The sequence below is a fragment of the Mesorhizobium sp. LNHC229A00 genome (assembly GCF_000502415.1).
Taxonomy (GTDB): domain Bacteria; phylum Pseudomonadota; class Alphaproteobacteria; order Rhizobiales; family Rhizobiaceae; genus Mesorhizobium.
This window is the reverse complement of record NZ_AYWQ01000021.1, coordinates 115,344-164,663: the sequence shown is the minus strand read 5'-3', so window position 1 is coordinate 164,663 and position 49,320 is coordinate 115,344. Positions and strand designations below refer to the sequence as shown.

The window sequence follows — 49,320 nt, the reverse complement described above, 5'->3', positions numbered from 1 at the left end:
GGGTTGCCGGTCGTCTGCCTTGATGCTCGGCATGCAAAGGCAGCGCTTTCAGTGCGAATGAACAAGAGTGATGAGAATGATGCCCGCGGACTGGCCGAACTGGTTCGCGTCGGCTGGTATCGAGAAGTGAAGGTCAAGAGCGCAGAGAGTCAGGCCACCCGGTCCATGCTCGTCGCCCGGTCGAGACTTGTCGAGATCCGTCGCGATCTCGAAAATCAGACACGGTCCATGCTGAAGGAATATGGGCTGCAGTTCAGTCGATCGATTGGGTCACAGTTCCGGCGAAAGGTTTGGGAACTGGTTGCTGACGGCGCAGGTTGTCTACTACAATCCTGGGGTGTCTGAGAGGGGCTCAACGAACTGCCAGCGTCATCGGTCCGTCGAGGACCATCGGCGCAGTCATGCCCGTCAGGCGCAATGCGCCTGTAAAAGTAGTCGTTTNGGCGGCGGCGACTTTGTGAGCGGGCAGGTTGTCGAGGATGACGATGTCACCAACTCGAAGCGTAGGCGCCAATACATGCTCGGCATAAGCGGCGAACCATTCACCCGTCATCGGTCCGTCGAGGACCATCGGCGCAGTCATGCCCGTCAGGCGCAATGCGCCTGTAAAAGTAGTCGTTTTCCAGTGCCCGTGCGGGATCGGAGATCGGCACCGCATTGCCCCGCTTTGCCCGTCCACGCAGGCGAGCCATCTTCGTCGATGCGCCGGGTCTCGTCGATAAAGACCAACCGTTCGGGATCGAGATCAGGCTGGGCCTTGAACCAGGCGCGTCGCCGCGCGAGCACGTCGGGCCGATCCTGCTCGCTGNTTTTTTTGAAGGTCATCGAGTGACGGTCGAGAAAGCGCCAGATCGTGCTCGGCGCGAACACGACCGCATGCTCCGCCCTGAGAACTGGCGGTGAGGCGGGTCCCGGCCAAAAGTCATTCCCGCCAGAATGGCTTGGCTATCTCAGCCTCTACCTGTTTCAAAGTCAGCCCGATGTCGTCGATTAGCTCGGGCGAATTGGTCGCCATACATGCCAGCTGGTGTCGGAAGTAGGCACGGTCGCTCCATTCCTTGACCAGGCTCTTCAAACCGGACCGGTTCTGCGTGCGCCCGGCTGCCGTCGGCTGCCGTTCGCTGGGGTCAAGGCGCATCGCGCCGTAGACATCGGATAGGCTAGTCGGAGTCGTTGTCATGGGTGTGCTCCTCGATATCAATGGCCCTGTTCGCTGGGCACGCTGGGAGCCTGTGCTCCGGCGAGGGAACGCGCCATCGGTCAGATGCGGTGTTTCGCGTCCTGCATTTGTAGTATTTTGCGGCGGCAGCAGTTGAAACCATGCCTATCCGATGGCAGGGAACTTTATGAACCGCATTGCTACGTCTTCACAGACTGACGCGCTATCGGACCGCGAGCGCGCGGTGGCGGAAAGATTTGCGTCGGGCCTGACCTATCGCGAGATCGGCGAGGCGCTGTTCATCGCCCCCTCGACGGTCCGCACCCATATCGCCGCCATTTACGAGAAGCTCGGCGTCAACAACAAGATCGCGCTTGCCTCCCAAATCAATGGCGCAGCCCTCGCGGTCCTGGCACCTTCTCTGGCCGAGGCCTCGCCGGTGCTCGCCATCTTTCCGATTGAATGCCTGAGCGGCGACGAACGCTGGCGCCGCTTCGCCGACGGCCTGTCGTCGGACATCAGCATCGATCTCGCTCGCTACGCCGATCTGCCGGTGATCGCCTTTCACACTATGAAATCGCTGGGCAGCAAGCGGGTGGATTTCGCCGCCGACGGCAAGGCGCTAGGCGCCACCTATATCGTCTCGGGCCAACTGCGCGCCCACGACCGGCGGGTTAGGCTGACGATCGAGCTTGCCGATGCCAGGAGCGGTGTCAGCCTATGGAGCGAGCGCTATGATCGCCCCGTCGAGACCATTTTCGAGCTGCAGGACAGCCTGACCGAAAGCGTCATCAATGTGCTCGCCGGCAGCAATGGGGCGCTTGCCACGATCGGTCGCAACGAGATCATACGCAAGCCGCCGTCCAGCCTGCGTGCCTATGATCTTTATCTGCTGGGTGTCGAACAGCATAATACCTTCAGCCGCGCCGGCAATGCCGCGGCGATCCGGCTGCTTTCGCGAGCGCTCGAACTGGAGCCTACCCTGGTCAGGGGGTGGACCGAGCTGGCCTACGCCTATTCGATCCAGTCCTGCCACGGCTTCGGCGGCGACATCAACGGAGCGATCGAAAGATGGCTGGCGGCGGTCGAAAATGCACTGCGTTTCGATCCGATGGATAGCAGCGCTCAAAATTGCCTGTGCGACGTCATGGGTTGCCTGGGTGATTTCGAGGCGGCGGAGCGTGCGCTCCAGCGCGCATTTGAATACGGTTCCAATCATGCCGACACACTGGTGCTGCTGGCCGGCAGCCGGGCACTGGTCGTTGGCGATCCGGCCGAGGCGATGCCTCTCATCGAGCGTGCCATGCGCCTCAACCCGCTCGCGCCAGCCTGGTATTTCGGCATGCAGGGCCGCATCCTGTTCGCCGCTGGCCGGCATCGCGAGGCCATCGCATCGCTGCGCAGGGCCACGCCTGATTCTCCCAATGTGATCATGTTCCTGGCGTTGGCCCATGCGGCGATCGGTGAGGGCGTTGAAGCGGCCGGGTTGGCAGCCCGGCTACAGACCGAATTCCCGGAGTTTTCGATCGAACGCTTCATCGCCGGCTACCCTGTGGCCAACCCTGATGCCGTCAAGGCCATTCGTCAGGCGGCAAAGCTGGCAAAACTCGGATAAGGTGGAGCGTAGGAACGGCGGCTAGCAGTTAGGAGGGGGCATTCAAATTGCGTTCAGAGACTTGCCAGCGCTTCGCGGCCCTTCAAAGCCGTAGACACCAGGTCTGGTCGGCCGCGTGCGGTTCCTGAAAGGCGAAGAGAAGCTACGTCACGCCTCTCTCAAGGATTTTCGGGAAAAATAGCGGGCATTCTTACGCACCTTCTTGCAAGCAGACGTTGGCGAGGAATATTATCCTCTCGTTGCGGCGAACCCTCAAACGGAGATCGCCACCAGCAGAAGCGCTACGCCTTGATGCTCGGTGCCGGCGGCTTCACGGTCGATCGCAACTGCAATCTCTGGACCGTTGCGACAATTGCGGCGGAAATCGCCTCCGCTTCGCCATAGAGCGTCGGGCCATAGATGCAGCTCACTGCTTCCTCGCTGATGAGCACGCCCGGCGGGCAATGATCCTCGATGGTTTCCCTGATCATTTGCAGGGCGGCTCTGCTTCGTCCATTTGGATGTGTTCCACTTATATTAGCATTAACGCATAAATAGCGGCTGCTGGGCGTTGCTGCGCCCTTGGACGTTGAGGATTGAGAGTTGAGCTACTACTCGAAGCTCTATCATATCGATGGCCTGGTGCGCGCCATCGGCTGGAAGAAATCAGTCTCGGTACTGCTTCGCCGTGTGCTGAGGATCCGATCGGCGATGAAAGTTCGCTGGCGCAATCATGAATTGCTGATCAGACCCACCGACAGCGACTTGTTTGTCGCCTCCCAAGTTCTTGGGCATTGCGAATACGAAGTCGGTAAGGAAGGCCAAGCCGCGCTCAACCGCCTCGCGAAAAAATGGAGAAAAGCGGGACTGGTACCCGTGATTGTGGATGCGGGCGCCAACGTTGGCTATTCGTCGATCTTTTTTGGAGACCAATATCCCGATGCCATCGTGATGGCCATTGAACCGGACCGTCAAGCGTTTGGAATGCTGACGTCAAACTGCGCCGGTTTAGAGCGGATTATACCGGTCTACGGCGCGCTTTGGAGTCATGACGGTGAGGTTGCGCTTGTGAACAGCGAGAGTTCTTCCTGGGCCAGATCAGTATCAGACGGGCAAGGTATTCCGTCGATCACCTTACGGAGCCTTCTTGCCAAATTGCCCAGAACAAGATTGGTGATGCTTAAGATGGATATCGAAGGCGCCGAACTGCAGGCAACTCGCGACTGCGGCAAGATTCTAGAGGAGGTGCCGTGCATTGTCGTCGAACCGCACGACTTCATGTTTCCGGGCCGAGGCTGCCTGACGTTCGTGTACTCTTTGTTCAACGGAAGGAGCATGGATAGCCTTGTGAACGGCGAGAACCTTATTTTCATAGAGTCAGCCTTGCTATCGAGTGATACCAGCCGAAAGCGTCCAGGACCACGCAGGGCCGGCGCCCAACGGGATGAAGCGGCCCGCGACGCAATGGGTTAAGCCCGGGATCATCGGCTATGGACGGTTTAGCGCGCGCCGGTAGCGGCTAGGCTTGCTTGCCGCGTCCCTGCGGGCATCGGCAATGAGACCAAGGGCGGCATCTTCCGAAAGGCTAGGATGTGCCAGCATCACTTGGCGCGCGAGTTCCTGGAACTCGCGCGGCGTCATCCGCGTCGTCCGGCTGAATAGCTTGTCGCGTAGCTTCGGGGCGATACGGGAGCAATTGGCGAGCCCCAACAGCGTCGTGGCAAAGATATATTGCGGCCTCCTAGTAATGCCCGAGGCGATAGCACCCGGTACCATGAAGCAATGACGCATAGGCCATAGGCATGGCTCTTTTCTACGTCCTTGAGGCTTTCGGTTATGTCGGAGCCCATGCCTTCTTCTCTCGCTGCCAACCTTCGGGTGTGGTCGCAATCTATTAGGCTTGCCAGCTCTGTTTGGCCATCGGGTGACGACCGCGAGCGCCTGGGATCGGCTTTTCGGCATGACGAATGATCATTACAAGCTTTTCTGGCATCGTTTCGGCTGCTCAGGTTAGCATTTCCGCTATTGGCCGTTGAATGGTGCTTGCAGCCCCCTCTCAACAAGACCAGTGACGCGATGGAGCGCAGGGCGTGTTCAGTTGGTGCTGGTTTTGGCTGTAAACCCGCACTGCTTCTGTTCCATATCGATCTGCTTGGTGATGCGGATGGCGTTCTGTGCGTACGCCTCCGTCACGGAGCCGCTATTCACAGTCTTGTCCTTGAGCGGACTGACGCCTGCGCAGAGGTGGAAAACATGCGGCTCGGAGGACTTCGCGGCTCCGTTTTCGGGCGCGATCCAGTAGACGACATCCTGTCCAGTGGGGTGGCTCGGGTCCTGAGTCGCCGCTGTTACCGCAGCGCTGTCCGTGGCGATCGCCTGCGCCTGGGCGGCGACGTCAGGCGAACAGGCGGTGGTGGGCTGCCCCGATTTGATCTGGGCCGCGCATGCGTTCATATCCTGGGTGTACTGTTCGACCGATGGGGGTTTGAAACTGATCCCCATGACCGTCGCGAGCACGGCCAGCGCGGCGCCGAGGCCGCCGGCAACCTTCTTGGTCTGCGGATCCATGTTTTTGTCGGTGAGGATCAGGAAAACCAGCGGGAGGAAGGCAATCAGCGTGATGATGGCGCCAAGCTGGTTCTGGAAGAAGAAACTCGCCCTATCGGATGCACGGGCGGGATCGTGCCTGTTGGCCGCTTTCCACAACAAGTTGCCGGCGATTGCGAAAATCGCGATGCCGATCAGAAGGCCCATGATCAGCGGCAGGTGTCCCTGGTCGAACTTGTTCTGGCGAAGGAGAATAATGCCGTAGATCTCACCGCCAATGGCCACTATCCACGCCAGTGCGGCGAAAAGGCGAAGACGCGTGGCGGAAGACTTCTGGCCCTGCGTTGCTTGCCAATCCTTAGTAACGTCGGCTCTCGGCTTGTTGTCGCTCATGACCATCCCCTATGATATCGACACTTTTGCTGCGCAACGTTGAATTTGAAAACCAACCTGCCCGGCGCTGCGTCATTGAACAATCGTCTTCGTCACCTGACTCGCCGCTGCGGCGAACATGCAAACACGGCGCGCCGCATTGCCATCCTTATTGCGCATGAGTGAGGGCGTCCATACCCAACGACGCGAACGCCAATGTGGCGAGCCTTCGGGCGCTTCGCCTTCTGGACCTCACAGGTACCGTTCACCGTCCGCCTTGTGCTCGAAACCGAACCAGTGCTGTTCTTGACGCGACCGGGCAAAGCCAAAGCCGGCATGCCTTCCGCATCCATCAAAATCCCAGGCAGGCCGAGTACCCTGGCGCGCTCGGCGTAGCCAACATACGGGTTCCAATTCCCAGTCGCGGGAATGTCAACCTGATCCTCGTTCGTTTTGCCAGGCTTTTTCGACACTATTCTGGTCTTCACCACCGTCCGGCCGGTTCAGCGTGACTGTGCAGCGAATAAGCATGTTCCAGTCGGGTCCGTGCTCCATGATCAGGTGCAGCTCGGAAATCTCTTCAAGGAAGTGTTCGATGCTGATCGGTCCATTCTCGTGTTGATATTCAAGCACGGCTTTCCACCGCTTATCGCCATGCAGCGCAACTACGTTTGTCATCGGCCACTCCACCGTCAGCTTCAGCGACACCGATCCTGTTCGGTCTCAATCACGTTACCGGTGCCCAGGGTTACACCGTCGCACTGTTTTGGGCGACATAGCGCTTGACCTTGGATGCGGCGCCCACTCAGCAAAGCCGCATTGTTCGCGCCTCCAGCCTTTATGACCCCGGCTGTAAGTGATGATCACTTTCTGGCCGACTTCGAGGCTGTCAACTCCGCTACGGGTTAGAGTAGTCGCATGAACAAACACGTCCTTCCCACCGGCATCTAACGCAATGAAGCCGAACCCCTTGTTTAGATCGTATCGCATCACGACGCCGACGGCTTCCTGCCCCTCGTGTTCCTGCAAAGGAACTGAGGCTTCGGCGGGACGCTTTGCAACCTTCGAAGCAACGTCTTCGACGCTCACAGAAACTACTTCGACAACCTGAGCCCCCTTTTGGCCGTGTTCGGTTCGGACCTTCAGCCGTGCACCCTCGGGAAGGCTGTCATGCCCCGCAGCCTGCACCTTCGAGAGGTGAATGAAGGCATCAGAACCATCCCTGAGCTTCAAGAAGCCGAAACCCTTTTCTGCGTTCAACCAGAGTACCTCAGCATCATGTACGGAGGTCGTCGCTGACGAAGGCTGGGGTGGTGCTGGCCTGCGGTCGAAATAACTCGGTTCCGAACTATCATGATGGTTATCGCCCTCGAAGCCCTGGCTCCGCGACTGACGGTGTTCCCGATATTTGCCCATTCCAGCACTGGCCCTGAGGAGGAGGTTCCTTATCACCGGGAGTGATCAGGGAGCAATACCAATCCGGTGCCTTGGCATGGCGCGCTGAAGGATGGCCTCCTGGTAAGATCGTCTTGATTCCGGACAATGCGCGGTGGGCTGAAAGATCTGCCGGGGGCAGCCTGTTCTATGCTAAACCCTATGACCAATGCGGCGAGAGCCGCGTCGTTGCGTGATCTGCTTTTAAACTAACCGATTCTTCTCATCTGGGACGCCGGAACGGCGCCATGGGCTCTTTCGCCGCCGATCCCGACGTCGTGATATTCATTGAGCGAGGCGGTCCGGGTTCACTTTCAAAGTGACCACGAGGCCATCTGCCTCGCAATCATAGAAAATGGCCCCGCGCAAGTGCCCTGCGACGCTGCGCTCCAGCAGCTTGCTCCCGTGGCCCCGAGCGACCCTTGGTTCCTCGACACGCGGCCCGCCACTCTCCGTCCATACTATCGTGACGGCCTCGTCTCGCGCGGAACACGAGATATCCAGCGTGTCGCCGAGAACCGCGGGGAAAACAAGCCAGATCGAGCGATGATCATCCAGATGGGCTCTTCAACGCAGGTCGGTTCGACGAGTGCTACCGCCAACGGCCAAATCGACCTCTCCATCCTCCGCCGAAACGACCGCTTCAAGCAATCAACCTAATAATTAGGAGAAGTACAATTGCGCCGACGGTGGCATTGACGATTAAGCTGATCGTTCCGCCCCCGAGATGGACGCCTAAGCGGGGCAACAGCCAGTCTCCTATGAACGCGCCGATGATTCCGATTGCAATGTCCCCGATCACACCAAAGCCGGCCCCCCGCACGATCTTTCCGGCCAACCATCCGGCAATAAGGCCGACTACCAAAATGACTATGATGCTCTCGTTCGTCAGATGCATGGCGGTTCCCCCAAGCCCTCGTTTTCGGATTGCGATTATTGTTTGCCAGCGACTAGTTGCATTGCCGGTCTTCTATTCCCTCGATGGTTCGAACCGACCTGGGCGGCGGTTAACCTAAGCAATTTCACTGGCGAGCAAACGAATTGGGGCCGCTTTCCGCTCCCGTTGCGGTCGTTCGGGTCGCAATCATGCCGAGACGCAATCTGATTCCCAAATTGACAAATGCCTTCCCGGAGTGTCGCAACGATGTTGACAAGCGCTAACGGTCACTGAGCTTTGGTGGTGGGCTGCTGATCTACGGGCGAGCCATATCGAACCGGGTCAGGCATCAGACTCCGGAAGATGGCGTCGTTCTTCGCTCGCCATGCTTCATCTGCAAGCCAGCGATATTCCTGATCGGGCATCAACGGAACGGCTTTAACATCGGCGCTGGAGATGCGTAGGTAAAAGCTGTTTCGCTCCTGATTGACCTGCATATACCGAAGCGGCACGACGATGCTGTCTTTGCCGGCGATGAAAAAGCCCCCCGATGCAATGACCGCATAGTCCCATCGGTCCTTGGTTCCAATTACTACGTTGCGAACTTCGCCAACGATCTTGTCGTCCGAACTGCGAACTTCAGAGCCGACAATCTCGTCTACACGCAGGCCAGGCCCAAGATCATCTATGTCGATGAGAGGAAGTTCGCCTGGAGCACCGCGATTGCCCTGAACCTTACCGCCTTGATGCTGCTGTGGTTCTTCGGCGGCTACCTGTTCATCGGCCAGGTCCTCGTCGTTGCCCCCAAGCTTCGCCATCGAGGGAGCGGCGATCAGTTGGCGGATATTGGCGAGCAGACGTTCGCAATCGTCTTGTAAGCCGTACGACCAAAGCAGGAACGCCGCATCCCTCAGAGTTCGCAGGTCCCGGACGAGATAGCGATTGTTCGGATTGCGTAATTCCGGGCTTTTGAGGACGGCTTCTTCGAGCTTCGCATCGGAAATGTTACAAACGGCGAACGCCGGCTGTGCGCCAAGGCCCAGCAACAACGCCACGGGCGCGGCGATCCAGACCAATCTCATTGAAATTCCCCATGGCGGCTGTTTCGTCTTGCTTCGTACGCCGAGCACGCCAATCGGCTGGAAACGTACGCCGCAAACATTATGCGCCAATCTGAACAACTGTTCAGGAAGCAATTGGTTCCGCTCGTGGCAAACTGTGTTGAGTGGGATGAGGACTGCTACCTGTTAGGCCCGCTCCCGCCGACCTGCGAGGCTCTTTTCACACGGATGAATTCTCATGAGGCTGAGACGGTCGAAGAGCAACACGACCGCGAAGCCATCGAGCAGAGAGAGGATTTGGCGACAAGGCATCTCTTGCGTCTGACATCCATCCTCATTCGTATACTAGATAGGTGACAAGCTCCTACGACTCGTCCCTCTCATCGCGCAAATTAGACACAACGCGGCGGTTCTGCGACCTGCAGGCTGCGTCGGGGCAGTCGCGGACGAGCCTGTCCTTGCCGTAGCCCTTGGCCCATATGCGGTTGCGGTCTATGCCGCCGGCGGCGAGGTAGCCCATCACCGCATCGGCGCGCTGCTGCGACAGCGCCGTTTCACTTGCGCCGGGATCGTCGGCGAAACCCTGCAGCTTGAGCAGCCAGCGCGGATGCTTTGCCAACCAGGCGATCTGGGTGTCGAGGGTCGCCTTGGCGACAGAATCGAGCGCGGCCGAACCTTGCGTGAAGTAGGTGCGGCGGCCGACATTGAGGATAAAATCCTCCTCGCTGCCTGGCTGCACGTTCTGGAAGCCGGCAATCTCGGCGTTGGTGACGTCGGGCGTGGGGGCCAGCGTGTTGCTTGTCGAGCAGGATGCGGCCAGCACCAGCAGGCCCATGGCGAGCAGCCGGCGCGTGTTTTCAATCATTCGGTTCATGAGGCGCCAATCATTCGACAGTGGTGGAAGCGGGCGCCTGGTCGGCGATGTGCGGCAGCACCTCCACGGCGGTTCCGATCGGGCACCGCTGGTAGAGGTCGATGATGTCTTCCGGGAACATGCGTATGCAGCCGCTGGAAGCGTCGGTGCCGATGCTCCATGGCTCCAGCGTGCCATGCAGGCGGTAGCCGATGTCGGCGCCGTCGCGGTACAGATAGAGCGCGCGCGGCCCGAGCGGATTGTTGGGCGCGCCGCCTGCGACCATGGGCGGCAGTTCCGGCCTGCGCTTAAGCATTTCGGGCGGCGGGACCCATTGCGGCCACAGCGCGCGGCGGTCGATCGTGGCGCGGCCGTACCATTTGAAGCCCTCCTTGCCGACGCCGACGCCGTAGCGGATGGCGGTCTTATTTTCCATGATGAGGTAGAGGAAGTGGTGGCGGGTATCGACCACGACGGTGCCGACCGTCTCGCTGCTGAAATACTTGACAATCTGGCGATGCCATCTCTTGTCGATCTTGGCGAAGTTGGTCTTGCGATAGACAAAATTGTTGTCACTCGCGGTACCGGCGAAAAAGGATTTTCCCGTCGCGGCTTGAACAATATTGCCCGTCGCACCGACCGCGACCGCCGCCAGGCCGCCGAGCACGACACCCCTGCGTGACAAAACCATCGGCAACCCCCCTGCCTTAAGCCTGGCGAACCATAGTTGAGAATTATTTCGCCTCAAAGTGGAAAATGCTTGGCCTGGGGCCGACGGTCCGCTTTTGCGTGCGGCTGTTGGCCATAGCTGACGCGATCAAACGCCCTCAGCAGAACTGAGGCGCCCGGAGGGCCTGTCCCGCCCTTTAAGCGAGTACTCGGCTCCAGCATGCAGTCGCCGCGTACCGCATGTCTGCTACAACCATGATGTTTGCCTTTTTAGCCTTTTCGCTCCACCGACGCGCCGCGTTTCAACGACCCACATTTAAGGAGGGCGTCATTGTCGATGGTGATGACGACTGACCGTTTCAGCACTTGGCATCCTCCTCGCCTCAGGCCTCCCAGCGGTCTTAGTTTTAATTCACAATGCAGGTCGGCATCCCTGCTATCCGCCGGATCCAGTCAGCGTGTGCTTCGGGTTCGGGGTGCAACATCGGGCGGTGCTATTTGCACGGATGGCGGCGAACCAACCACCACGGCAGGGGCGCCAGATTGCTCACCATGTTGGCTCTCTAATTCGCGGCTCATACCTTGGTGAGCAATCTGCATCTCCGGAACGGTGAAAACCGGCACCTCGCCCTTGAAACCTTGGAGCTCAAAGGCGCCCGCCTGGACGACCGGCATCGATGCTCCCGCTGCAAAGCCGGGTCCAAGCACCAAGGGGATGCCCAGCTTCTTGGTCGTCGATTCGAGCCGTGCCGCGCGGTTCACCGGGGAGCCGATCGCGGTGTAATCGAAGCGCCGTTCGGAGCCGAAATTGCCTACCGAGCAGATGCCGGTCTCGATGGCGACGCCGATCGCGATGGAGCGATAGCCATCCGAGGTGAAGGCGGCGTTTTCGCGCTTCACCCGCTCGATCAGGGCAAGGCCCGCCTCGAGCCCACGCTCGCGGTGATCGGGTTGATCAAGCGGTGCGTTCCAGAAGGCCAGCACCGCATCGCCCATGAACTTGTCAATGGTGCCGTCGCGCTTGAGGATCTCATCGGTCGCAATGCCGAGGAAATGGTTGACCACCTTGGCGATTTCTTGGGTGTCGAGCTGTTCGCTCATCGTCGTGAAGCCGCGTATGTCGCTTATCAAAATTGTGATCTCGCGCTTCTCGCCGGACAGGATTGCCTCGGTGTCCGAGCTTGCGAGGCGCTGCACGACGGAGGGCGACAGATATTGGGAGAACTGTCGGGTCAGGGTAGACCGGCGCTGCTCGCTGCGCCTGTAGAGAGTATAGCCTTCGAAGCCCGCAACCATGATCGTTGCAAGCGCCGGCTGCAGCGGGTCATATAGCGCACCCTGCAAGCTGTATTCGAGAGCGCCGAACACGAACGGCGTGACGGCCAGCAGCGCCACGGCGAGAGCGCCAAGCACGACACGTCCGGCGAGCGCTCCGGAAAGCCCGATGAAAACGACGGCACTGAGGAGAAACCAGAGCCGCTCGACCATACGCGCGTGCGTTGGCTCTGCCAGGTAGCGCCCGGCAAGCATCTGGCCGATCGCATCGGCGTGGATGTCCGCGCCTGGTCGCGCCGGACGCGTCGGCGTGGGCACGTACTGCGTCAGTCCCACAGCCGACAGGTCGACGATGGCGATAGCGTCCCGCAGCCGCGGATCGCCATGGCCCGAAAGGATAGTGCTGGCAGGCACGCGGGGCGTATCGGTGGCGGTTTCCCAGAGGCGGATGCTCCCCTCTGGCTCGAGCGGCACAATGGCGCCGGCCATCTTGAGTGCGTCGAACCCGGCTGCATTCATCCGGGCTATGTAACCGTCCTGTCCGGCGTTAAGGCGCAGGAGCTCGAGTGCGAAGGACGGCCACAGCTGCACGCCTTCAGCGGCGTTGCGAAGCCAGAGCAGCGGCACATGGCGCAGTACACCGTCGGGATCGGGCAAGGTGCGAATCACGCCGAGGCCCGCGGCGGCGTTCGAGAATTCGGCAAGCGAGCCGGTCAGGCCGGTGAAGCCGGGAAGTGTATCGGGTACTTGCCCGACGATCGACCAGCCGGCTTTGGGTTCTGCTTCTGAAACCGTCGCCTCAGTGCCAAGGCTGACGGCAAGCGCCGTTCGATTTTTGGCCAGCGCCGCTGCCAGGCGCTTGTCTCCGGCGATGCCCTCAGGCGAGGTGTCGGCCTCAGGGAGTACCAGCGCAAGCCCGACCACCGCCGCGCCGGATTCGGTGATGCCATCGACCAGATCGGCCAAGAGGCCACGGTTCCAGGGCCAGCGCCCATGTGCCCTAAGGCTGGCGTCGTCTATCGAGACGATCACGACAGGATTGCTCGTCGCCTGGCGTGGGGCGAGAAACTGGTAGAAGTCGTACGTGCGTTCGCGCAGTCGCGACAGCGGCCCGTCGAAAGCCAAATGGCAAGCGAGCAGCAAAAGAACGAGCACGAGACTGGATATCTTGCGCCTGACGGTCCAGCGCCAATCAGCAAAGGGGCTCATGCCGGGCGGCCGGGCTTAATTGCAGAAGGGGGAGCAGCCATCGCCATCGCCACCCCGCCGCCGCCCACCGCCCACAGGTGGCGTTGGGCTGTCAGGGAATTCCATGACCACTCCTGGCAATGCGCCGTCCGTCGACTCGCAGACTTTGAGCGAGCCGCCGAGTGCCGACGCACAAATTGCGCTTACGTCCAATCCAGGACCCGGTGCGCCTGGCAGGCCGTTGCCGGCTATCCGGTCGATACTGTCCAATATCGCGAAGGTGTCGATTCCGCCGTAGCCGGTCAGCAGCTTGCCATCTTCCGATGTGCAGGCGTAGCCCGGGTTTGTGATGACCAGCCGTTTGCCCTTGATCGTGCAGGTCATGCGGCCGGCGCGCAGTATGCCGACGGTCTGGCCGGCTGCCACCAGCACTTCGATGATGCCGCCTCTCGCCCCGAGCACCATGTGCGGCGTCGCAACCTGCATGACGCCCCGTTTCGAAACCTGGCCGCCATAAAAACGGGCCAGGCCGCTGTTCATCCCGATGTCGATCTTTCCCGATCCGGAGCCCGGATTGTAGACGAATTCATCGATCGTCAGGCTGGTGTTCGGACCAATCTTGGCACTCGATTCATCCCGGAACACCAGCATTCCAAGACCGGTGGGATCGCTGCGCAGCTGGTCGCCGAGTTCGACGCCGGCACCAACGTTCATTGTCCCACCGTTATTGCGGACGATGTTGGTCTGATAGGCTGTCATCGACCCGACCGTCTCGGCGGCGGATGGTGCCGCGAAGGCAAGGCAGGCGATAATAATGGCGATCTGACGGTACCTCATCGCGGCCTCTTTCAATTGAGCGTCAACGTGTAGCTCATGAGCATTTCGAACGATTTTCGGTCGCGGTTGGCGACGGCAAAGTTGGTTTCGCGATAGGCGAGATCGACGCCGATCTTCTGCGCTTCCGTCAGCTGAAAATCGCTTTCCGAGGCAATGCGCCAGAAATCGCTCTTGATCTTCGTGCCAATGCCGACAGAAAGATCGGGAGTGTCGCTATGGCCGGCAGAGAAGGCGATCTGATGCGACCATGCGAAAAGATCCGGTACGTTCATCAACAGGCCGCCATAGCGGACCTCGCCCGTGTAGCTGCGGCCGATTTCGCCAGATCCGGAAGCGAAGTCATTCGAGCCGACAAAGCGCAGTCCGAGCGCCTGGCCGTTGCGGAAGCGGTAGCTGCCGCCTGCCTCATAGAAGACCCTGCTATCGGCGAAAATGCCTTGCGAGGCGCTTAGATCGATGTAGCCGCCACCGGCGAACATGGTCGTCTCGACCGTCGGGCGAACGAGGAAACGTCCACTGAGGCCGATACCGGTTTCGTGGATATCGCTGTCGAAACGGTCTGTAACGGTAAACGCGGAAAGCAGCAGGCGCAGCGAATCGATCCCACTGTTGGGCAGCCCCTTGTCCCAGGTAATCGCTGCGTTGCCGTGGATAAAAGTCTTCTCGCCACCCGGGACCGACAGGTCTTCCGTGAAAAAACGCTCCGTCCCCGTCAACGACCCCGAAAGAACGAGGGCGTCGGCACTTGGCGTGCCGAGGTCCCACCGCACAAAGCCTTCCGCCTGCCCGTAGGGCGAGACGAAGCTCTCGTCGTCCTGCGCCCCGCCTGGCTCAAAATCCGTAAATGCGCTGAATACGCCGCCGGTCATCGCGAGTTCCCAGGTGACGCCACGCAGCGCGCGCTCGATGCGGGCGAGCAGGCGAACAGCTTCCTGCTGCTCACTTGCGGTCAAACCGCCGACTTCGATGCCGTACTGCACCTGCCGCCGGGCCAATTCATAGGAGCCGACATGATAATACAACCGGCTTGCCGCAAGCCGGGCGCGCGCGTCGCGGGGGTATTTGATCAGATATTGCTCGATCGAGGAGATCGCCTGATCGTATTGTCCCGCGTTGACGGCAACCGTGACGAATTGGGCAAGCGTTCCATTGTCGGCCGGACTGGCGATGCGGGCTGAAAACGCATCGTCGTAGGCCGTAAAAAGACCTTGTGCGCCGGCCGGCAATACGCTGCTAAAAAGCAGCGCTGCGGCGAAGCCGAAGATCGTTCGAAGCCAAGATTGCATGCCGAGAACCCACCCCAAACCCGACTAGTGCGAGGGATTTAGCACGACCACAAGAAAAAGGCGACTGAAGTGGCCACAGACTATGCGAGTCCCAGCAGCTGTTGCAACTACGCAACAAAATATCGGGGCTTATTCCAATTTCGGCCGCGCTGGTTGTCAAAACATCTTCTCAGCGTTGCTGCACGAGGTATTTGGCGCAGCGCCGCTAACTCAAATCATCCTTACTGGTGATCACACAGCCGACAAGATTAATTTCGCGTGCGCGATTCTGCGCTATCTGGTCGCCGAATGCGGCTTCAAGGCCGCCCACGGCTCGTCCGAAGGTCTTCCGTCGCGTTGCGCAAAGATCGGAGCTGCCGAAAGGTGCTCTCGCCACGCGTGCGCGATGCGGCCTGGCCCTTGCAATTTCGCTGAATGCGACGAGGTCAGCTTATTGCCTCCACTCCCAGGGACGCATCACCGGACGCGCCTTGCTACAGCACGAGCATAGTGGCCAGCCCCAGCATCAGCCCCATGCCCACAATATCGGTCACGGTGGTGAGGAAGATCGCCGAAGCGACCGCCGGATCGGCGCCGATCCGGCGCAGGCCCAAGGGGATCAGCACACCGGAGATTCCGGACATGAGGCAGGATCCGGACATGGCAAGCAGGATCACAAGCGCCAGCATTGGCGCCTGGGCGGCCGACTCCGGTTGCCTCGACGCGTAGAACCACATCGCCGCGGCCGCAACAAGGCCGACGAGCACGCCGTTGGCGATCCCGAGCGCGCCCTCTCTCATCACCAAATGCAGCTTCGGTCGTTTGTCCACGTCCCCCAGGGCAAGGCCACGCAACGTCATAGCCAGTGCCTGGCAGCCGGTGTTTCCGCTCTGCCCGGCCAAGACCGGAAGGAACGCCGCCAGGGCGACGATCTTCTCGATCGTGCCCGTGAAGGAACTGACCACGAATGCGGCCATGAAGGCTGTCACGAGGTTCAACTGCAGCCAGGGATGACGCTTCAAGAAGGCTGAACACAGCGGCGTAAACGACCGCTCCTCCTTCTGAACACCTACCATCTGGCCAGACTGGGCGNTTCAAGAAGGCTGAACACAGCGGCGTAAACGACCGCTCCTCCTTCTGAACACCTACCATCTGGCCAGACTGGGCGGAAATCTCGATGATCTGCTGCTCGAACAAGCGCCAGCCTCGAACCTGCCCGAGCAGCCGGTTCTCCGCGTCCACCACCGGATAGACAGGGTAGTGACGCCGTACCGCTGCCTTGCATGCGTTGCTCAAAGAGAGACCGACATTAAGAGCGAACGGCCTGGGCAGCATGATCTGATCGACAATCGCCTCCGGTTCGCTCAGCATAAGATCGCGCAGGACCACCAGGCCAAGCAGTTTATTGCCCTCGTCCGTGACGCAGAGATAAGTGAGCTCGGTCGGCACCTCGGCGCGTCTGACAGCTTCCACCGCGGCAGCAACCGTCGTCCCGACAGGAACGCTGCCGGGAATCGGGTCCATCACCTCGACGAGCGACTCGGGGATCGCGAAATCCCTGCCATGGCCATGAGAGCTGATGGGCAGCACATGCAGTGGCAAATGCTCGGCCACCTTACGGGCGTGCCCGTCCGGCAACAGCTTTAGTGTGTCGCGGATGAACTCGGGAGACTCTCCGGCGAGCAATTCAGCTGCGTCATCAGGTGCTCGGGCACGCAGCGTGCGCACCAGCTTCTGAACGCCGGTCTCTTCTTTCATTTGTTATAGCCCCCAATTGAAGCTCACATAATATGTAAAGTGTCGGATCGTACCAGTGCGGAAATACGCCAGGGTCTTCCGGCCCCAGCAGTCCGCCTTGTGGTTCTCGAAGTTATTGCGGCCTAATATGAGTTGATGTACGCCGATTGACTCCAGCGTCCACCCAGCAGACGCCATCTCACCTGGGGTGGGCCTGATATTGTTGAAAAGGTTTTCGGCAAGACCTCTCGCCTAGGTCGTGTGGACTCTTGGGGATTCCCAAGGCTGAGCAAATCAGATTCAAGGCTGCCTTTTGGAGACAGACCTGGGTGTTCTCGACCGTCTGATTCTTCGTGACGACCATTGGGAGCGCATGTCGGCGCATATCATCGGGCGACCTGCGGACGCGAGGTTCGTCAGGCCGCAACAACCGGATGGTCGTGGAAGCAGTGCTTTGGATCGTTCGCAAGGGGCGCGATCTGCGCGATGCATTCGGAGATTGGAACAGCGTCTTCCGCCGGTTCAGCCGGGGGAGCCGTAGGGGTGTGGCGCATCTTCGCAGCGAAGTCGGATGATCCCGACTTTGAGTATCTGATCGTCGACTCCATCATCATCCGCGCCCACCAGCACGCCTCGGGAGCCAAAAAGGGGGTCTGAAGATCAGGCCCTTGGCCGTTCGCGCGGCGGTCTGAGCACCAAAATCCATATGGCCGTCCGAGGCCTTGGGTGCCCGGTGCGCTTCATTCTGAGAGCTGGCCAACGCGGCTACTGCCCGCATGCTGACTTGGCGGCCATAGGAACATTCAGATGGTAGGGACCACATTGCCTGCGAGTGACTCTACGTCGAGCACGGCGTGACCCTGGGACGGCAATCTTCCGTCATGCAGTTCCCATCCCCCATCCTCTCTATCCAGCGGCGCTATATGGCTGTATGACGACACCATCTAACGCGAAAGGGCTAGGGCCGCCGACGAGCCCTGCCGACCTCCCGCTCCGGTCGGCTCCAGCTCGGCTGCAGTGAGGGGAGGGATCGTGCTGTATCGCGTCGCGCAGTCGGCATTCCCGGCGCTCTATTCTAGCATGCCGTCCTTCAGCCTCTGCGTTCCGCTCTCAAAATAGGTCTGAACAGCAAGTCCGCAATGCTCGGTTTGCACGCGATCCCTTCCGGTCCCGGCGATGGTGGTGGTCGTCCGATAGGCTTAATTGCGCTGTCGCTAATATAAGATATACCACGCCTTGCGGGAGGCCCCCCGACCGCGATGGCCGGTGCGGCCCGCATCCCAACACCCCAGACCGCGCCGGCCATTCCAGCTCGTGTCCAATGAGGGGATGTAGCTCGCGCTGGCAAAGCTGCTTGCATGTGGAATTGACAGCGCCGCGATGAGCGAGCCGCGCACCGGAGGCATCGGCGCTGCGCCATAGGTTTGGTGTGGACACCAACATTTGCCTCAAAGGGCTACGATGAGGGCTTTGCTGGCTAGCAGCTAAAGGGAGATGGAAATCACCCAGGCGTCAGCGGCCGCGGAAGCATGGGCGGTCGAACACGCAAGGTGCGGGGAGCCGGCCGGGCGGAATCCCTGGGAAGGGTCATCCGGCGCCAATGGCCGTGCAGAGCCAACCCTTTTGCCGGCCTTGCTGCGGGACGGCAATGCGCTCCTCGCTCAGGAGGCATCTGGATGCCAAGTTGCTCCTACAGATGTCAACTGTCGATATAGCTGCATTCGAAACCCGCATATTCCGTCATGCCTCGTAGATCGAGCACGCGAACACGGCCTTGCCGGAACTCGAGAAATTTACGCTCGCGCAGTTCGCGCAGCATCCTGTTGACATGAATTGGAGTGAGACCGAGGGCGTCCGCGAGATCGTACTGGGTCAAAGGGCATTCATAGCTATCGCGGGTGACGGAGCCTATGTGTTCCAGGCGCGTCCTCAATTCGAGGAACAGATGTGCGGTACGCGCCAAGGCACTGCGTCGTCCAACATTGGTGAGATGTTCAGCGATGACCGCAGCCTTGTGCCCAAGAGCCTCGACGACAAGGGAGAAAAGATGGGGGGATTTCATGGCTGCGAGCGTAAATGTCTTGGTCGAGGCTACCAAGACGTTCAGTTCGGTTTGAGCAACAAACGTTTCAAGCGCGCCACCCCCGCTCGACCGGGACAGGACGAGATTCCCTTTCAAGGCAAAATCAAGGATCTGTCGTTGCCCCCCTGCAAGTTCGTGCGACAGGCAACCCCAGCCCGACTCGACTATGAATACGCGATCATTGTCCTCACCCTGGCTGAAAATGACCGTCTCGGGTGGATAACGCTTCGGTGTGAACCCCAGCGTCTTCATGAGCGCCGAATCCTCGTCGGCAAGCCTGATATACGATGAGCGCTTTTCATTCCCGCCCAAAAACTGTGAAGCGTACAACATCTATAATCCCGCCCGATGTCTTCCTTTCTATCCCCAACGGATCGAATGTACATTAAATTTGGCGTGATGGGTACCTGTGCGACTTCGCAGCTACCAGCATGCGAAAGCAAGCGTTGTGCGTCGCAACCCGGCAGCTAGCTTTTATTTCTTGTGAAAGTTTCCTGCATGGAATCGACTATTTCGGCGGCGATGAAGCTGCTGCGATTGTCCACTTGGCCGGCGGCATTCCGCAAGGTCTTTGATGCGTCCTTGAGCAGCCCTCTTATCTGTCTTGCCGACAACAATTCCGATGCCTCAAGTTCAAGCAGCACCGATTCACTTACGTGCAACGCGGCAAGGGCAACAGCTCGAGGCTTGGTGGCCAGCAATTTCAAGAGATCACTGCTGGGCCTAGTACGCGATTTCTTTTTTGCCATGGTATGCTTCTCAACTGTCCGGACAAGAAGGGTATTTGGACTCACATCACCTCGCCTTGAGCGATTTAATCGCGATCCACGGCGGCAACCAGATTGGAAAAGCTCAATCTGTGCGTCCGTTTAGACATATTGTAAGCATGCTATCCCGGTTTGGAGCGACGACACAGAGGCAGGCATACCGAATTAGCCGTAGCTTGCCCTTCCACCTTGGGACACCACGATACCGCCGTCGCCGCTGAGACGTCGCATCGGAGAACGGCGACAAGTCTTTTATCAGAGAAACCATGGTCACTTACCCAGCTAACGGGGTCGCCGCTTGCCGTCCGCGACGGGTCTCGCCACCTTTGATCGTACGGGCGCGTACATCGCTGGCCTGCCACGCTGTCGAATTCTTCCGTACCCAGCCGGATGAATAGTGTTGGGCAGACCGTGAGGCCTAGCCCAGAGCCCGCGCGGCGACGCCCTTGCCCAGGCCCAAAGCCGGCATCGGGAAAGATTCGATCTGCCCTTCGGTCTTGTCCAAATACTGCATCAAGGCTGTCACCAAGTGGTAGAAAATGCTGGCGGGAACCTCCGTTGCCTGTGATCTTCCTCGCTCGTCAATTCTGTCGATCCACAAGCCAAGGGGGGCGGGATCGATATGCCATCGAAAGAGGCGGGCGACACGGGCCTCTATCTCTGGTTTCAAATCAGGCCCGCCTATGCCGTCCAAGGCTATGGCTGCCTTGATGGCCTCGCATTGCGGCCAACTGCGGGAGAGCCGGTCGATGGGTATTCCCTGCCGCGACACAGCCGCGTAAGCCAGACCCGTAGCCCGATTCAATCCGCTGGCGATCGCGGACGAATAGAGCTTCCGTGCGTAACTGGCCAAGTCCTTTTGTCCGCTTTTTTGAGCGAAATCGATGAGAAGCGAGGCCCATTCGAAATGGTGGCCTGGTTCGGTCGACAAGCCTTTTTCTCCAGNTGAGCGAAATCGATGAGAAGCGAGGCCCATTCGAAATGGTGGCCTGGTTCGGTCGACAAGCCTTTTTCTCCAGGCAAAGGTAGCCAGTCGACGTCGAAATTTTCCCCTACCGTCCAGCTCTCCTGGTCGAAGAAATGGCATCTGAAGAGATCGACCACGCGAGCCGCCCGGCGCAGATAGGTGCGGTCGCCAGTAACGCCATGCCACGCAAGGAAAGCCTCCAGCATGTGCATGTGGGGGTTCGAAAACCGCATCCCGTTGGAGCCGGAGGTTTCCAGGAAGCCGTTCAGACGGTCGTCTTCTAGATGCGCGTCGATGAAATGAAATGTCTCTTGTGCCAGTCGGAAGGCCTCGCGATGGCCGCATCGATGAGCATGGCAAAGTGCCAGGAGTACGCAGGAATGATCGTATGCGTCCTCCGCGGGGTCAGCCACGCTGCCATTGACATTAAGGGTGCGCACCCAGCCGCCACGGGTGGTACGGCCATGTTTGGCAATGAAGTCGATGCCGTGGTCGATCAGCTTGTCGGCTGGTCCGGCCCAGCCGCGTTCCTTGGCAACCGCGAAGGCGTAGATCTGGCGAGCCATGGTGCGCATGCGCTTGGGCTTCCCCAGCGGCCTCATGTCGAAACCGAGCGCCTCGTGAAAGCCGCCGTTCATATCATCGACCCCTACGGTGGACCAAAGCGGCAGGGTTTCGTTGAAGAGCCAATGTTCGACGCGCTTGCGCCAGGAACCGTTGATGATGACCCGGTCTCCCGAGGGCGTGTACTTCGTCTCGAGCCGTCCGCTCTTTTCTAACTGCTCGACGACCTTCTTCACGTTCTGGCTGTGGCTGACAGGGGCGACGAACACCGCGTCCGGTGTCGCTACTACCGCCACCCCCTTCATGCCGATGACGGTCAGCAGCCTGCCTTGGCTTCTAAGGTAGGAGCTGTCGCAGTCCATGGCGACGATGTCGCCCATAACGACATTGCCATTGCCGTCTGTCGGGCTGGCTTCGAGCAGCGATTGCCACGACCCAAGGTCGTTCCATCGGAAGGAAGCTGTAACCATTGCAATATCGCGTGCATGCTCCATGACGGCGTAGTCGATCGAGGTGGAGGGGACGGCCGAGTAGAATCCCTGGGGGAGACAGATACCCGAGAGGTCCGTGCGCGCTGTCTTGTGGGCCCGGTCTGCAGTTTCCCAGATGTCCGGCTGCAGATCGAGAAATGCCCGACGCATGGTGTCGGCGCGAAACAGGAAAATGCCGGCGTTCCAGTAGAATCGTCCTGACGACACGTATTTGCGCGCTGTCTCGGCGTTGGGCTTTTCGACGAAGCGCGAAACTGCAGCCACGCGGTCGTCAGTTGCTGCAACCTCGATGTAGCCGTATCCAGTTTCCGGGTGCGTTGGCTTGATGCCGAACACGATGATGCTCCCTGACTCGGCGGCAGGAACGCCCGACTCGACGGTCTCCCAGAATTGCGCGTCGGTCGATATTTCATGATCGGAGGGAACCACGAGCACAAGTGCATCGCTGCCATGTTCCGAGATTGTCTGCAGGGTGGCTATGGCGACGGCTGCGGCGGTATTGCGACCGACAGGCTCGAAGATCGGTTTACCGCCGTTCAGGCCGAGCGAAGCAATGTCAGAGATAACGCGATCGGCATGTCGTTCGGAAGCGATCAGGTAGATTGGGGTTTGATTGTCTGGCCGCGCCTTGAGCCGCCGGACAGTCTTTGCCAGCATTGAACCGTCGCCCGAAAGGTCATGGAATTGCTTTGGATTGTCTTCGCGCGAAAGCGGCCACAGGCGTGAGCCCACGCCCCCGCTCATGACGAAACACACCAGCTCGGATGCCATACTCGAGTCCCTTCTCAAGAAATCTCTAACTGCTGGCTCCGACCTATGGATCTTGGCGCAACTGCAGGTCGAGAGCATCTACCATGTCTCGGCGCCCTTTTGGACGGAGCAGCGCACCAGAGCCGGATTATTGGCTTCTCCGACAAGGCTGTCACCATGGCCCCGGCGAGGAGCTGGAAGCAGCGGCGTCAGGCAGGCAGACTGCGAAATGTGCCGACGTCTTGGAACCAAGGCCGTCAAGGAACAGCCCGGCGATTGAGCGCCATCTTGGCGGCAATCAAATGGCTGCCCAAGTCACGTCCACTACCATCCAGTGTGGCGGCCGGCCCGACACCGTCTCGTGATGTAATTGAGTGGGACACCTTCCGCTCCGAAATCGCTCCAACACGAGGATTCTTAGCATGCTGCGGGGCGCCGGCCTCGTCAGGAATTCGGGCAGTCCAGATACCCAGATACGTTCCCCTCATCCAATAGGAGATGCCAGGCGACCGCCGAAAGGATGCCTCGTAGAGGCGAGCGCGTTTTGTATTCTGGCACATGCGTTCCATTCGGGCGCTCAGGTAAGGATTGGGCCGCAAAATGCCGTTTCCCGCATTGAGGTCTCCATCGCGCAAAGATGTCGATGAAAGGCGCCTCGGCCGGCTGGTCCGCCTGCTTCAGGCCACGCAAGTCGAAATCGAGAAGGAGGCGACGCAACTTTATCCGTCGGAAAACGCGATGACGGACTGCGCCGCGTTTTCTGTGCAGGCGCTTGAGAACGGCGAAACCCTCGAAGTTGTCTCCGTGAGGATCGATACGCTCACACAAAAGATGATGTTGAATCACACACGGCAGGGCTCGCTGCAGCGGCAGCTGTCATTTGTGCGCAGGACTCAAGCAGAATTGCAGCGCCTTCTTCCCTCCCATAGGACGTAGCCGCATACGCCAATTGGCGGCGTTTACCTTCCGCACCGCCGGGATAGTCTTTTGCGGCAATCTGGGATCGCGGGGCCTCGGCTTTCAATGAAAACAGTGGCCGAATGCCAAGGACCACCTGCATGGGGACGGCGTGCGCGCAGGGTTTCCGCGCACGCCTGCCGGAGGCGTTGAATGAACCGCATGTTTCCCAATCAATGGCCCTCGACAACGGACCAGCAGGCTTCCGTCGAACAGGAGTTCATTGGCCTCTCCGACATAACCAGATTTCTGCGGTGCTATGTTGGCACCATCATCGCCTGCCTTGCCGCGGCGCTCTTGGTGGCCGGCTTCTACAATTTGACCACCGACCCAACCTTCACCGCCAGCGCGCAGATCCTGATCGAGCCGAAATTGCCGCAACACCTGCAGGAGGGTGGTGAAGTAAATCTGTCATTGGATACCGCCCAAGTGGAAAGCCAGATCGCAGTCATGCAGTCGGAAAAGATCGCTGCGATGGTCATCGACCAGCTGAAGCTCATCGATGACCCCGAGTTCAACCGTCCGCAGGCTCCGACTTTTCGGGAGAGATTCAGGAGGATAGGAGCCATCCTGCGTGACGCTTTCGGGCCCCGGAAAAGCGCCTGGTTCACCTCGCTTTGGGAGCATTTCGGCCTAGGCGTGCCTGAAACGCCTGCGACGCTGACCGATTACCAAAAGTCTCGGCGCAGCATGTTTATTTTCCGCAACGGCATCGACATCCGCAGGGTCGGCGTTTCCTATGCGATAGACATATCCTTCACCTCTTTTGATCCCGAGGGCGCAGCCAGGATTGCGAACGCCACGGCCGATGCCTTCGTGCGCGAACAGATCGAAACCAAGACCGACGCCGCGAAGGAAGGCGGCGCGTGGCTCGAGCAGCGCCTTGGCCAGTTGCGCACCCAGATGAACGAGGCCATGGCGAAAGCGCAGGAGTTCCGGTCGCGGCACGACTATAGCGTCGGCCACGAAGCCAGCGGCGGCACGAGCGCTGTGCCGACGCTCGAAGAGCTTGAGGTGACTGCTGAAACCTACCAGAAGATGTACGAAAGCTTCCTCCAGGCCTACACCAACTCGGTAAGCCAGCAGTCGTATCCGGTCGCCGACGCAAGGGTGATCACGGCTGCGACGGCGCCGCTCTATCCGAGCGCTCCCAGGCCGAAACTGTTTCTGGCCTTGGCGGCAGTTACCGGGCTCATTCTCGGTATCGGAATTTCGTTTGCCAGGCATACGTTCGACTGGACCATAAGGTCGCCGCGGCACATCCGCGACAATCTGGGTGTCGAATGCGTCGGAGAGGTGCCGCCCACCAGCTGGAGAATGGATTCCGGCCGCCTCGACGAAGTGGTGAAATACCCGTATTCCCCCTTCAGCCACGGCCTCAGGAAGGCACGAACGGAAATCAGCCTTGCGGAAACCAGTCATCCGATAAGATTCCTTGGGTTGACCGCTGTCTCCAACGACAGTTCGAAAAGTTCCGTCGCCAGCAATCTTGCCACGCTTTACGCGATGTCCGGCCTGAAGACGCTGGTGATCGACGCCGACATCCGGGCGAGCATGACCACACGTCTGCTCGGCCCGTCACGGGCCTTCGACAGACCGTGCCAGGATCCCGTTCGCCTCAACATCGTCCGCGCCCCGGGACGGCCGTTCGACATGCTGCCAAGTTCGGTGGTGGACGAAAAGCATCTGCTGGCGCCAGACAAGATGAAGGCGCTCCTTGCGGAACTTACCGCCAGCGACCTGGCCGCATACGAGTTTGCCGCCTACGACATCGTGATCGTCAACCTGCCGACGCTCGCCTCGGGCGCCGACGAGCTGATTGTGGGATCGGTCCTGGACTGCGTCGTGATCGTCGCCGAGTGGGGCAGGACACAAGTCGAAACACTGCGGGAACTTGTCAGGACGCTGCAGGCCAGCAGGACGCCGATACTTGGCGTGCTCCTGACGAAGGCCCGCGCGATGACGTCCAAGCGCCGCAAGGCGTGAGGCCGGTATCGAGAATCCTCCTTCGGAAGTCGTCAAAGCGTGTAGGGGGATCATTCCTTGGGATAAGGGGATAGCCCCGGAGCGCCGCGCTACCTCCTTTGCCTTTCTTGCTCACAAGCCTCGGCCTTGGAAGAGTGTCGAGGACAATTTCGAACCGGCAACCGTCCAATGACAACAGACGCCTTCGAGAAACAGCCGCACAAGGGAGCGACGATCTGGATTCATCCGTTTCTCCCCGAGCCTGACGACGGCCGGACGACAGTCCTGCATGTCGTTGCCTCGCCCAAGCCCAACAATGCCGGGGCAGTGCTGGCAGACCTGTCGCCCTCGCTTAGGGCAGGAACGACGAACCCTCGCCTGGGAGGCATCTCGAAGCGGTTCATGGATCTGGTCGTGGCAATCTCGGCCCTTGTCATGGCCGCGCCGGTCATGATCGTCGTTGCCCTGCTGATCAGGATAACGACGGGAGGTCCGGCGATGTTCTCACACAGCCGGGTCGGCTTCGGCGGAAAGCCGTTCAATTGCTACAAATTCCGCACCATGGTCGCGAATTCGGACGAAGTTCTCAAAGCATATCTCGAAGCCAATCCCCAGGTCACCGCGGAGTGGGAGGAGACTCACAAGATCAGGGACGATCCCCGCGTCACGTCCCTCGGGTGGATCCTGCGCAAGTCGAGCCTCGACGAACTTCCCCAGCTCTTCAACGTCATCCGTGGCGACATGAGCTGCGTGGGGCCGCGGCCCATCGTGAAGGACGAACTCAAGCGCTATGGCGACCATCTGGAGGAATACCTTCGCACGAGACCGGGCGTTACCGGCCTCTGGCAGGTAAGCGGCAGAAGCAGCATGGACTACCCCAGCCGTGTGGCGCTGGATAGCCAATATGTGCGGAACTGGTCAATCTGGCTCGATCTCGCCATCTTGTTCAGGACCGTGTTTGCGGTGATGCGCTTCGACAGGGCTTCCTAGAACGGGGGATCGTCTGTGTCGGATGGTCCATCCTATCCCGTCTCATTGTTTTTAGCCGGACCCCTGCGACGCCACGAGACTGGCTAAATGCCCCCGGGTGGGCATGGGCGTGGCAAGATCGCATTTTTTCGGGTGAACCCCATGGGACAGGCGGTCACCAAAGTATAGAGTAAAAGAAGTTAGCGTTTTGGGGCGTTAAAGATCTAGAAAGTGGAAAAATAGAAATATTTTAGAGGAGCGGGAGGCTCAATTGGTCGCTAACTTACAGGCGTTGCGAGGCATCGCCGCGATAACGATTTTGCTTTATCATCTTGGACCCATGTTAAACCGCCGTTTTGGCACCGATTTCCACAGCGATATAGGCGCGGAGGGCGTCGACATATTCTTCGTCATTTCCGGCTTCGTGATGGTTTTTGCGTACGCGCAAAAAGAACGTTCCGCCTGGGCGTTCTACGGTGAACGGGTGATCAGAATTGCCCCGCTCTACTGGATGGCAACCCTGGCGCTCATTGTCCTGTTCGGGCTCGGATTCCGGCCGAACGGGCTGCAGGACTATAGCCTGGCCGACATAGTCACGTCGTTTGTGTTTTACCCTAAAGTGCGGCTGGACGGGGAGAAGGCGCCCATTCTGTCGCTCGGGTGGACCTTGATCTACGAAATGTTCTTTTACCTGGTATTTGGCGCGTTCCTCTGGGTTCGCAGCACACGCGACAGAGTGGCGGTTGTTTCGGCGGTCCTCCTCGTTGTCGTGGCGGCTGGGTCGCTGTTCGGACCGGATAGCCCTTTCGCGCTGCGTGTCTATACGAATTCCATTGTGCTGGAGTTCGTCGCCGGATGCTGGCTCGGCTACTGGTATTTGTCCCAGCCAAGGAAGCTCGGGCTGCCCGTCGGCGTTGCGTTCGTTGCAGCAGGCCTGGCCGTGCTTTCCATCGAGTATTACTTACAGGTCTCTTCAAGCGAGTACAGAATCGTAACTTACGGGTTTCCGGCTGTCCTGGTGGTAACGGGCGCCCTGGTGGCTGAGCGCAGTGGGGCGACGACGTGCAACTCGATCGTGCTGCTGGTTGGCGCCGCCAGCTATTCGATGTATCTGTTTCACCCCATGCTGTTGCAGCCGTTCGTAAACTTGGCGGCCAAGACTATGGCCCCAGAGCCAAGAATGGCCATTGTGGTAATGCCACTCGCGGCAGTCACTGCCGTCGTCGTCACAGTAGGAATTCATTTGGGATTGGAGGTCCCTCTGACGCGCTGGCTACGCAACCTCTGGGATCGGGAACGAACGGCCAGGATCCCGGAAGGTTCCGTGATCAGTTGAATATGCGGATTGCAAATGAAATCTTTCCGTTGCAATCCCTTCATCGATCCTAATCTAAGGGAGTTCGACTGGTTTCTGTCCCGCACTGAAGAAAATAGTCATAACAATTCTACGAATGTGAACTGCTCAAAAAGCCGAGGCGGCCTACGCTTGGGTCCGTTTCCTATGCACGGAAATCGACAGGCCGACGATGTAGGCGCAAGCCATTGCGAACGCCAGGATGAGGAACCTGGTGATCGTCACGTAGCCCGGCAAGCCAAGGCCATTCCAGACAAGGCTGCCGATCAAGAGCACGGCTGTCCCGGCGATCAGGGCGGGAGCCTTGAACCGCAGTCCCATCAGAACGCCTGCCGCCGATACAGCGACTACACTCATGAGCACCGACATCTCCAGCTGCGACATCACGGGACCGATCGGCTCGCTGCGGCATGGAAAGACCCGCTAGTCGCGTTGGCCACTCCTGTGCAGTTGGTGCGGAAGCCGGTCGAATGATCACTGATATGCGGCCTCAAAAAGCATAGCAAGGGCCAGGATCACTGCATGCACAGTTCACTCAGGCATGACGCGGATCGGCCTGTGCCCCGAGCCCTTCATGGCAGCATCCCTCCTGGCAGAGATAAGCGGCGGCTCGCCGTCCCGAGTGGCCAACAACCGCTTGCGATCTGGCGAGTACGTATCCTCTGACGCATGTCGCGCAACACTGTGCGGCGGTTCTGCGTTTCCATGAAACAGCGAGAGCTGCTCGCAGGCAATCGATCGACGCTCGGGCGGCAGGCTGCCGCCCGAGCCCAAGCTGTGCGGGCTTGATCAGTTGGTGTTCTGGATCGGAAGCGCTTGCCCCTGAATCTCGCCATCCGCAGGGAGGGCGGACAAGGCGGATGTCGGCGCGGGTATCTCGATCTTCACGGTATCGCCCGGCTCGATCGATGTCGTTTCCTCGGCCGCCAGTTCTTGCGAACCATTGGCCGTCATCCTGACGATCTTGAAGATCGGCTTGGCCCTTTCGGCGTGTTCCCTGAGCGCAAGCAGGGCAGGAGCCGTGACCGCGGTTTCGTGCAGCAACTGCGATGCGGTCTCGGCTTTGCTGACAACTTCATTGAGCTGCGACTGCGTCTCCCGCAAGGCCGCGGCGATAGATCGGAAGAGCACACGTCTGAACTNGATGTCGGTCTTGCTTATCTCCTGCCTGACCCGCAAGAGCGAGGTTTCGGCGGCCAATCTGTCGCCCTGCATCTGGGCAACCGTCCCTTCCAGATTGAGCTCCCGCGGTGCAACCGCAAGCCCCTTCTGGACAAGGCTCGAAACGCCCGCCAATTCCTTCTGGATAAGCTCGATCTGCTTGTCGCGGAAAGTCAGCTGCTGCTGGAGCGAGTCCAGTTCCTTCTCCAGGAAATCCTTGAGTTCGCTAAGCGAACGCAGTTGCGTTGTCATCGCTTCCTTGCGGACGGCGAAGATCCTGCGTTCCTGCTCCATCGCCACCGCGACCGTTGCGTTCGAAGCCCTGTCCTTCAGCTCCGCAGGAAACGCGATGTCGTCGCTGCCGGCCTGCTCGGCTTCCAGCCGCGCTTTGCGCGCGAGCAGGGTGACGCTGCTCAGCGCCAACAGGCCCACGTCGCCCTGGCCGGCGATGACCTCACGCTCGAGCCTCGGGATGTCATCCTCGCGCGTCCGCAGGCCGCCGGCGATTCCCAGCGCCTGCAGCACCGTCAGTCCGGGTCTGTAGGGGAATTCACCGGGCTGCGTGACGTAGCCGACGATGTAGAACGGTCTGTACTGGGCGATCTCGACAGCGACATCCGGATGGCGGCCGAGGCCCATCTGCTGCATCAGGCGGTCGCCTATTGCGCGGGCGAGGTCGCCCGGCGAGGTGCCCTGCGCGCGTATCTGGCCGACAAATGGCAGGAAGAGCGTGCCGTCGGCGCCGACAACGAAATCGTCGTTGAGAGCGGTCCATTCAAAGATCACATCGCGCGACGCACGCCACTCGTAGACCTTGAGCCTGACCTTGTCCTGAGGACCGAGCAGATACTCGGCAGCCATCGCCGGCAAGGCGAAGGCGGTCGCCGCCGCCAAGGAAGCCGACACCGTTACAAGCCATTTCCGCATTGTCTTTTCCGCCTCAGATTTTCAGGATGTATTCGGGTTCGATTCGCCCCATGGCGACATGCAGGATCGCAAGCATGTTGCCCTTGAGCCTGCCCCTCCGGTCGACATACGGCTCCGGCCGCAGGCTCCTCGCCAGGTTGGCCGCGATGTTCCTGAACATCAGGGGCAGCGCGAAAGAGGCCGGAACGGAGCCTTTCCTGACCAGGTAGATCGCGTTCGCGACCTGGGAGTAGCCGAACCGCTCTCCGCTCACCCGCCCCGTCTTGATGCCGAGATGGACGCCCGAGATCGAGGTCACGCAGACCACGCGCCCCTTGGATCTCATCTGGCTGGTGAAGTCGATGTCTTCCTGCCAGCCGTAGAGGACTAGGCGCTCGTCGAAACGCAGATCTCCCACAAGCGAGGAGCGGAGCGACATGTTGCATCCGTATGCGCCGACATGGTCGACCACCAGCGGTCCCTCATGTTTCTTGCCCTCGGCTTCCCGCAAGGCGGCTTCGGCGGCTTCCCAGGTGAGGCCGGCATTGGTGGCTCCGTCCCTGACCACCATGCCCATCACCACCGCCCATCCGTCATTTTCCGCGAAAGCTTTCTCGATCTGCTCCAGATATTCGGCGGATGGAACGAAATCGTCGTCGAAGAATGTGATGATGTCGGAGCACCCCAGGGCAGGTACGAGAGCCGTGTTGCGCTGGGCGGCCAGCCCTTTCGGCCCGAAAACGAGTGACACGGGGAAGGGACAGCTTTCCGGCAGTTCGACATGCGTTGCGTCGGGCGCCGACAACACGACCTCGTCTGGAAGTCTCGTCTGGCCGCTCAGATAGCTGAGCAGGCGCGCGACCTGTTCGTTGCGGCCGAGGGTCGGGATGATCACGATGAGTTTCATGGCCGGTCCATCTTCGGTTCCAGCTGACCCTAGACCGGTGACGGGGTCGAAACAGCCTGCATAAAAGGAGACGGAGGGAGCCTGGCTTACCCCCTGGCACCGGCTTTCGGAGTATCCCGGCGAACGGCCGCAGCCATAAGTATTAGCCGAACATGCGCCCGGAGCAGCCTGTAGCCGATCGGAGAACTTGCCGGGGTCGTTGCGAGGAATGGAGACTGCTGGCCTGCCGAGGCAAGGGGGAACCATGCTCCACGAACGCGCTTCCGATCTGGCCCTTGCGGCCAGGGTCGATATGCCCATCGAGGAGGTGCCGGCTGCGCCGAGGCTCGACGTCGACAGATATGCGAGGATAGCCGTCGTTCATGACTGGTGCCCGAATTTCCGGGGTGGTGAACGGGTGCTGGCGCAGATCTGCAAGCAGCTCCCCAATGCCGAAGTCTTCACGCTTTTCGATTTCCTGCCGGCCGACGTGAAGGAGCAATATTTCCACGACGTGGAATTCCATACGTCCGCGGCCAACCGGATCCCGATGGTGCAGAAATTCTATCGGTCGCTTTTCTTCTTTTGTCCCTTCCTGATCGAACAGTTCGACGTGACGGGCTACGACGCGGTGATCTCGTCTTCGGCGGCATTTTCGCGCGGCGTGATCACCAGGCCGGACCAGCCGCATCTTTGTTATGTGCACAGCCCGGTCCGTTACGCCTGGGACGAGCAGTTTTCCTATCTTCAGCAGGGTCGGCTTGGCTTCGGCCCCAAGGGAATGCTCTATCGCTACATGCTCCATCGCCTGAGGACGTGGGATACCAGAACCGCGCATGGCCCGGACCTCATGCTGGCCAACTCCAACTATGTCCGCTCGCGGATCCAGCACATCTACGGACGCGAGGCGCGCGTCGTTTTCCCTCCGGTCTCGCTGAAGGAACTGCCCTGCGTGGAGGACAAGGACGACTACTATGTCTCGGCGTCCTTCCTCGCCCCCTACAAGCGCACCGACCTCGTCATCCGGGCCTTCAACGAGATGCCGTCGCGGCGCCTGGTCATCGTCGGCGAAGGCCAGCAATCGGCCAGCCTGCGGGCACTTGCCGGCCCGAACGTCACTTTTTCCGGATACCTGCCCCGGCAGGATTATGTGGACACCCTGGCGCGGGCAAAGGCGATGGTCTTCGCCGGCTGTGAGGACTTCGGCATCGCCCTGGCCGAGGCACAGGCCTGCGGAACGCCGCTGATCGCTTTCGGCCGCGGCGGAGCGGTCGACATCGTGCAGCGCCTTGGGTCGTCTCCCGAGCCCACCGGCGTGCTGTTCAAGGCCCAGACGGTGGATCACCTCAAGGAGGCGGTCGAACGGTTCGAAGAGAACAGCCACGCCATGACGCCGCGCGCCTGCGCCAGGAATGCGGGACGCTTTTCCGAAGAGAACTTCGATCGCGCCATCCTGGAATCGCTCGGGGCCGTCCAGGCGCTTCACGCGATCATGTGAGTTCGCGTATTCGGACGACCTTCGTTTGCGTGTCGACGCCGTCGGCTGCAGCCATCGCCTCGAGATAGCGCAAGGCCGTCGCTTGCCAACCAAATGCTGAGGCTCTCGCTCGTCCCCGGCGTATCATCTGAGTCCGCTTGTCCTCGCAATCGCGCAGCTGCATGAAACGGTCGAACCATGCTTCCGGGTCGTCGGGCGGCGCAAAAAGCGCCGCGTCCGCGCAGACCTGGGGCAGGCTGGCGCGGTCCGACACCACCACGGGGCAGCCGACCGCCATCGCCTCGAGGGCGGGAAGGCCGAAGCCCTCGGTGAGCGAGGGGAAAGCCAGGCAGAGCGAATCCCCAAGGAGAGCCGCCAGCTCCCCGTCGGAAATACGGCCGAGCCAGTGGATGTTTTGCGCTTTGGCCTTGGCGGATCCCGACCTGAAGACGCGCGCGTCCGACATGCCGACGATTGCGATGCTGAGGTCGGCCGCGGCAAGGCGCTCGGCCATGTTCAGGATGAGCTCCACATTCTTATGGGGGGCGGCGCTGCCGATCATGACAATGGTTTCCGGCGAGGCCGCCAGCCGGGTTGCCGGGGAATGTTCAGGCATCCATCGCAGGACATGCTCATGGCCGTTCGGGGCTACGAAGGCCCGGTGGGCGGGGACGACGCCGCGGCGGACCAACTCGCCCAGCGAATAGTCGGAAACGGTCGAAATGCCCCACGCGGTTCTGCCGAGACTGGGCAGCAAGGTTCGGTACAAGCTCCTGAAGGCAAGGGAATAGCTCTGCGGAGCATTCCAGACGTTCGCGTCATGGATGCAGACGATATGCTTGCGGGAAAGCAGCGGTCCCGTGTTGCAGAGGCTGAGCAGTCCGCCGCCGCCGAGGGATGAGGGGAGTTGCGTCTGCTCCCAGACGTGGCCGCTCGTGCGGCCGATTTCGACGCGTTCGATGAAAGCGAGCGGGATCTCCTGCGACCCGGGCGGGCAGTGCAGGCGAACGTCGAGACCGCGGGCGAGGGGCCCATGTTCTGCGAGCAAAGCGTCGAGCGAACGGACGACCTCGCGCGCATAACGCTGGACGCCTGTTGTCGGCTGGGAAAGAAAACGCCCATTGATTGTCCAACGCCGCGCCATGCCGTCCCCCTTTGAACTTCCAGTGTGGGCCCTCCAAGGCGGCGGGTCACCATGGCCATCGGGTCATCCGGGTAACCCGGAAATCATCCGGATAGGCGAGGTTTGGAAGTCTGCCTACCTCAAACGTTCGAGGACCTTCGCGCCTCGCGCGATGCTAGTCTGGTCCAGGGCGCCGAGAGGGCCCGGGGAGGCGGAGATGGGTAAAATCGAGTTCGACACGACAGAATCGCCACCGGCACGATCGGCCAGGCGCTTGAATGGACACCGCTCCAGGACACCGCTGGCGACCTCGCTTGCCGGGGACGCCGGATCGCTGATCGGGCATTCGGCATGGACGTGGTCGGACCGGGAAGCGCCGAGGCGGCGCTGGACGATAAACGGGGACTTCACGACACTTCGGCCGACCGGAGTGGCCCGCTACGCCAGCGAAGTGACCATGGCCCTCGACGCTCTCATTTCGGAAGGGCATCCGCTTGGCCGCGACCTGGAGATCGATCTCGTGGTGCCGCGTCCGCTTCCCGAAACCTTCCGCCTCGACGCCATCCCTGTCCGGGTCGTGCCTGAATTCAGCAAGCCGCGTCTCCCCCAATTCTGGGTGCAGGCGCAGTTGCCCTGGCATGTACCGGGAGGATTGCTGAGCTTCTGCAACCTCGCTCCCGTCGCATTGAGGCGCCAGATCGCGTGTATCCACGATATGCATACCAGGCTCATGCCGTCGAGCTACGGGCGGGGTTTCCGATGGGCGCACCGCCTTATCCTGCCGGCGCTCGGCAGGCGGGCCGCCCGCATCACCACCGTCTCGCAGCTCTCGCGCAGCCACCTGTTGGCGTTCGGCATCGCGCCGGACGAAAACATCGTGGTCACCTACAATGGCAGCGACCATGCGAAGAGATGGGATGCGGCGAGATCGTCCCTGACCGTCGACCGCGGCAGACCCTATGTTCTCTGTCTCGGAAGGCGGGACCAGGAGTACAAGAACATGGCGCTTCTCGCCAGGCTTGCCCCGCTCCTCGATGCCATGGGTCTCGATCTCTGGATGCCAGGCGATGTCGACGAGGAAACGATCCTGCGATACCTCCCGGAAATGCCCGGGAACATGGTCTTCCTCGGGCGGATAGGGGACGACGACTTCAAGAAGGCGCTCGAAGGCGCCCTGTGCTTTCTGTTCCCGTCGCGCATCGAGGGGTTTGGGCTGCCCGCCGTCGAGGCGATGGCCTCGGGCTGCCCGGTCGTGGCCTCGACCTCGCCCTGTCTGCCCGAAATCTGTGGGGATTCGGCTCTCTATGCCGATCCCGACGACATCCAATCCTGGGCCGAAACCGTCCGCCTGCTGATGCTCACCCCGGATTTGCGGGAGCGGCTGGTCGCCAAGGGATACGCCAGGGCAAGCAGTTACTCCTGGCGATGGATCGCATGGAAATACCTCGAGCTCATGGTTCAAGTCGACGCCGACTTCGGGGAGTTCAGCGGGTAACCGGCCCGGCAGGGACCGACCTTGCCGGGATAGTCGAAGCGGCGAGAGCGGACGGTTGGTTATGCATGCGCGGGAGCGCAACTATAGCTGGAGCGGCATAGCTCCCTGTCAGATCGCAGTGTGAAGAGGGGCACGATGAACAAACGGATCGATCCGCGCGGATTACGCGCCCCAGGCGGACTGGCGTCCGCCGGCACGCTTCTCTTCGACAGCTCGCTGTCGATCCTGAACAGGACCGGGGCCTATCACATCGCCAAGGACCTGACCCGGGAATTCGTCCCCGGCAGGGCAGGGATCCGGCACTGGCGGCTGGGTTTCTTCGCTCCCGAGGGCCTGGTACGCAAGATTGTCGCCCGGCTGATGATGCTGGAGATCAACTGGCTCCAGGACAGCGAAATCTTCCTGATCCGTGACAAGGTCGACGAACGCGGCACCCGGCTGTTCCTGGACCCGCTCTACGTCCTGAGGTCACGCCTGAGCGAGAACGACATTGTCCTTTGCCACGATGTTGGCCCGCTGACGCATCGCGAACTCTACGACGAACGGACCTCCGCCAACTATCGTCTTGCCTACGAGAAGATCCGGCGCGTTGGGCCAGGCGTCGTTTTCGTCAGCAATTTCTCGGCGCACCACTTCGAGATCCTTTTCGGGTCCGGCTTCCGGTTCCTGAAGACAATCCCGCTTTATCTGCGCACCGAACTGTTCGATGGTCCGGCGGAGGCGGTCCCCGGTGTAAACGGTCCGTTCTTTCTCACCGTCGGCGCGTTCGAAACCCGCAAGAACCAGGTCGCCGCCCTGAAGGCGTATCGAGACGGCGGCTTCCATCGCCAAGGGGTCGGATACGTCTTGTGCGGAACGCGCGGCGACGGCTATGCGGAGATAGCGGAACTCGCGGGCGCCGTCCCGGGGGTGAGGCTCATGGGATATGTTCCCGACGCGCAGTTGCGCTGGCTCTACGCAAATGCCGAGGCATTCGTGCTGCCAAGCCTTCTCGAAGGTTTCGGCATGCCGGCGCTGGAGGCCGCCTATATGGGACTGCTGCCGATCGTGTCCGCCGGCAGTGCCCTCGTGGAGGCCGTCGGGGGCGTTTGCTCGCAGGTGCAGCCGGATAATCCCGCCGCGATCGCGGAAGTGATGGGGAGAGCGCTTTCGCGAAGCGCCGCGGAGAAAACACAAACAAGCCGCGCGCTGCGCGACACCGCGTCAGCTGCAACCAAGGATCGGTTCCTGCAGCAATGGAGGGACGTGCTGGCTGCGGGGGCAATTCCAGGAAAGGCGTGAAAGGGCCTTCCGCTGCAATGGCGCCGACAATTATGTCGGAGCAACTGCATTGCGGAAAATTCGACCGGCATTGACTATTTCGTCGAACAAGGGGTGGCCGGTCACGAACACTCCGACCAGCCAGCCGGCCGCGGCAAGACACCCGGCGAATATCGCCTGTCCCAACGACAGGTCGAAGCTGAAGCGGCCGGCAACGACCATGGCCAGCGGGCCGAGTGTGGTCAACGCGGCGACGACGCCGCTCTTTCGGACGGCGACAGCTATCTCGTCCCACCGCAGCGAAAGCCTGCGACGCACGAAACTCAAGGACACAAAGGCCTGGAACGGCACAATGAACATCAGGCTCAGCGCCGCGCCCATAAGTCCGGCAAGCAGGACCGCGGTCGTCATGACGACCGCCGAGACGGGGACGACGATCAGCGACCTTACGAACATGTCCCTGATCGAGCCCATCGCCATCATCACGGGATGGTTCAGCTCGAAGCTGAAGGTGAAAAGAGACGCCAGCGCGATGACTTGCACCAGCGGTGCAACCGCCTGCCATTGGTGGCCGAGCGCGATGTCCACGACGGGATAGGACAGCGCGGCGACGGCCAGCAATGCCGGCCAGTGAAGCCCGGTGATGATTTCAATGGCATGTAGGTAGGATCGTTTAAGGTCCCCGCCCTGCCTGGCCGAGGCGGAAAAAGCCGGAAGCACGACCGCCATGGCTCCGCCAAGGATCAGTTTGTCGGGTATCTGGCACACCGTCAGCCCGCGGCTGAAGAGCGCCGCCGCATGTGGCGACAGGACACGGCCGAGCAACAGGAGGGGCAAGGCCTCATAGGCCCTGTATAGGAACACGATGGCGCCATTGTACCCGCCGAACGCGGCTATCCTGCGCCATTGCTTGAACGTCGGCTTGAACATCCAGAAATCCGGGCGCAGCGCCAGGGCCAATACGCCGGTGACCGTGCTGCTCGCCAGCCAGGCCCAGGCAAAGCTCATATAGCTGAACCCGGTCAGCGCCAGCGCGACGGTAGCAGCTCCGCCTGTCGCCGCCCCGGCAACGTTGATCATGGCGACCTTTCCGAAAGCCATTTCACGGCGCATCAGCGTGACGACCTGGATGGGCACCAATTCGACGAACAGGCACACCGACACCAGCCGAAGATAAGGCACCAGTTTTTCTTCGTGGAAGGAGGACGCGAGCGCCGGAGCGGCCACAACCAGAAAGGCTGCGATTGCCGCCGTGAGGGCGAGCATCAGGCTGAAGGTCCCGCGGATGTCCTCCCTGCTCAGGACCGGACGCTGGATCATGAAACTCGAGCTGGCGAATTCCCGCGCCGACAGCGCGATGCCGAGGATTGCCAGGCTGATCACCGAGATGCCGATCTCCTCGGGGGTCAGGACGCGGGAAACGGCGGCGACGGTGACAAAGTTCAAGCCGATCACGATGTAACGATCGCCCGTGCTCAGCAGAAGTGCGCGTTTGACGCTCATGAGGATCCTGGATGCCGGCTGCGAGTGAACAAGCCCCGGACGATGACGTCTGGTCTGCCCGCCTCCCAAGGCAGGAGAACATAGGCCGGCGGTCCGAAGTAGAAGCCAAAAGGAAGTAGGTTCGTCCCACATTCGGTTGAGATCGAAGAGCGCGCGCCTGAGGCCGCTTCTGCGGCAGCAAGGCCCTGCATCGCGAGAAGGTCCCGAAGCGGTTGCCCGTACTGGGGTGCCGCCGTCGCCCATAGCGGCCGAAAGGCTATGAGCCGCATTCTAAAGACGTAAGGCGGATGAAGCCGGTCTCCCAATAGTCAGATTGTTGCGACCCGCGACGAGGATAGTGTTGCAGCCTCGTCAGAACCGGGACACTGAATATGTTGAAATGTGCGTTGATCGGGGCGGCTTGCCTGCTCGCCATGGCCTCGTCGGCCTCCGGCGACATTCTCTGGGGGGCTAACGGCCACCCGATGACGGCCTATCCAGGCATCTCGGTCGAGCGTCAGTTCGACTACCTCGAAGACCTGGGGATGAAGTCCTACCGCGTGAACATTTCCGNTTGCGAGAAGCGCGATGACGGCACCACATATCCCTGCGAATGGGGTCCGGCCGGCGGCACCGGAGTGCTGGACTATTTCGGCCCGCGCTGGGCCAAGGTCAGCGCCGTCCTGAAGGGATTGTCCGACGGCATGAGCGAAGTCGACCCGGGCATTCGCAAGGCGATGGGCACTGCGGGGTGGGGCCACACCGGGGCATTCGAACGAATGAAGCAGGACGGCATCAAATGGGACATCTCGGTCTGGCATATGTATGGCCAGGATCCCGAGCCCGCCTTCAAGGTGCTCGCCAGCTACGGGAAGCCGATCTGGGTCACCGAATTCAACAATCCTTACGGAAGCCGGCAAAGCGAAAGACAGCAGGCCGAAGGACTGATGCAGTCCATGCTTCGGCTGCGCCAGCTGCAGGCCAAGTACAACGTGGAAGCCGCTCACATCTATGAGCTTCTGGATGAAACCTATTGGGCACCCGACTTCGAAGCATCGATGGGGTTGGTCAGGCTTGTCGGCTCGGCGGAGCGCGGCTGGAGCCCGGCAGGGCCTAAGGCCGCATACATTGCGGTGAGGGACTTGATACTCGGCCCGAGGCCGCTGCCGAGGCCGGAGCGCGGCTGCGATTTCGCGGACAGCGGCAAGATCGTGACCGCCACCATGCGCCAGGCGAGTTTTAGTCATTGCCTGATACTGGGGCGCAAGGCCAGCGATGAAGATATCGAACGGTGGTCCGCTGCCCTGGACGACGGCTCGGCCGATGTCCCCAAAATGATGATCGACCTGATGCATTCGCGGGAATTCTTGAGGAAGTATTCCATCATCGGCCTGAGCGACCGTGCCTATGTCGGCTTCCTCTACCGGCTGCTCATGGACAGGGACGGCGACGGGTACGGGCTGGACGTCTATTCCAAACAGCTGCGGGACGGCTCGATGTCGAGGGATTCCATAGCCCGCGGCATGATCACCTCCAGCGAATTCACCGACAAGTATGCCGTCCACCTCGCCGCGACCGCGAAAACGGCCCCCGCCGCCGAAATGGCAAACTAGCCTGCGGCTGAAGAGGTCTGGACCGTCATGGATCTGCGCTTCTGTGGTCTCGCATTTTGCATGCTGGCTGCGACGACCCTGGTCGGCCATGCCTGCGAAGCGCCCATGGCGGCCCAGCAGCCGTTCCCTCTGCGCGTGGAACCCGGCAAGCGATATCTGGAAGACGCTGCCGGCTGTGCATTTCTGATCAATGGCGACGCCGCGTGGTCGCTGATCGCCGATTTGACCCGCGAGGATGCGGATGTCTACCTTCGTGACCGGCGGGCACGCGGGTTCAACACTGTGCTGATCAACCTCATCGAGCATCGCTTTGCCCGCAACGCTCCCGCCAATGCCTATGGCGACCGCCCTTTCCTTCGCGATGGCGACTTCAGCGCCCCCAACGAAGCCTATTTCAGGCATGCCGACTGGGTCTTGCGCAGGGCGCGCGATCTCGGTTTCGTGGTGCTGCTCGTTCCTTCCTATCTCGGCTATGGCGGAGGGGACCAGGGCTGGTACCAGGAGATGGCCGCCGGCGGCGAGAAAAGCCTGCGAGCCTACGGCCGATTCGTCGGACAGCGCTATGGCGGCCTCGCAAACATCATCTGGGTGGAGGGCGGCGACTACAATCCGCCGGACAAGAGCCTGGTCAGGGCGGTCGCGGAAGGGATCCGGGAAATCGACCCGAATGCCTTGCAAACCGTGCACAACGCGCCCGAAACGGCGGCTCTGGATTACTGGCGGGGCGAACCGTGGCTTTCCGTGGACAATGTCTACACCTACGAGCCCGTCCACGCGGCGGCGCTTGTCCAGCACGCCTCGGGCGAGATGCCGTATTTCCTGATGGAGAGCGCCTACGAAAACGAGTTCGGCGCGGACGCGCACCGCGTGCGGGTGCAGGCCTACCAGGCGGTTCTTTCCGGCGCTTCGGGACAAATATTCGGCAACAACCCGATCTGGCACTTCGGCGGTCCGGGCCTCTGGCCGGCGGACACGACCTGGCAGCAGGCGCTCGACAGTCCGGGGGCCAGGAGCATGCAGGTTCTCCATCAATATTTTTCGTCGATCAGATGGTGGGAACTCGAACCTGATACGGGAAACGACTTCCTCATCGCGGGACAGGGCAGCTACCACGCCCGGACGATGTCGGCGCGGAGCAAGGATGGGTCGTTCGCACTCGTCTACCTTCCCAACGGGAGGGGCATTACCCTCGACCTTGAAAAGCTCGCCGGGCCGCAAGTCTCGGCTCGCTGGATCGATCCTTCCACGGGAGGGAGCGAGGCGGCTCCCGGGTCACCGTTTTCCATGAATGTCCGGTATTTCGTGCCGCCAAAAGGCGATCACACCGATTGGATGCTGGAACTCCGTACGCAACCGGTACAAAGCCAATGACCGCCAGGAACGACGCCGCAGACAGCTTTGACAGCCTGGCGAGCACCGGTGCGATCGGAGCGGCGTCCCGTCAGCCAAGCGGCCACGGCACGGAGGTGCTCCGGGCGCCGCGAAGAATAACATTGTTCGGGCTCTTCGGCTCCGGCAATTTCGGCAATGAAGGTTCGCTCGAAGCAATGGTCGGGTTTCTGAGGAGAGAGAGGCCCGAGGCGGACCTTTCATGCGTCTGCGGCGAACCCGAGGTGGTCAAACGGACTTTTGGGATCGAGACCTCGCCGATCCGGCGGAACGGGCCTGCGGCGGGCCTGTCCGGACGCATCAACCGGCTGCTCCTGAAAATCCCCGGAAAACTTGCCGATTTCGCGCAGACGGTTAGCCGCATCCGCAAGTCCGACGTGATGATCTTCCCAGGCACCGGAATCCTGGACGATTTCGGGGAGAGGCCGGCGGGCGTGCCTTACGACATCCTCAAATGGTGTCTCGCCGCTCGCCTCGTCGGCACGCGCATCGCCTTTGTCAGCATCGGGGCCGGCCCGATCAGGAACCGGCTGAGCCGCTTGCTGATGACGTCGGCGGCCCGCCTGGCTCATTACCGGTCCTACCGCGACCTGCAATCCAGGGAATTCATGGAAAGCGTCGGCTTCGACACCCGTGGAGACGCGATCTATCCAGACCTCGCCTTCGGCCTGCCCGCGCCAATTCGATCTCCTCGGACTCGGCCGGAGGCGCTGAAGGTGGGCGTCGGCATCATGGCCTATCGCGGCTGGTACGGCTTTGCCGAAGGCGGTCAGTCGATCCTTACCGGCTATATCGGCAAACTGGCGCGTTTCGTCGTCCACCTCCTCGACAGCGGCCACGATGTCCGGCTTCTCATAGGCGACGAAGAAGACAGCATCGCCGTCGACGCGCTCCGGGCGGCCGTGGGTGACCTGCGGCCCGGCTCGAGGCTGGCGCACGAACAGGTCCATTCGCTGGGCGACGTCATGGGGCAGATGGCGCTGACCGACATCGTCGTCGCCACGCGGTTCCACAACATCGTCTGCGCATTGATGATGCGCAGGCCGACCATCTCGCTGAGCTACGCGAGGAAGAACGATGTGCTGATGGAAGAAATGGGCCTAGGCGAGTACTGCCAGCATGTCGAGACCTTCAATGTCGAAACGTTGATCGCGCAGTTTTCGCAGCTGGCGGCTGCCAGGGAAAAGCACGAACGGGCAATTGGCGAGCGTCTCGTCGAGTTCAGGGAGCAGGTCGACAGGCAGGACGCCTGCCTCCTCTCCGGCGTGATCGGTTGAAGCGCATGGTGTTGATCGCCCGCATTGCGCCTCCAGGCAATCCGCAACCGGCGTTCATCCGAAAGTTGCGGACCAGGAGTAGGGGCTACATCCATCGTCTGAAGGTCAACAATGACGTCGAAATGCTAGTCTGTTGCGGTCTCACTCGTGCGAGCAACATCATCGATGGAAACAATGCTGAAGAAGCCTATAAGGACGCCAGCGAGCCTGGCAATCCTCATCCTCATCGGAGGTTCTGATTGATGGCCAGCGTCGACATTGTCATCCCTTGCTACAATTATGCGCACTTCCTGCCGCAATGCGTTCAAAGCGTTCTTGTCCAGGGAGTCGAGGATGTCAGGATCGTCATCATCGACAACGCCTCCACCGACGACAGCGTCGAGGTGGCGCATCGGCTGGCGGCGACGGATGACAGGATCAAGGCCATCTGGCATCCGGTGAATGTCGGTTCCCATGCTTCGTTCAACGAAGGGGTGGATTTGGCCCGCGCCGATTATTTCATGATCCTCTGCGCCGATGACTTGCTCATGCCGGGAGCCCTTCGCCTTGGGATGGCGCTCCTCGACCGCTTCAAGGAGGTATCGTTCGTGCTGGGCAAGCACATGGCGCCATGGGTCGGGAACGACCTTCCCACCCTGTCTGCGCAGGCCGACGGCTGGACCCTGACGGATGGCAACCGGCTGATCGAGACCTGCTGCCGGAAGATGAAATTCAACCTGACCGCCCATGCCATGCTCGTGCGGACATCGGTGCAGAAGGCAGTCGGCCACTATCGGCCGTCCGTCCCTCTGCTCGACGACCTGGAGATGGCTCTGCGCCTGGCCCGCTTCGGATCCGTTGCGGAGCTGTCCGTGCCGCTGGCGATAACGCGCGAACACACGACCAATATCTCTCAAGTCATGTGGCAGGACGGGCTCCGCAGACTGCAGGAGTATGAAACCGTGCTGGAGAGCTTCTTTGCTCACGAAGGCAGCACCATGCCCAACGCGCCGGCGCTTCATCGCATGGTCCGGCGCCATCTGGCGGCGGCCGCTTACTGGTCGGCACTATCGCATCTGATAAGGGGCAAGCGCGCGGCCGGCGCCAAACTTTTCAAATTCGGCCGGAGGCTTGACCCGGCCTCTATGTTTCTGCCGCCCATCGGTCATCTGTTCACGGCGGACGGCTCCCTCAAACGTGCGAGACGGGTCATCTTGGAGGTTCTTGGAGCGACGCGCCCTTAGCCGTGTTTCTCGGAATTTTGCAAAGCGCTCAACATCGATTGGGCAATAGATGTCGGATCTGATCGTGACCTTGCCATTTGCCCAACAAAACCAACGCGAAAAAACCTCCGGCAAGGTGGCGGTGGTTCTGGTCACGGACCAGAACTACTTTCTTCCGACGTTCGCAACGGCATTGTCCGCCGATGCCCATACTGGCGGCGACATCTCCATTTATCTGTTCGTCGTCAATGCGAAACAGGCGTGGTTACAGCAATTCGGCGCGGCTGTTTCCGGGACGAAGATATCAATCAAGGCGGCGAGCTTCCCGCAGCTGGCTGAACTCTCCCGATTTCACCGTGACGTCGTTCCCCCGATAGCGCTGGCACGGTTGTGGATCGGCTCGTTGTTGGAAGAGGATATCGGGCGCCTTCTGTACATCGACGGCGACACCATGGTGGACGACGAGCTCGACAGCCTGTTGGCAATTTCGCCGCCCGAGCACGGTCTGATGGCGGTACCGGACTTCATGAGAATTTACATTGATGAATTGAGCCTGTCTAAAGGGAAAGACATAGCCCATCTGACAGATTTGGGCTGCAGTCCGACGGCATATTTCAATTCAGGCGTAATATATGCATCGAAAAATGCGTGGAATTCCATAGCATCGTCGGCCATCAAGTTTCTGCGTGAGCATCCGGACCGCTGCATCGCGTCCGATCAAAGCGCGCTCAATCACGCGGCGCAGGGAAACGTCGACTTTCTGCCTCTTCGCTACAATTATCAGAGCGAATACATGATGGCGTTGGATCCGCGCGAGCTGGGATTCAAGCCAACGATCTGGCACTTCGTCGGCGCGCCCAAGCCGTGGGACGCACCCGGCTGGCCCTGGGATGAGTATTTCAACAAATTCTATCGCCAGGCGGAGTCGGTGCTGCGAAACTACAGCGTCACGCTTCCGGTCCCTCCAAAGGCGCAGATAGTTGCGGGTCTTTCCCATCGGGAGCGCAACAGATTTCGCATGAAGTGGGTGTATCCTTGGCGCAGATACACACGCAGGCGAAAGATACTGTCCTTGCTTTCGCAGTGACGCGGCGGCCGCGAACCCGGAGCCGGACGGCGCCATGTCGTCGAAGTAGGTCCATACGATCCGAAAGAGCCGATGGATAGGCTTATGGAGGTATGGCAATACGGCAAAAGGATAGTGCGCTCAACCTTGTCGCCGCCTCCTACTCCCATTGCCACGCTTGCCGGCCAGGCGTCGTTTCCCGAAAAGTCAGGCATCGGCGCCGCGCCCGGAACCGGGACATTATCGCGGGTCGCCAGCCCAGGAAACTATGACATGCATGCCGATGCGCGGGGAGCCAGCCATATGAAGGAAACGCAGGGCTGCGGCCGGCTCGGGCGGGCTTGACGACAGATGCAGATCTCGCCTGCCGGTCTCGTTGTCTGCGCGGCGGTGCTGCTGCTGGCCTACTACTACCGGGCGCCTCTGATCGTAGGGCTTATCGCATCGCTGGCTTTCGGCTCAACGGCCCTGATGACGCTCAGTTCGCTGGGCGGATCGTCGCCGCTTATCTACACCTTCTTCGGCGCTCTTCTGCTGNCGGCCCTGATGACGCTCAGTTCGCTGGGCGGATCGTCGCCGCTTATCTACACCTTCTTCGGCGCTCTTCTGCTGATGGGGGTCGCCGCCAGGAGGCGGATCTGGCAGGACCTCGGCGATGTGTTCGGCAAGATCCGGCCCGTATGGGTTCTCATTGGTCTTATGTTTTATGCGGCGGCCGGAGCGTGGCTTTTCCCGCGCCTGTTCGCGGGACAGACCAGCGCGTTCGTCCAATCCACCACGCGCCACGGCGTCGTAGTAGAGGCCTCGCTCGGGCCGGTCTCGTCCAACATCTCGCAAACCGGATATTTCATTCTTGGCGGCCTCACGGCCATCGCCCTTTGCGTCCTGCTCCTCAACAAGGACAGGACAGACGAGATCCGGCGCGGTTTTTTCGTCTGGTGCGTCCTCCATGTGACCATGGGACTGCTCGATTTGGCGGGCAAGTTCGCGGGAGCCGGGGACCTTCTGCTGGTGATCCGGACCGCCACCTACGCGATGCTCACGGACCAGATCCAGTCGGGTTTCTTCCGCCTTGCCGGAGCGTATTCCGAAGCATCGGCCTTCGGCGGCGCGTCCCTGGCGTGCCTGTCGTTTTGCTACGTCTACTGGCGCAAGACAGGCTCTCGGCTGGCCAGCTGGCTGTCGGCGGCCATGCTGCTGCTGCTGCTGCTTTCCACGTCGTCGACGGCATATGTCGGCTTGGCCGCGCTGAGCCTTCCCGTTGCCTTTTCCCTCGCACGTTCGTTTCTGGCCGGTCGTGTCACTGCCGATGAAATCCTGATCGTCGCGCTCCTGACGATCGGGGTCTGCGCGGTGATGGCGATCATCGTCTACGATGAACGGATCCTCGATCCGGTCATCGACCTCATCGACTCGACCATCATCAGCAAGGGCAGCACGGACTCCGGTCACGAACGGACTTACTGGAACGTCAAGAGCCTCCAGTCCTTCGCCGACACCAGCGGCCTGGGCGTCGGGTTCGGCAGCTCGCGCGCTTCCAGCTGGCCGATTGCCGTCGTCTCGCAGCTCGGCTTCGTCGGCAGCCTGATGATGGCGACGCTCCTGGGCGTGCTGATCCGTGGACTGGGAGGACTGAGGCCTTACGTCGATCGCGAAACGGATGCGGTGGTATCGTCCGTCCGAGCATGCGCCCTGGCAGGAATCGTCGCCGCCTCCATTTCGGGCGGGAGCGCGGATCCCGGCATCGTTTTCTTCATCGCACTCGCCGTCGTCGCGTCAGCCAGGGCGCTCGCCCGCAGGAACAGGCATGCCCGCGAACGGTCGTTGCAGGGATACCAATCCCCGGAACTGATCGATGATCCGGCTGTCGCCAGACATGCGGCGATATCCGGGCAGTGGCCGCCCGCGTCCGGCTGGGAGAATCCCATCGACCGCGAATTCATCGGCCTTTCTGACATTACCGGCTTCCTGAAGCTGTACGCGCGCTCCATCACGGGTTGCCTGGCGGCAGGCATCCTCGCGGCGGGGTTCTACGTCGTGACCACGGACCCGACCTACACGGCGAGCACCCAGATCCTCATCGAGCCGAACCTCGCCAAGCTGCTCCAGCAGCAGCCGCGCGAAGCCATCGTGTCCCTGGATACAGCGCAGATCGAAAGTCGGATCGCCCTCATGAGGTCGGAAAGGACCGCGATGATGGTCATCGACTCACTCAACCTGCGGGACGACGCGACGTTCAATCGGCCGCAAAGTCTTACCTTGGCCGAACGATTTGACCAATTCGGCGCGCTTGTGCTGAAAACGCTGGGCTTGCGGACAAGAGCGGCTGCCGGTGGGTCTGAATCCGCCGGCGATGGACAACCGCTTTCGGGCAGCGCCGACGGCACGGCGTCCGAGATCGCGGAATTCAGGCGCACCCGCCATACGATGCAGGCCTTTCAGAACGGACTCGACATCCGTCAGCTGGGTGGCTCCTACGCGATCGAAATCTCCTTCAGTTCCCACGACCCCGAATTGTCGGCCAGGGTAGCCAACGCCATCGCGAACGCCCTCGTGCTCGAACAGCTAGGGACCAAGGGAGCGGTGGCCCATGAGGATGGCGCGTGGCTCGATAAACGTCTCGAGGAATTGCGGAGCCAAATGAACAACGCCACGCAGATCGCCCAGGAGTTCCGCGCCCGGCACGACTACAGCGTCGGCAGACCGTCGGGCGACGCGGCGGTCCAGGACAAGGCGATGGAGAATGCGGGCGGCGAGATGCATGAGTCTACGCTCGAAGAACTCGATCTTACCGCGGACATCTACCGCAAGATGTACCGCGACTTCTTGCAGGCGCACACCAGTTCGCTCAACCAGGAAACATATCCGATTGCCGACCTGCGGGTAATCACGCCTGCTTCGCCATCGCCGTCAGCCAGCCATCCGCGACGTTCGCTGATGCTGGCTTTCGGCGCTCTCTTCGGCATCATGGTCGGAGTGGCCCAAGCCTTCATCCGGAACATGTTCGACAAGACCATTCGTTCGCCGCGGCAAGTCCGTGAGGGGCTTGGGCTGGAATGCATGGGCGAGTTGCCGCCGTTCGGACGGAGAGGACGTGGCGGCCGAACGGACGAGGTGACGAATTCTCCATATTCGCCCCTCAGCCACAGCCTCAGACGGGTCAAGACCGCGATCAGCCTCGCCGGCGGCGCCCGTCCCATGAAATGGCTGGGCATCACATCGACGGCGGAGGACGAGGACAAATGCTTGACGGCGATCAACCTCGCTTCGCTCTACTCGATGTCCGGCAAGCGCGTGCTGCTCCTCGATGCGAACTCCTCTCGTCCGGATCTGACCAGGATGCTGCTGACGGCTTTGCCTGCCGCTGGCGAGCGGGCGGCAGGCCCCATCACGTCGAGCATAGTGTCTGTGCCGAACCGGAAGTTCGATCTGCTTCCATGCTTGTCTTCGAGCGCCGGTGAACTGCTTGTCCCGCAGGCGATGCACGGCGCCCTCGCCGAATTGCAATCGTACGATATTGTCATCGTGGTCCTCCCCTCGTTCGCTTCGGGATCTTCCAAATTGGCGGTCAACCCGGTTCTCGATGGCATCATCCTGGTCGCCGGATGGGGCAGAACCTCCATGGACGTGCTGAAGGACCTCGTGCGGTCGATGCGTGCGGGCAGGGCACCGATAGCCGGCGTGTTGATCACCGGGGCTCCCGCAGGGTCTCGAAAGCATCTCGCCGCCTAGGGATTGCCCTCGGCAAGCCGGCTTTTCCTGCGCGAACTACCACTCTTGTTGCGTGGATCGGCAATGCGGCTAGGAGCCCATTCGTAGGGCTTAGGGATGAGTCTTCGTGCGGCTACTCCTTTTGCATTTCTTGCGGGCGGGCCCCGCTTGCTGGGAAAGTCCCTTGACATGCACCATCCGTCGACCAACCATATCGGGACGATAAGGGTGTCTGTCCTTGACTCCTGTCGGTGGCTGACAGGAAAGGGGTCTCGATGTGACCGCTTCGCTCGCGTGATAACAAGCACGACAGTAAATGCGCGGCAGACAGGAAAAATGCCAAGATAGATGGCACATCCCGCCAAGAGAAGATGGAAGTTACGATTTTTTTACGCTGCGATGATTTCTGTTTTCATCGCAGTGGTGGGTGGATTTGTATTATACAATAATATGCACAAGCCCGAAGATGAGGCGAAAAGTACAAAGATATGGCATTCACTAACCTGGAGAGTCCAGCTCTATACGCGTAAGGTGTTTGGGGGAGTTCCGGACTTGTCCTGGTCGGAGCTTCTTCAGATGACGAACCCTTCGAGCGGGTTCGTTTTGACCACGACGGTGACGGAAGGGCGCTCCCTGGATGCCGCCGTCAGCAATCCTTTTGTCAGTGCGGAGGATCGCGCCAGCGGCGCCGATATATTTCGCAGGAACTGCGCGGCCTGCCACGATGGATCGGGGACACACGCTCCGCTTCTCGACCGGCCACTCAGACACGGCGACAGCGACCTGGCCATCTACAAGGTCGTGCGCGACGGTATTCCCGCAACCTCCATGGCGTCTCACGCCGATCTGCCGTTCGACGACCGTTGGAAGGTCGTAAGCTATATCAGATCGCTCCAGGCCAGGACTTCGGCCACGAGCGACGACAACGCGCCCCATCTTGATATCCGCGTGAAGGGCGACGATCTGATTGCTCCGAATTCGGGCCAATGGTTGACCTATTCGGGTTCGCTGGACGGTCGGCGCTATTCGCCGCTCTCCGAAATCACAAAGGACAATGTGCCCCGGCTTCGTGTCCGCTGGATCAGCCAGCTCGACACCGATGACCGTGTTCTAGAGGCGACGCCGCTTGTCATCGGCGGAGCGCTCTTCACCAGCGTGCCTCCTGCCGGCATCGTTGCCTTCGACACCATATCGGGCAAGGTGATCTGGAAGTACGACAGGCCTTTGCCCGATAATCTGCCGATGTGCTGCGGCAGGGTAAACAGAGGCGTTGCCGTTCTCGGCAGCACGCTCTTCCTGGGCACTTTGGACGGCGTCCTCGTCGCGGTGGATGCCAACACGGGCAAGGAGGTGTGGGAAGCCCAGGTAGCCAAGCCCTCCGAAGGTCTCACGATGACCGGGGCGCCTCTGGCCACAAGCAATGCCGTCGTGGTCGGCGTTGCCGGCGGCGAGTTCGGCATTCGCGGATTTCTGGCGGCCTACGATCCCGCGAGCGGCAAGCAGCTGTGGAAATTCAACACCATCCCCGGTCCTGGCG

35 protein-coding genes and 4 pseudogenes (1 of these 39 cut by a window edge) are annotated in these 49,320 nt (G+C 60.7%); 18 read left to right on the top strand and 21 right to left on the bottom strand.

Translation table 11 applies throughout. The features are described from left to right. Positions 1 to 312, top strand: a pseudogene (locus X742_RS143430) (transposase); the annotation flags it as partial. Between the two features lie 136 nt (positions 313 to 448). On the opposite strand, the pseudogene X742_RS1000000173160 reads toward X742_RS143430, so the two are convergent. Further along, positions 449 to 822: pseudogene (locus X742_RS1000000173160) on the bottom strand (transposase); the annotation flags it as partial. A 100-nt stretch (positions 823 to 922) separates the two neighbouring features. Then, on the bottom strand, positions 923 to 1,180 hold the full coding sequence (locus X742_RS03505) for a hypothetical protein (protein ID WP_023774805.1): 258 nt from the start codon (positions 1,178 to 1,180) through the stop codon (positions 923 to 925). Positions 1,181 to 1,346: 166 nt separating this feature from the next. On the opposite strand from X742_RS03505, the gene X742_RS143435 reads away from it, so the two are divergent. Continuing rightward, positions 1,347 to 2,774 carry a LuxR C-terminal-related transcriptional regulator gene (locus X742_RS143435; RefSeq protein WP_023774804.1) on the top strand — a complete coding sequence of 476 codons (1,428 nt, stop codon included), beginning with the start codon at positions 1,347 to 1,349 and terminating at the stop codon, positions 2,772 to 2,774. Positions 2,775 to 3,055: 281 nt separating this feature from the next. Here X742_RS143435 and X742_RS143440 read toward each other — a convergent pair whose 3' ends face one another. Continuing rightward, on the bottom strand, positions 3,056 to 3,244 hold the full coding sequence (locus tag X742_RS143440) for a hypothetical protein (RefSeq protein ID WP_023774803.1): 189 nt from the start codon (positions 3,242 to 3,244) through the stop codon (positions 3,056 to 3,058). A 112-nt stretch (positions 3,245 to 3,356) separates the two neighbouring features. Between X742_RS143440 and X742_RS143445 the strand changes: the two genes are divergently transcribed. Next, positions 3,357 to 4,226, top strand: coding sequence for an FkbM family methyltransferase (locus X742_RS143445; RefSeq protein WP_023774802.1), 870 nt, complete (start codon positions 3,357 to 3,359; stop codon positions 4,224 to 4,226). A gap of 621 nt (positions 4,227 to 4,847) precedes the next feature. Here the strand turns inward: X742_RS143445 and X742_RS143455 are convergent. The 11 genes from X742_RS143455 to X742_RS1000000175000 all read right to left on the bottom strand — a co-directional run bounded on the left by X742_RS143455 (position 4,848) and on the right by X742_RS1000000175000 (position 16,153). After that, positions 4,848 to 5,693, bottom strand: a complete 846-nt coding sequence (locus tag X742_RS143455) for a hypothetical protein (protein WP_031248493.1) — start codon at positions 5,691 to 5,693, stop codon at positions 4,848 to 4,850. A 411-nt stretch (positions 5,694 to 6,104) separates the two neighbouring features. After that, positions 6,105 to 6,380: a hypothetical protein gene (locus X742_RS143465; RefSeq protein ID WP_023774798.1), complete on the bottom strand. Its 276-nt coding sequence runs from the start codon at positions 6,378 to 6,380 to the stop codon at positions 6,105 to 6,107. 24 nt (positions 6,381 to 6,404) lie between these two features. Further along, positions 6,405 to 6,932, bottom strand: a complete 528-nt coding sequence (locus tag X742_RS01000000170700) for a cold shock domain-containing protein (RefSeq protein WP_051407736.1) — start codon at positions 6,930 to 6,932, stop codon at positions 6,405 to 6,407. Between the two features lie 817 nt (positions 6,933 to 7,749). Then, the gene (locus X742_RS143475; protein ID WP_023774795.1) at positions 7,750 to 8,004 is read right to left on the bottom strand and encodes a GlsB/YeaQ/YmgE family stress response membrane protein; all 255 of its coding nucleotides are present in this window, start codon (positions 8,002 to 8,004) and stop codon (positions 7,750 to 7,752) included. Positions 8,005 to 8,270: 266 nt separating this feature from the next. Beyond that, positions 8,271 to 9,113, bottom strand: a complete 843-nt coding sequence (locus tag X742_RS143480; RefSeq protein ID WP_031248491.1) for a PRC-barrel domain-containing protein — start codon at positions 9,111 to 9,113, stop codon at positions 8,271 to 8,273. A 295-nt stretch (positions 9,114 to 9,408) separates the two neighbouring features. Beyond that, positions 9,409 to 9,918 (bottom strand): OmpA family protein, encoded by a 510-nt coding sequence (locus tag X742_RS143490; protein ID WP_023785049.1) that lies wholly within the window; start codon positions 9,916 to 9,918, stop codon positions 9,409 to 9,411. A gap of 10 nt (positions 9,919 to 9,928) precedes the next feature. Then, positions 9,929 to 10,588, bottom strand: coding sequence for a L,D-transpeptidase (locus X742_RS143495; protein ID WP_023774791.1), 660 nt, complete (start codon positions 10,586 to 10,588; stop codon positions 9,929 to 9,931). A gap of 431 nt (positions 10,589 to 11,019) precedes the next feature. Beyond that, a complete protein-coding gene (locus X742_RS143500) occupies positions 11,020 to 13,050 on the bottom strand; it encodes an adenylate/guanylate cyclase domain-containing protein (RefSeq protein ID WP_023774790.1) in 2,031 nt (676 codons plus the stop codon). A 15-nt stretch (positions 13,051 to 13,065) separates the two neighbouring features. Continuing rightward, complete coding sequence (locus X742_RS143505; RefSeq protein ID WP_023774789.1) at positions 13,066 to 13,866, bottom strand: FecR domain-containing protein; 801 nt, start codon at positions 13,864 to 13,866, stop codon at positions 13,066 to 13,068. A gap of 11 nt (positions 13,867 to 13,877) precedes the next feature. Continuing rightward, the gene (locus tag X742_RS143510) at positions 13,878 to 15,152 is read right to left on the bottom strand and encodes a tetratricopeptide repeat protein (RefSeq protein WP_023774788.1); all 1,275 of its coding nucleotides are present in this window, start codon (positions 15,150 to 15,152) and stop codon (positions 13,878 to 13,880) included. 473 nt (positions 15,153 to 15,625) lie between these two features. Next, entirely contained in the window at positions 15,626 to 16,153 is a 528-nt protein-coding gene (locus X742_RS1000000175000; protein ID WP_051407734.1) for a magnesium transporter, read from the bottom strand. A gap of 1,040 nt (positions 16,154 to 17,193) precedes the next feature. Here X742_RS1000000175000 and X742_RS01000000170690 point away from each other — a divergent pair. Beyond that, positions 17,194 to 17,634: pseudogene (locus X742_RS01000000170690) on the top strand (IS5 family transposase); the annotation flags it as partial. 933 nt (positions 17,635 to 18,567) lie between these two features. Here the strand turns inward: X742_RS01000000170690 and X742_RS143515 are convergent. The 3 genes and pseudogenes from X742_RS143515 to X742_RS03600 all read right to left on the bottom strand — a co-directional run bounded on the left by X742_RS143515 (position 18,568) and on the right by X742_RS03600 (position 22,511). Further along, entirely contained in the window at positions 18,568 to 19,203 is a 636-nt protein-coding gene (locus X742_RS143515) for a Crp/Fnr family transcriptional regulator (RefSeq protein ID WP_245275623.1), read from the bottom strand. A gap of 215 nt (positions 19,204 to 19,418) precedes the next feature. After that, the gene (locus X742_RS143520; RefSeq protein WP_023774782.1) at positions 19,419 to 19,700 is read right to left on the bottom strand and encodes a hypothetical protein; all 282 of its coding nucleotides are present in this window, start codon (positions 19,698 to 19,700) and stop codon (positions 19,419 to 19,421) included. 436 nt (positions 19,701 to 20,136) lie between these two features. Continuing rightward, positions 20,137 to 22,511, bottom strand: a pseudogene (locus tag X742_RS03600) (AGE family epimerase/isomerase). A gap of 579 nt (positions 22,512 to 23,090) precedes the next feature. Between X742_RS03600 and X742_RS143525 the strand changes: the two are divergent. From X742_RS143525 to X742_RS143535, 4 genes are all read left to right on the top strand, one after another. Continuing rightward, on the top strand, positions 23,091 to 23,426 hold the full coding sequence (locus tag X742_RS143525) for a hypothetical protein (RefSeq protein WP_023774779.1): 336 nt from the start codon (positions 23,091 to 23,093) through the stop codon (positions 23,424 to 23,426). A gap of 174 nt (positions 23,427 to 23,600) precedes the next feature. Then, positions 23,601 to 25,433 carry a GNVR domain-containing protein gene (locus tag X742_RS143530; protein ID WP_023774778.1) on the top strand — a complete coding sequence of 611 codons (1,833 nt, stop codon included), beginning with the start codon at positions 23,601 to 23,603 and terminating at the stop codon, positions 25,431 to 25,433. 168 nt (positions 25,434 to 25,601) lie between these two features. Beyond that, positions 25,602 to 26,402 carry a sugar transferase gene (locus tag X742_RS0138400; protein ID WP_023774777.1) on the top strand — a complete coding sequence of 267 codons (801 nt, stop codon included), beginning with the start codon at positions 25,602 to 25,604 and terminating at the stop codon, positions 26,400 to 26,402. A 250-nt stretch (positions 26,403 to 26,652) separates the two neighbouring features. After that, on the top strand, positions 26,653 to 27,717 hold the full coding sequence (locus tag X742_RS143535) for an acyltransferase (protein ID WP_031248487.1): 1,065 nt from the start codon (positions 26,653 to 26,655) through the stop codon (positions 27,715 to 27,717). A gap of 144 nt (positions 27,718 to 27,861) precedes the next feature. Here X742_RS143535 and X742_RS143540 read toward each other — a convergent pair whose 3' ends face one another. Both X742_RS143540 and X742_RS143550 read right to left on the bottom strand, forming a co-directional pair. Beyond that, positions 27,862 to 28,092 (bottom strand): hypothetical protein, encoded by a 231-nt coding sequence (locus tag X742_RS143540; RefSeq protein ID WP_140717095.1) that lies wholly within the window; start codon positions 28,090 to 28,092, stop codon positions 27,862 to 27,864. 1,744 nt (positions 28,093 to 29,836) lie between these two features. Beyond that, complete coding sequence (locus X742_RS143550) at positions 29,837 to 30,709, bottom strand: glycosyltransferase (protein WP_023774773.1); 873 nt, start codon at positions 30,707 to 30,709, stop codon at positions 29,837 to 29,839. Between the two features lie 292 nt (positions 30,710 to 31,001). On the opposite strand from X742_RS143550, the gene X742_RS143555 reads away from it, so the two are divergent. Then, complete coding sequence (locus X742_RS143555; protein WP_051407744.1) at positions 31,002 to 32,186, top strand: glycosyltransferase; 1,185 nt, start codon at positions 31,002 to 31,004, stop codon at positions 32,184 to 32,186. Here X742_RS143555 and X742_RS143560 read toward each other — a convergent pair. Then, on the bottom strand, positions 32,179 to 33,309 hold the full coding sequence (locus X742_RS143560) for a glycosyltransferase family 1 protein (RefSeq protein ID WP_023774771.1): 1,131 nt from the start codon (positions 33,307 to 33,309) through the stop codon (positions 32,179 to 32,181). The genes X742_RS143555 and X742_RS143560 overlap by 8 nt on opposite strands. 196 nt (positions 33,310 to 33,505) lie before the next feature. Between X742_RS143560 and X742_RS143565 the strand changes: the two genes are divergently transcribed. Continuing rightward, on the top strand, positions 33,506 to 34,783 hold the full coding sequence (locus X742_RS143565; protein WP_023794943.1) for a glycosyltransferase family 1 protein: 1,278 nt from the start codon (positions 33,506 to 33,508) through the stop codon (positions 34,781 to 34,783). A 135-nt stretch (positions 34,784 to 34,918) separates the two neighbouring features. Next, positions 34,919 to 36,064: a glycosyltransferase gene (locus X742_RS143570; RefSeq protein ID WP_023774769.1), complete on the top strand. Its 1,146-nt coding sequence runs from the start codon at positions 34,919 to 34,921 to the stop codon at positions 36,062 to 36,064. Between the two features lie 30 nt (positions 36,065 to 36,094). On the opposite strand, the gene X742_RS143575 is transcribed toward X742_RS143570, so the two are convergent. Then, positions 36,095 to 37,546, bottom strand: a complete 1,452-nt coding sequence (locus X742_RS143575; RefSeq protein WP_023774768.1) for an oligosaccharide flippase family protein — start codon at positions 37,544 to 37,546, stop codon at positions 36,095 to 36,097. Between the two features lie 371 nt (positions 37,547 to 37,917). Here X742_RS143575 and X742_RS143580 point away from each other — a divergent pair, with 371 nt between their 5' ends. The 7 genes from X742_RS143580 to X742_RS0138385 form a co-directional block, all read left to right on the top strand. Continuing rightward, on the top strand, positions 37,918 to 39,138 hold the full coding sequence (locus X742_RS143580) for a DUF4214 domain-containing protein (RefSeq protein WP_031248481.1): 1,221 nt from the start codon (positions 37,918 to 37,920) through the stop codon (positions 39,136 to 39,138). 60 nt (positions 39,139 to 39,198) lie between these two features. Beyond that, positions 39,199 to 40,509 (top strand): DUF4038 domain-containing protein, encoded by a 1,311-nt coding sequence (locus X742_RS143585; RefSeq protein WP_023774766.1) that lies wholly within the window; start codon positions 39,199 to 39,201, stop codon positions 40,507 to 40,509. 122 nt (positions 40,510 to 40,631) lie between these two features. Then, the gene (locus tag X742_RS143590; protein WP_245275622.1) at positions 40,632 to 41,804 is read left to right on the top strand and encodes a polysaccharide pyruvyl transferase family protein; all 1,173 of its coding nucleotides are present in this window, start codon (positions 40,632 to 40,634) and stop codon (positions 41,802 to 41,804) included. Positions 41,805 to 42,046: 242 nt separating this feature from the next. Continuing rightward, on the top strand, positions 42,047 to 43,027 hold the full coding sequence (locus X742_RS143595) for a glycosyltransferase family A protein (protein ID WP_023774763.1): 981 nt from the start codon (positions 42,047 to 42,049) through the stop codon (positions 43,025 to 43,027). 49 nt (positions 43,028 to 43,076) lie between these two features. Beyond that, complete coding sequence (locus X742_RS143600; protein WP_023774762.1) at positions 43,077 to 44,093, top strand: glycosyltransferase; 1,017 nt, start codon at positions 43,077 to 43,079, stop codon at positions 44,091 to 44,093. A 369-nt stretch (positions 44,094 to 44,462) separates the two neighbouring features. After that, positions 44,463 to 47,804 (top strand): Wzz/FepE/Etk N-terminal domain-containing protein, encoded by a 3,342-nt coding sequence (locus tag X742_RS1000000176095; RefSeq protein WP_245275621.1) that lies wholly within the window; start codon positions 44,463 to 44,465, stop codon positions 47,802 to 47,804. Between the two features lie 327 nt (positions 47,805 to 48,131). Continuing rightward, positions 48,132 to 49,320 carry the 5' portion of a PQQ-binding-like beta-propeller repeat protein gene (locus tag X742_RS0138385; RefSeq protein WP_084569655.1) on the top strand. 932 nt of this gene lie beyond the right edge of the window, so 1,189 of the gene's 2,121 nt are visible here — the first part of the coding sequence; the start codon lies at positions 48,132 to 48,134; its stop codon lies off the right edge, out of view.

What these genes read in the sequence shown, in the direction of transcription:
- X742_RS03505 (WP_023774805.1), bottom strand. Translation starts at nt 1,180, where the DNA reads ATGACAACGACTCCGACTAGCCTATCCGATGTCTACGGCGCGATGCGC.
- X742_RS143435 (WP_023774804.1), top strand. Translation starts at nt 1,347, where the DNA reads ATGAACCGCATTGCTACGTCTTCACAGACTGACGCGCTATCGGACCGC.
- X742_RS143440 (WP_023774803.1), bottom strand. Translation starts at nt 3,244, where the DNA reads ATGATCAGGGAAACCATCGAGGATCATTGCCCGCCGGGCGTGCTCATC.
- X742_RS143455 (WP_031248493.1), bottom strand. Translation starts at nt 5,693, where the DNA reads ATGAGCGACAACAAGCCGAGAGCCGACGTTACTAAGGATTGGCAAGCA.
- X742_RS143475 (WP_023774795.1), bottom strand. Translation starts at nt 8,004, where the DNA reads ATGCATCTGACGAACGAGAGCATCATAGTCATTTTGGTAGTCGGCCTT.
- X742_RS143490 (WP_023785049.1), bottom strand. Translation starts at nt 9,918, where the DNA reads ATGAACCGAATGATTGAAAACACGCGCCGGCTGCTCGCCATGGGCCTG.
- X742_RS143495 (WP_023774791.1), bottom strand. Translation starts at nt 10,588, where the DNA reads ATGGTTTTGTCACGCAGGGGTGTCGTGCTCGGCGGCCTGGCGGCGGTC.
- X742_RS143500 (WP_023774790.1), bottom strand. Translation starts at nt 13,050, where the DNA reads ATGAGCCCCTTTGCTGATTGGCGCTGGACCGTCAGGCGCAAGATATCC.
- X742_RS143505 (WP_023774789.1), bottom strand. Translation starts at nt 13,866, where the DNA reads ATGAGGTACCGTCAGATCGCCATTATTATCGCCTGCCTTGCCTTCGCG.
- X742_RS143510 (WP_023774788.1), bottom strand. Translation starts at nt 15,152, where the DNA reads ATGCAATCTTGGCTTCGAACGATCTTCGGCTTCGCCGCAGCGCTGCTT.
- X742_RS143515 (WP_245275623.1), bottom strand. Translation starts at nt 19,203, where the DNA reads ATGAAGACGCTGGGGTTCACACCGAAGCGTTATCCACCCGAGACGGTC.
- X742_RS143520 (WP_023774782.1), bottom strand. Translation starts at nt 19,700, where the DNA reads ATGGCAAAAAAGAAATCGCGTACTAGGCCCAGCAGTGATCTCTTGAAA.
- X742_RS143525 (WP_023774779.1), top strand. Translation starts at nt 23,091, where the DNA reads ATGCCGTTTCCCGCATTGAGGTCTCCATCGCGCAAAGATGTCGATGAA.
- X742_RS143530 (WP_023774778.1), top strand. Translation starts at nt 23,601, where the DNA reads ATGAACCGCATGTTTCCCAATCAATGGCCCTCGACAACGGACCAGCAG.
- X742_RS0138400 (WP_023774777.1), top strand. Translation starts at nt 25,602, where the DNA reads ATGACAACAGACGCCTTCGAGAAACAGCCGCACAAGGGAGCGACGATC.
- X742_RS143540 (WP_140717095.1), bottom strand. Translation starts at nt 28,092, where the DNA reads ATGAGTGTAGTCGCTGTATCGGCGGCAGGCGTTCTGATGGGACTGCGG.
- X742_RS143550 (WP_023774773.1), bottom strand. Translation starts at nt 30,709, where the DNA reads ATGAAACTCATCGTGATCATCCCGACCCTCGGCCGCAACGAACAGGTC.
- X742_RS143555 (WP_051407744.1), top strand. Translation starts at nt 31,002, where the DNA reads ATGCCCATCGAGGAGGTGCCGGCTGCGCCGAGGCTCGACGTCGACAGA.
- X742_RS143560 (WP_023774771.1), bottom strand. Translation starts at nt 33,309, where the DNA reads ATGGCGCGGCGTTGGACAATCAATGGGCGTTTTCTTTCCCAGCCGACA.
- X742_RS143565 (WP_023794943.1), top strand. Translation starts at nt 33,506, where the DNA reads ATGGGTAAAATCGAGTTCGACACGACAGAATCGCCACCGGCACGATCG.
- X742_RS143570 (WP_023774769.1), top strand. Translation starts at nt 34,919, where the DNA reads ATGAACAAACGGATCGATCCGCGCGGATTACGCGCCCCAGGCGGACTG.
- X742_RS143575 (WP_023774768.1), bottom strand. Translation starts at nt 37,546, where the DNA reads ATGAGCGTCAAACGCGCACTTCTGCTGAGCACGGGCGATCGTTACATC.
- X742_RS143585 (WP_023774766.1), top strand. Translation starts at nt 39,199, where the DNA reads ATGCTGGCTGCGACGACCCTGGTCGGCCATGCCTGCGAAGCGCCCATG.
- X742_RS143595 (WP_023774763.1), top strand. Translation starts at nt 42,047, where the DNA reads ATGGCCAGCGTCGACATTGTCATCCCTTGCTACAATTATGCGCACTTC.
- X742_RS143600 (WP_023774762.1), top strand. Translation starts at nt 43,077, where the DNA reads ATGTCGGATCTGATCGTGACCTTGCCATTTGCCCAACAAAACCAACGC.